Below are 57,671 nucleotides of genomic sequence, written 5' to 3'. Positions count from 1 at the left end.
TGCACTGGTTGCAAGAGGCTGGGGCAAATGCTGTATTGTTGGTTGCACTGATATTGAAATTCACAGTGAAACAAAATCATTCAAGGCCAACGATGGTACTTATATTAAGGAAGGTGACTGGTTAAGTCTTGACGGAACAAAAGGGTTGGTTTATTTAGGCAGTATGGCATTGGTTGATATTGACCTGGATAAAAACCTGGCGTATAAAAACCTGATGAAGCTGGTTGATAAAGTGAAAGTGATGGGTGTTCGTACCAATGCAGAAACTCCCGGTGATGCAATGCAGGGCTTCAAGTTTGGTGCAGAAGGTATTGGATTGTTCCGCACAGAACATATGTTTTATGGCGAAGGAAGTGATGAGCCATTGTTCCTGCTGCGCAAAATGATTGTAAGTAAAACTGAAAAAGAAAGACGTGAAGCATTGAACGGATTGTTCAAATATGTGAAGAAAGATATTAAGGAAACATTAGAGGTAATGAACGGACATCCCGTAACCATCCGCCTGCTCGATCCGCCACTGCATGAGTTTGTTCCTCATGACAAAGAAAAATTAAAACATCTGAGTAAAGAGTTAGGTATCAGCATGAGTATCCTTAACAGAAGGGTGCTGGCTTTACATGAAAATAACCCAATGCTTGGTCACAGAGGTGTGCGTTTGGGTATCAGCTATCCTGAAATTACTGAAATGCAGATCCGTGCCATTTTTGAAGCAACTGTTGAGCTGATCAAAAAAGGTAAGAAAGCAATGCCTGAAATCATGATCCCTGTTACCTGCGGTAAACACGAACTGAGACATCAGAAAGCAATTGTTGATACTGTATACAAGGAAACCTGCGAAAAATGGGTGTGAAGAAAATTCCTTACCTGTACGGAACAATGATTGAAATTCCACGTGCTGCTTTGAAAGCAAACAGCATGGCAGAAGAAGCCGATTTCTTCAGCTTTGGTACCAATGATTTAACTCAGATGAGCTTTGGTTTCAGCCGTGATGATATTGGTGGATTCCTGCCTAAATATCTTGATCTGAAATTGCTGCCTTCTGATCCATTCCAGACAATTGACCAGAGTGGTGTTGGTGAGCTGATAAAGATTGGTGTGGAAAGAGGACGTATTACTAAACCAAATCTGAAAATTGGTATCTGCGGTGAACATGGTGGCGATCCTGAAAGTGTAATTTTCTGTCACAGAATTGGAATGAACTATGTAAGCTGTTCACCATTCCGTGTGCCGATTGCACGTTTGGCCGCAGCACATGCAGCAATCGATTTTCCAAGAAAATAAAAGAACAGGGAAGTAATTCATACTACAGGCAGTTGAATGATTATGACCCGAAAAGTAAAGGCCACCGCAAGGTGGCCTTTAGTATTTTATTCAGTTAAAGAAAAATGGCTTAATTCAGTTGAAGCTGTTCAATGATCTCATTCATGTTAATCCCGGTATGGCTTTCATCGTACACACATTTTCCGTCTTTAATCAGCAGTATTTGGGGTGATTCATGTTCTACACCAAAACGCTCCGCAACAGAGTTGGAAAGCTGACGGTAAGAGATGAGGTCGAGATAATAAAAGGAAGCTTCTTCAGGTGCGGTGCTTTTTTCTAAACGGCTTTTGGCCACTGAGCTGATGCTGCAACGGGTGCTGTGTTTAAAAATAACCTGTGGCTTTTGCTGAGATAAATTGATTAATTGCTCCAGTGTTTCAGGGGAGTTTAACGGAATCCAGTTCATATTTCTTCACAATTAATAACTCAGGCTCTGAAAGGTTTTGTTTTTGCTGAAGTAGGGCAACCGGTGCTTGAACGTGTACCAGCGCATGAGCTGAAAATAAACGTTGTAACTGCGGCAACTAAGAGGGCGGTCATGATTTTTTTCATGTTTGTTCGGATTTGAGGTCTGTAAAATTAGCTTTCTTTTTTAAGAATCAACACTTTTCAGCATAAAGAACGTAAAACTCCTCAGTTTATGATACTGTTGGGTGCATTTGTTTAGTTATTTTTGCCGCATGAGCAGCCAGCTTCCCCTCAGCTTTGAACCAAATAACCAACCAACAAGTGATTCCATGAGTTTACAACTGAAACGCCCCCTGTCCGTGATTGATCTTGAAACTACCGGAATCAACGTCGGCAGTGACCGTATTGTAGAAATAGCAATCGTTAAAATAATGCCCGATGGAACCAGGCAGGTAAAGCGGAAGCTGATTAATCCTGAAATGCCCATTCCTCCCGGTGCAACTGAAGTACACGGTATCAGTAATGAAATGGTGAAGGATGCCCCAACCTTTAAACAGGCCGCCAATGAAATAAAAATGTTCATGGCTAATTCTGACCTGGCAGGTTATAATTCCAACCGTTTTGATATTCCTCTGCTCGTAGAAGAATTTTTGCGTGCAGGACTGGATATTGAGTTAAATGATCGTCTGTTACTGGATGTGCAGCGTGTGTATCATATGATGGAGCAAAGGACATTATCAGCTGCCTATAAATTCTATTGTGACAAAGTACTTGACGGTGCTCACAGTGCAGAGGTTGATGCAACTGCAACCTGGGAAGTACTGGAGGCACAGGTAAGCCGCTATCCTCAAATTGGAAAGAGTGTGGAAGAGATTGTGAAGTTTACCGGTGATGACCAGATTGTGGATTTTGCCCGCCGTTTTGTAATGGAAAATGGAGTGGAGGTGTTTAATTTCGGCAAGCATAAAGGAAAACCTGTTACACTGGTATTAAAACAGGAACCACAGTATTACGACTGGATGATGAAAGGCGATTTTCCACTTCACACCAAACAAAAACTGACAGAAATTTTAAACCGTACGCTGTTAAAGAAGAACTAAACAAATGGGCTTTTTGTTAACACAGAACAACTGTTTTTTGAAATAAACTATATTGCAACGCAAATAATTCATATTGGAAAAATTAGTCATCATACCTACCTATAACGAGAAGGAAAATATTGAGAATATTATTCGTGCAGTTTTTACTTTGCACAATGATTTTCACATATTGGTTATTGATGACGGTTCTCCTGATGGAACAGCTCAAAGTGTAAAAAACCTTCAGACATTATTTCCTGATAAATTATTTATTGAAGAGCGGAAAGGTAAACTTGGATTAGGCACTGCTTATATTCACGGTTTTAAATGGGCCATTGAAAAAGGCTATGCGTTCATTTGTGAAATGGATGCTGACTTCAGTCATAACCCAGCAGATCTTGAACGTTTGGTACATGCCTGTAAATATGAAGGTGCTGATGTAGCAGTTGGCAGCCGTTATGTAAAAGGTGGTGCAGTTGCCAACTGGCCGCAAAACAGAATTTTACTTTCAAAAGGTGCGTCACTTTATACAAGAATCATCACCTGGATGCCGGTGATGGATCCTACTGCCGGCTTTGTATGTTATAAAAAGGAAGTGCTCGAATCAATTGATCTTGACGGCATCCGTTTTGTTGGATATGCTTTCCAGATTGAAATGAAATTTGCTTCCTGGAAACTGAAGTTTAAGATCAAAGAAGTGCCCATCACTTTTGTTGACCGCAAGCTGGGTGTAAGTAAAATGAATAAAGGAATTGTAAAAGAAGGAATACTCGGCGTATTAAAACTCCGCTGGCACAGCCTCTTTAAAAACTACCATGTGCGTATTAAGAAAACAGTGGAACCTGTTTCAAAATTCACACCCGATGAGGTAGTGGCTCAAAGCAATTCCTGATTGATTCATGAATGCAACCACCAAAGCTTTTCTGCAATTACATACTGCAGTTTTTCTTGCAGGATTTACAGGAGTACTTGGCCGTTTAATTGATCTCAACGAAGGCTGGCTGGTTTGGTACCGGATGTTGCTTTCAACCCTTATTTTATTACTCATTCTTTTATTCAGTAAAAAAAGTATCCGCATTGAACGGAAGTACCTGTTTCAATGTATTTCTGTAGGAGGTATGATTGCCCTGCATTGGGTGTTCTTTTACGGCAGTATAAAATATGCCAACATATCAATTGCTCTGGTTTGTTTTGCAGCAACCGGGTCGTTTACAGCTATACTTGAGCCAATGATTTATAAACGGAAAATTGATCTGTTTGAAATTCTTCTTGGACTGCTTGTACTGCTGGGTATTTATCTTATGTTTCATTTTGATGTGCAGTATAAAACAGGGATACTGTTAGGTGTTGCAGCTGCATTCTTATCTACCTTGTTTCCAATCTTTAATAAACGGATTATCCAGAAAGTACCGGCAGCTAATCTTACTTTATATGAATTGGGCGGGGGATGGCTGCTGTTAAGTTTGTTACTTCCTTTTTATCTGCAATTTTCTCCGGCCTCGACTGCAATTCCATCCGTAAGCGATTGGTTCTGGTTACTGATGCTGTCTATATTTTGTACTGTACTTGCGTTTCAATTATCTGTGAGTGCATTAAAAAAGATATCTGCTTTTACTGCTAATCTTACCTATAATCTTGAACCGGTTTATGGAATTGCCCTGGCCTTTTTTATTTATCATGAAAACAAAGATTTGGGCAAAGGTTTTTACCTGGGTATCAGTTTAATTCTGCTGAGTGTGTTGATTCAAACACTCAGGGTATGGAAGAAACGAACCACTTAATACCCGTAAAAGAGTACTTCTTTTTCAAGTGATTCTTTTCTAACTTAACAGGTGCAATTAATAAATCTGCCTGTATGTTGTTTGCAATCCTTTTACTGCTGATCATTCTGCTGTTTGTTTTAATTTTCTTTCTCATCATTAAACCTATACTTATGTCAACACAAAACATGCTGAGCCGTTATCATTTCCACGTACAATGGGGTGGTACAAGAATCGGATTTATGGAAGTATCCGGACTGGACATTGAAATTGAAGCTGTTTCTTACCGTGAAGGGTCAAGTCCTGAAGACAGCTCAAGAAAACTGCCGGGCTTGCGAAAATTCTCAAACATTATATTGAAGCGTGGTATTGTTGCCGGCGACAATGAATTCTTCGACTGGATCAATACGAAACGCATCGATTCCATTGAACGGAGAGATGTAGTGATTTCTTTATTAAATGAAGATCATGCAACTGTTGTTACATGGAAATTAAAGAATGCATTTCCTGTTCATTATTTCGGGCCAGTACTTTTATCAAACGATGGTAACCCTGCTGTTGAAACACTTGTGCTAACCCATGAAGGAATCAGCATTGAAACATCCTGATTAAAACTCAAGTATAAAACCAATTGTCGGCGTTACACTGGGATCATTGTTCTGTAATATGAGTGGAATTGCATTGCTGCCATCAAAAGCAACGGGTTTATTGTTTGTACTTGCAAATGCTGAATTATCTGCCGTACGTTTAAATGTGTATTGTGGAAATGCCGGGCTCTTTGCCAAATACCAATTGCTTACATCCAGGAAAACATCAAGGGTCATTTTTTTCCAGTTCCATTTTTTATCAATACGTACATCACTTGCATGAAACACATCCAAACGGTTTTGATTGAGTTTTGCATTATCAAGAACTCCTTCACCTAAGCTCAGGTAGTTCTGCCTGCTGGCTGTTTCATCAAATGGCGTATAAGGTGCTCCTCCCTGAAAACGGAACTTCAAACCCAGTTCCCAGTTGCGTGAAAATTTATAGCCCCAGGTAACACTTAAGAGATGGCGGTTATCCCATGCACTTGAAACATACTTGTTATCAGCACCACTGAATTGGCTTACAAACAAAGTATAACTGAACACGCCATAAAAACGTTTCGTGAGTTTCTGTTGTGCAAATAATTCAACCCCATAAGTTCTCCCTTTTCCCGTACTGATTACATCTTCATTTCCTAAAACATTAAAGTCGCCGCCCCGGTTAGCAAGGTTTACCCCGTCACGAACACTCACCGGCATATTTCCATACTGTTTGTAAAAGCCTTCTATTGTAAAACGTGTTGTATTCTTTGGCAGAAATTCCAGGCCAATTACATAATGATCGCTGCGCTGATATTTTGCATCTTTATTTACAAGATTGCCTGCATTGTTTTCAAAACCAAGAATGGTGTATGGTGCCAGTTTATAATAGCGGCCAATGCTTGCATTTACTGTCCATTCATCACTTAACACATAACTCAGTCCAATGCGTGGACTGAAGCTGTGAAACAAATTCATTCCTTTATCCGTAAATGTATTTCCATCCATTCGGATGCCGAAGTTTACACCCAGCCTGTTGTCAAAGAAACGTTTCCCTGCCTGTGCAAATGCTCCCAGTCTTGCAAAATTGATTGAAGAGTTGAACGTTGATTTGATTTCGGGCTGAATAATATTGTTATTGGTATCTCTTACTTCAGCCCTGATTCTTGCAAAGCCATTATTGCTGAATTGCACATATTGAACAACTGCACCGTAACTCAGTTTCCATCCACCAACAGTTTGATTGACATCAAACCTGAATTTATTTTCTGTTTCGTTCGAGTTAAGATCAAGTGATTGTTGCGATGGCTTTGGATTCAAATTATCTTCAAAACGGGTAATACCATTGTTGAAAGCATTCCGGCTCAAAGCGAAATTCATGTAACCGTTTTTGATATTTCGTTTCAATGCTGCACCAACTGTATAGTTCCATTGATTGATATTGGGGTTGCTGTTGAGAATATAAATTTTTTCCGGTGTTGACTCAGATGGTGCTGCAAAACTGAACTCATCAATTGCACCAACTCCTAAAAAAGTCAACGTTGTTTTCTTATTGATTTGGTGAGTAACCTTGTATTGAAAATCCCAGTAGTTGGGACGGATGGGTAAATCAATTGCTTTAAACAGGAACTGCAAGTAACTTCTGCGTGCACTTGCCAGAAAGGTTGTCTTTTTACTTTTGCTTAATGGGCCTTCAAGTGTTGCAGCCAGTTCTGTAGCACTTAAACGCACATTTCCCTGTACATGACTGCTGCTTCCTTTTTTCTGTTTGAATTCAAACACACTGCTGAGTGCATTATCATAACGGGCATCAAAAGCCGAAGAGGAAAGTTTTACATCTTCAATAAAACTCACATTGAGAATACCTGTTGGTCCGCCACCGGAACCCTGTGTGGCAAAATGGTTAATAACGGGAATTTCAATTCCATCTAAGTAAAAAACATTTTCGCCGGGGCCACCTCCACGGATGATGATATCATTCCTGAAGCCGCCAACGCTTCCGGCAGTTCCTCCAACACCCGGCAGGGTATTGATCACCCGGCTGATATCAAAGTTGCCTCCGGGGTTTGCTTTAATTTCTTCTGTTGTTAAGCGCTGTACGCTTAAGGGAGTTTCAAGCGTGGCAACCTTTGCTGTTCGTCTTCCCGTAACTGTTATCTCGCCAATTGATTTTATTTCCGGCTCCAGTTCAATGGAAAAATTCAGTTCATTTCCTGAAGTAAGAACTACATTGAAAATGGTGTACGACTTATATCCAACCCTGGTGAAGAGTATATTGTACGAACGGGTGTCAATATTCATGATCCGGAAACGGCCAAGCGAGTCGGTGACCGTTCCAAATTCAGTATTTTCTACTTTTATACTTACTCCGTATAACGGAAGCTGATTGCTTTTGTCAATCACTGTACCTGCAATAACACCTTTATTTTGTGCAGCTAAGGGTTTTGAAAATCCAATCAGGAGGAGGATTATGCCTGCTATAATTCTGTTCATAAGTTGTTTATTCCACTCGTGTAAAACAAGACAGTGTGTAAATTGTTTAATTTATCTTGTCGAATCTAAAAATAATTGCACATGAGAAAACTATTTCCCGGAATATTCCTGTTGATGTTACCATTGATTTCAATGGCCCAGAGTAAAAAGCCGCTTGATCATTCGGTTTACGACAAATGGCAGAGCATTCAAAGTCCGCAGATAAGTAATGATGGGAAATGGGTGCTTTACATGGTTAACCCGCAGGAAGGGGATGGCGAGTTGATCATTCAGTCAACCGACGGAAAATACAAGAAATCAATAGCAAGAGGATATAACTCACTTATAACACAGGACAGCCGTTTTGTGGTATTCAAAATCCGTCCGTTATTTAAAGACACAAGAGATGCAAGAATTAAGAAGAAAAGACCGGATGATATGCCAAAGGATAGTCTTGCCATTGTTGAATTCGGAAAAGACAGTGTTTGGAAAGTGGCCAAAGTAAAAACATACAAAGCCCCGGAAAAAGGAAGTGGCTGGCTTGCCTATCATATGGAAAAAACGATGCCCGAACCAGCTAAACCACAGGCCAAGCCTGATTCACTGACACAGATTAATAAAATGGTTTCAATGGCTGACTCCCTGATGAGAATTGCCGACAGTTTAAAGAACAAAGCCAATGAAGCAAAAACAAAAGGCTTAACTGTTTTACAACCTGCTAAAAAAGAAACAAAGCCTGGAGCAGTTAAACCTACGGATGATCCGGTGGAAGAAGGAACTGAACTGGTTGTAAGAAATACAGTAACCGGTGAGGAAAAGAAATTCAAATTAGTGAGCGATTATTATTTCAGTGAAAAAGGAAATGCACTTTTGATTGAAACAACCAAAAAGAATGGGGATACCTTATCAAGAGCAACCGTGTTGTGGATGAATACTGCAACAGGAAAGATTGATACAGTAATGAAAGGATTTAATGAGGCAAAGAATTTTGCTTTTGATGAAGAAGGAAATCAACTGGCATTTGTTGCAGAAAGAGACAGTGTAGCCAAAGCATTGAGAAAATTTTATAAGCTATGGTATTATAAGCCGGGGCTTGACAGTGCAAAACTGAAAGCAGACAGAAAAACGGCAGGTATAAAATCAGGCATGACGGTGAGTCCTGATTTTATGAATAGATTCAGTCAGAACGGGAAACGGTTGTTTTTTGGATTGACACCTGTCCGTCAGCCAAAGGATACCAACATTGTTGATTTCGAAACAGCAAGACTCGATATATGGAACTACAAGGATGATGAACTGCAGCCACAGCAATTATTACAGGCAACAATGGAATTACGCAGAAGTTATTTGTCTGTTATTCATGATGACGCTAATACAACTGTTTCTTTAGCGGATGAAAACCTTGAACGCATTGAATTAGCTGATGAAGACAATGGAGATATTGCATTAGGTGAATCAACTAAAGGTTACCGGGTACAAAATCAATGGGAGCAATTCAATTATCAAAAACTGTTCCTGGTGAATGTAAGAACCGGTGAACGGAAAATGATTGCTGATAAAATAAGAGGCGGGGGAATTATTTCACCCAAAGGAAAATTTGTTGGCTGGTATGATTGGAAGGGTAGGAACTATATTGTGTATGATATAGCAACTGGTAAAACGATCAACGCTACAAAAGATATTAAAGTTCCATTGTATGATGAAGATGATGATCATCCCGATGATCCGCCGCCACATGGTATTATGGGCTGGCATGAAAACGATGCAGCGATGTATGTGTATGATAAGTTTGATATCTGGAAAGTTGATCCAACCGGTGCAACAAAACCTGTTTGTATTACCAATGGAATCGGTCGTAAAAAACAGCTTACATTCCGCAATACTGTGTTAGACAGGGAGCAAAGGTTTATTAAAAATGGTCAAACCTTACTGCTGAATACATTTGATAATAAGGAAAAAGGAAGTGGTTGGGTTATATATAAAGCAGGTGATCCGTTTTTATTAAACGAAACAATACCTGCAACAAACCCAATGGCCTTTAATGCATTTGGCGGAACAGCAAAAGCAAAGAACAGTGATGCACTGGTGTATACTGCAATGACTCCACAAATGAGTCCTTCTTTATTCTCAACAACAGTTGCCAACGCACAGGATCAGAAATCAGCAGTTCAATTAAGCACAATTAATGAACAGCAGAAAGGTTACAACTGGTATACTGTTGAGCTGCATAAATGGAAAATGTTTGATGGAAAAGAATCTGAAGGTTTGTTATTCAAACCGGAGAATTTTGATCCCACTAAAAAATATCCTGTTATTTTTTATTTCTATGAAAAGAATGCAGATACCAGGTACAATTACCGTACACCTGCGCCAAGTGCATCAACGATCAACATCGCATATTTTACCAGCAATGGTTATTTAGTATTTGATCCAAACATTTATTACAAAAACGGTCAGCCGGGAGAAAGCGCCTACAACTCTGTTGTAAGTGCAGCGAAATATCTCAGCAAAATGAAATTTGTTGACAGTACAAAGATGGCGATACAGGGTCAGAGCTGGGGAGGCTACCAGGTTGCCTACTTAGTTACAAGAACAAACATCTTTGCAGCAGCCGGAGCAGGTGCACCGGTAAGCAATATGTTCAGTGCATACGGTGGTATTCGCTGGGGTTCAGGTATCAGCCGCCAGTTCCAGTATGAAAAATCACAGACACGTATTGGCTTTACTCCATGGCAGCGTCCTGATCTTTACACAAAGAATTCGCCTTTGTTTAAAGCAGACAAAGTAACAACTCCATTGCTGCTGATGCATAATGACAAAGATGGTGCTGTACCCTGGTACCAGAGTATTGAATACTTTACTGCATTGAGAAGATTAGATAAAAAAGTGTGGCTGTTACAATACAATGACGAAGACCATAATTTGGTTGAACGCAGAAATAGAAAAGATTTGTCTGTTCGTTTGGCACAATTCTTTGATCACTACCTGAAAGAAGCACCCATGCCAGTGTGGATGAGTGAAGGTGTACCTGCGATCAAGAAAGGAGTTGACTGGGGATTGAAAGTAGAATAAACAGATTGCCTCAAAATAACAAAGCCAACATTTAAAATGTTGGCTTTGTTATTTTATGCGGCAGCCAGAAATTTCACAAAGCTCCGTTTAGCAATTGGTAAAAAGGTTTCATCAACCGGGTAAGACAAATTAGTTTCAATACAATACACTGCCGGGTTATGTAACTGGGCTTTACTGCGGATTAGTTCGCCCTTGATATTTTCATAACTGTTGGCAATATTGCTGATCCAGCTGTCAACGAAATTTGTTTTAAGTGTGCGGTAGTGTTCATCGTGACGTTCAAAAAAACCAAGCCGGTACTGGTACACTTTGGTTTGCTTTTCATGTGTACTGCGGAGAAATAAATAACCTTCGCTTGTGTCTAAAGGAATAATGCCGATTGGCTGAATGCTGATGCTCTGCTCCACCATTTCATAAATTTCTGTTCCGCTGCTGATGGTATTTTTCATTTCAGCAATAGAATAATGCATAATGGTTTCCAGTTCCTGCATCAGTTCATCGTCTTCAATCATCTGCTCATACAGCATCTGCAGTTTTTCCAGTTGAATTCCGGTGAGCTTTTTGGGAAACTGCTCCTGCAGGTATTTTTTGTTCTCCCTGAAAGCAACAAGATTGTTATAGTGAAAGATGACATCGGCCAGCTGCGGATAAAGCTTGGCTTCATTAAAATAGTTGTTGACTTGCTGCAAATAGGCGAGGAGTGTATATTTTTTTAACTCAAAATCAATGTAGCCATCTGCAAACCAGGTTTCGGATAATGTCTTCATGATTGAGGATTTTACGGTTTATTGTTTCTTAAATTTACAAAACTCTTTGATTAATTAAAAGAACAACTTACTTTATCGTTTCAAACCAACCATTATGCGCTCTATTTTAACGTTCGCTTTTCTCTTGGTTCTGCTTACATCCTGTAACAGGAACACTTTTTATATTGTACGTCATGCTGAGAAAGCAACAGCAGCGGCAAATATGAGCAGTGATGTTCCATTGACTGAAGCCGGGCAGCAAAGAGCGATTGCTTTAAAGAATGTTCTGCCAAAAGAAAAAATTGAATCCATTTTTTCTACGCAAACAATCCGGACTACATCAACCGCAAAACCTTTGGCTGAGCTCAAGGGAATTACTATTCAGATGTATAGTACGAGAGATACAGTTGACCGTTTTATCAGCCGTTTAAAAAGTATTAAGAAAGGTTCAGTCTTGATTGTTGGACATTCCAATACGGTTGATGACCTCGTAAATAAAATGATGGGACAGAATTTGCTGACTGATCTTCCAGAAACAGAATACGACAACCTGTTTATTGTAAAGAGGAAAGGGAAGAAGTATTTGTTTGAACGAAAGAAGTATTGATCATGGCTAAAGCCAGTAACTCATAAACAGTAACCCCGACTTAAAAGCCGGAGTTGTTTATTTTAATTGAAGACGATTAATAGCTTTTAAAACCTTTGTTCTATTTTTCGATAATTTGATAAAATCCGGCAACTTCCAGATTAAGGAGTATTTACCACCACTTACGGCTTCTCTGAGTTTTGCCGCCACATATTTTTCAGGTAATCCAGATGTTCAAAATTATATGCCCATAAAACATTTTCATCGACTGGGATTTGCAGCCAAAGTTGTAGACCAAAATATGGATCGGTTGCTTGTTTACTATTTGCGTAAGTCAAAGTATAGTGAACATCATACTTTTTCTCCTGCTCACAAGTTTGACATTTAACTTCGATTTTATCCTGAAATTTATTTACTTTTTTACTGAATTTTAAAATGCTGCCACAATAACCACAATTTGAGTTAGCAGGGGAAATTATTATTGGCCCATACCATAAATTCTCGTCCAACGACTTATAACAATTATTACATCTGAATATCGCTTTTGACTTTGTAGAAAATGGGACTGTATATTCTCCCTGTTCTGCATAAACATTTGCCCGATGATTGCAGTGAGGACATGCAACAAGAACTTCATCTGCAAACGTTGCAAGATTTTTGAATGATTTATCTGTTCGTGAGTTCAAATCCATAACTTTATAAAGTCATTCTTTAAAATAATGTCAAAATTCAGATTATAATTCGACTCGGCTTCTGTTACAAATCTCTGTCGCCATTAAAATTCTGCAATTCATTCGCCACCGCTGTTAAGAAAGTAGCACCAAGACTTCCGTCAATAATGCGGTGATCATAACTCATACTTAAATACATCATGTGGCGGATGGCAATACTGTCGCCATGTGGTGTTTCAATTACCACCGGTCTTTTCTTAATAGCACCAACTGCAAGAATTGCAACCTGTGGCTGATTAATAATAGGAGTGCCCATCAAACTTCCAAAGGTCCCAACATTGGTCATAGTAAATGTGCCACCTGTTGTATCATCAGGTTTTAATTTCCCATTACGGGCACCATCAGCCAGGTTGTTTACCTGTTTGGCTAATCCAACTAAGTTCAGCTGATCTGCATTTTTAATGACAGGTACAATCAAACTTCCGCTTGGTAAAGCAGTAGCCATTCCTATATTAATATCTTTCTTAACAATGATTCGGTCGCCATCAACTGAGCTGTTAATGAGCGGATATTTTTTAATGCACTTCACAATCGCTTCAATAAACAAAGGAGTGAAAGTGATCTTTGTTCCTTCTCTTTTTTCAAACTCTTTCTTCATCTTATCTCTCCACTGTACCAGGTTGGTTACATCCGCTTCGGTAAAGCTTGTAACATGCGGACTGGTGTGCTTGCTCTTCACCATATGATCAGCAATCAGTTTCCGCATTCTGTCCATTTCAATGATCTCTACATTACCACTATAGATAGTAGGCGCTGTTGATGAGGAAACTGATGAAGGTTGTTGCTGCTGCGTCTCAACCCTGTTCATCGGAACAACCATTACTTCTTCCTGTCTTGATTCCTGTACTCTTGCGCCACCTGTTCCTTTTCTGTCGGATACATATTGCAGAATATCTTTTTTAGTAACACGTCCTTCATTACCTGTGCCGGGAATTTTTTCCAGTTCAGCCATGCCAATTCCTTCCTGTGCAGCAATATTCAAAACAAGCGGAGAATAAAAACGAATGCCATTTGTTGGTGCACTTACTTTCGCACCTGCAGGCTGATAAGGAATATCTTCATCCATTACTTCTGCTTTCACTGATTCATAAACCGGGGATGGAGCTTGAGCAGGAGCAAACAATTCTGCAGTACCTGTTTTAATGCGTGCAATCACGGCACCAATGGGTACCACATCATTTTCATTAAACAATACTTCACTCAGCACACCTTCTGCTGTACTCGGCACTTCACTATCCACTTTATCGGTAGCAATATCCAGAACCGTTTCATCCATTTTAATAGAATCACCCGGTTTTTTATGCCAACGCAGAATGGTGGCTTCCATGATACTTTCACCGAGTTTAGGCATAATTAAATCAACTAAAGCCATATAAATATTTTGAAGTTTATTTTTTGTAACCGGCCATTGCAGTTCTGTTCAGCTTCTGTTGTGCCTGCCCGCTCGTAGCCTTAGCGAAGACGGGTCACACATCTGTACAGAAATTCTATTCAACAAGTTTGGTATGCAATCGCTGGTCGGGGTCAAAGGTAAAGATTTGGACTTTATCAAACGGCCTCTGCTTTTACAAACTGAAACAGCATCATCATTGCATTTGTAGCTGTTAACTCTATATTCTTCAACCGGTCGTGACGGAAATACAATCTTTTTGCAACCATTTTCTCTCTCGATCCAACTGCCACCCAAACCGTGCCTACCGGCTTATCTTCTGTTCCGCCACCCGGGCCCATAATACCGCTGGTAGCAATGCCATAATCAGCAGTGGTTACCTTCATGAGGCCATTAAACATTTCGGTAATCGTTTCTTCACTTACGGCTCCTTTTGTTTCAAGTGTTTGATGATTTACTCCAAGAATGGTTTCTTTTGCATCATACGAATAGGCAACCACTGTTCCTTTAAAGTAGATTGATGAACCGGCAATGGATGTAACCAGGTGTGCAATATATCCGCCACTGCAACTTTCTGCTGTAGCCATACTTTTTCCTCTTTTTACCAATAAATCACCCAATGCTTTTTCCAGCGGAAGATCTTCATTTGTGATCATGATATCTTTCACCTGCTCCTGTAAGGCTAAGAAAAGCGTATCCAGTTCATGTTCAAGAGCAGCGCCATCTGCACCATGGCTGGTTAAGCGCAGTTTTACCATTCCATAATTGGGAAGGTAAGCAAGTTTAATATGTGCAGGGAGTGCTTCTTCCCAGTCTTTGATCCGTTCGGCAAGAAATGATTCACCTGCACCTGCTGTTAACAATGTACGGTGAAGGATAAACGGCATTTTATAATTCTGCTTTAACAGGGGCAATACTTCATCTGTCATCAATCCCTTCATTTCATGCGGTACTCCCGGCATGGAAATAAACAGGCATCCTTCTTTTGTAAACAGCATGCCAGGTGCTGTACCTCTTTTATTCATCAATACGGTACATACATCCGGAACTTGAGCCTGTTTCATATTACGTTCAATAATAGGGCGGTTTAGTTTCAGAAAAATATTTGTTACATGATCTAACACTTCCTGGTTTACAATCATCTTTCCGCCAAAATAATCGCAGAGCAATGGTTTGGTTATATCATCAGCAGTTGGGCCAAGTCCACCGGTTATTAAAATGATCTTCGATTCTCTTGATTCCTCATCCAGCGCCTGCCAGATATCTTCCCTTGTATCGCCAACGGCAACACGGCGTTTCACCCACACACCAATTTTATTCAGCTCCTGCGCCATCCATGCGCTGTTGGTATCAATGGTTTGACCGATTAATAATTCATCTCCAATTGTTATAATGGAGGCAAAAAGTCTTTGATTCGTCATAATGTTTAAATTCCTGTTCCGTTGTAAATAGCTGAGAGTGGAAGTTGAAATTGAATGGTTTCAAGTAAAACAATAGAATTATTTCCTGCAATTGTTTCAAACCGCCAATCACCTGAAGATTGTTTTCTTACGCAGTGAACAATTTGGCTAAACGTATCAACCATAAAGTATTCTTTCAGCGATGGGATTTCTTTATAATACATCATTTTCCTGCCTTTATCTATACTTCTGGTTGAGGGAGAAAGAATTTCGATTATTACAGATGGGTTGAGTAATGTATCAAATTGTTCATCTTCCAGTTCTTCTTTGCCACATACAATCATCACATCCGGGTACATATATGAGTCATGAGAAGGAGAGGACACCCGCATGTTTTCAGCAAGTACATTACAGTCCTTATCTTTTAAAAATGCAAATAAATTTCCTATCAGGTTCGTTGCTACTTTCGTATGCCTTAAACCTGCTCCACTCATCAAATACACTTGCCCGTCAAAATACTCATGCTTTTCATCAGAAGCACGTTCTTTTTGAAGGTATTCCTTTGGTGAAATATAATTGTATTTTGGAGCAGCTTCCTGCACAATATTTTCCATTGACTAAAGTTAATTTAAATTCAGAATTGCTGCAATGCTTATTTAACTCAGGCTTTAAAATAAGGTTGCAGGTGATTCGCTAATTCAGTTGGCATGGCTGCTCTTGCCATTGTTTTTGCATCAAGAAAATATAACACAATTCTGCCGATGGTTAACAGCTTCCCTTCTTCATTCAACACTTCATGATGGAACTCAATCCGGTGATCGGCTGGTAATTCTCTTAATTGTGTTTTGATCGTAAGCAGGTCATCATATACCGCCGGACGTAAAAATTTGGTATGCAGCTCCACAATCGGCATTACAATACCCATTGCTTCCATGTCCTTATAGGTAATTCCCATTTCACGGATTGCTTCAGCCCTTGCCACTTCAAAATACTGGGCATAATTACCATGATACACCACATTCATCTGGTCGGTTTCTGCATATCTTACCCGTATAGTTGTTTCGCTTGTAAACATTATATATTATTTATTGATCATTCCATCCACACTTACACGACCGGGGCCGCAAAGCAGAATTGCCAGAAAACCTGAAAGGTACACAGCCGACAGTTCTCCTTTACCAAATAAATGAGCATTGGTTGAAATAAAAAATGCATAACCCATGGTAATGACTAAAGGAATTACTGTAAACCTTGTAAACAAACCAAGCGTAACAAAAATGGAACAGAAAAATTCGGCAAATACAACTAATGCAAGTGTGGCTGTGCTGCCAATTCCAAAGAGGTTCACAAACGAATCCTTCTTGTCGGCAAAATGAACCAGCTTATCATAACCATAATTGACACACATGCTGATGCCGAGTACAAGACGTAACAGTAAGAAGGAAATGTTAAAAACCGTTGCCGAATACTTAATAGATAATAGTTTCTTCATTTATTTGGATTGAAGCTGCGAAATTAACGCAACCCAAAGTTTTATCCACAAAAAAATGGAACGGTGTTTGAAAGAAAAGGAGGAACTACCTTTAACAAGTAAACAGATTTAAGAGAACGGTTAAAATATTTGATAAAGATGAACGTTTACCCGCCAATGAACAGACGCATTACTTACATTACCATCCTTCTTTTTTCCTGTTTTGCACTGCAGGTTACTGCACAGTCAACAGCTATTTACAAAGATCCTCAGGCAAGATTTAAACAGGCGCAGGAATATTTCCTCAACGATCAGTACAGCCTTGCATTGCCTTTGCTGCGTGAATTAAAGCAGGAAACAGAATCAACAACTATTCTTAATTCGGGCATCCTGGTACAGGAAATTGATTTTTACCTGCTGGCCTGCTCTTTACAGCAAAACGATGAACGTGCAGTTGTTCCAAGCCGGGAGTATATTATGGTAACGCACAACATGCCCCGTACCCAGCAGCTGAGTTTTCACCTGGCAAATTATTATTTCCGGAAACAGCAGTTTGTTGATGCACTGGAGTATTATGAAAAAGCTGAGATCGCCAGTTTAAACAATGAACAGATCTCAGAAGCCAAATTCCGTATGGCTTATTCCTATTTTCATTTAAAGCGTTTTCAGCAGGCCAAGCCTTTGTTCAATACCATCAGGCAGCTGCCGATGGATCCGCATTATCTCGATGCCAATTATTATTATGGCTTTCTTGCCTATGCTGATAAGCAATACAATGATGCATTGAATTCTTTTGAGCTGGTGAAAGATCATCCGGAATACGGAAAGATTGTTCCGTTCTATATTGCTTCTATCTATTATTTCCGTGGCGAAAAAGACAAAGCCATTAAGATCGCAGAAGATGCAATGAAGCGGCCAAATATTCTCTATGATCTTGAAATGAAACAATTGCTGGGTCATGCTTATTTTGAAAAGAAAGAATATAAGAAAGCATTGCCGCTGCTGGAACAATATGTAGCTAAATCAGATAAAGTAACAAAGCAGGACTTATATGAGTTGAGTTATTGTTATTACCAGGAAAAACAACTTACAAAAGCCATTGAGGGATTTAAACAACTAAGCGGCAGCACAGATTCACTGAGCCAGAGCGCCATGTATTTATTAGGCGATGCGTATCTAAAAACCAATCAGAAAGAAAATGCAAGAAATGCATTTGCTTTCTGTGCAGCCAACAGCAGTAACCAGCAGCAAAGGGAAGTTTCTCTCTTCAACTATGCAAAACTTTCTTATGAACTCGGTTATCAGGGTGTTGCCATCAGCGAATTTAAACGCTTCTTAACTGAATATCCAAAGAGCACTTATAATAAGGAAGCAAAAGAATTACTTGTTGGCCTGCTGGCAGGAACAAGCAATTATAAAGATGCGATTACTATGATTGAATCGTTGGATAATCCATCTGAAGCAACGAAAAAAATATATCCGAGAATTTTGTATGGTCGTGCTGCTGAATTGATCAATGATGGTCAGTTAAACAAAGCCGAAGAATTACTTGATAAGATATTGAAAGATCCATTTAACGCACCTGTACTTCCTCTTACCAATTACTGGAAAGGGGAGATTGCTTACAGGAATGATAAACTGGATGATGCCATTCGTTATTACGATAAATTTTTACAAAGCGGCAGCCCGGGAATGGGAGAGGCAACAGTAAAAGAAGCCAATTACAATATGGGTTACTGTTACCTGCGGAAAGAAAACTTTATAGTGGCACAGGGATTCTTTCAAAAGTAGTTGGAAAAGTTGCACTGAACTCAGCACCCATTGACCAGGATGCTTATATCCGTTTGGCCGATTGTTATTTCATGCAGCGCAACTACAAGCAGGCATTGAGTATGTACCAGCAGGCAGTTGATTATTCATGGCCCAATGCAGATTATGCGCTGTACCAGAAATCAATGCTGAATGGAATAACAAACAGCAAAACAAAAATTGATCAGCTCACAACTTTGCAACGTTTGTATCCACGCAGCAATCTTGTTCCGGATGCCAACATGGAAATTGCAAAGACTTATATGGCCGATGAAAAATTCCAGGCTGCTATTCCTTTCCTGAATAATGTGGTAAATGCTCCGCAGAATACAGGCATGAAACAAAATGCCTTACTGCAGTTGGGAGTTTGCTATTACAATCTCAACAAAAATGAAGAAGCATTAATACAGTACAAAAAGTTATTGCAGCAATATCCAAACTCGGAAGAAGCAGATCTTGCATTAGATAATATCCGTGCTATTTATGTTGAATTGGGCCGTCCGCAGGAGTATGAAGAATTTATCCGTTCAACCGGTACGAATGTTTCCATGACTGAAGCTGATTCATTGGCTTATGCAGCAGTAGAAATTAAACTGGAAGCAAATGATTGCACCGGAGCAATGCTTCAAATAACAAATTATCTCAACCGTTTCCCGAATGGTGCAAAAGCAATAGATGCGCATTATAACCGAAGCGAATGTTATATGCAGCGTAAAGACTGGAAGAATGCATTGCCGGGTTATGAATACGTTGCAAAGCAGGGTAACAGTAAGTATGCAGAAAAGAGTTCGCTGATTGCTGCACGCACTTATTATTTTGAAATGCAGGATTATGCAAAGGCGCAACCTTATTATGAAATTTTAAGAACCGTTGCAGCAACTGATGAAAACAGGCTGGAGGCAATGCGTGGATTATTGCGTTGTCATTATCAGCTGAAAGAATATAAGCAGGCTGCCGACGTTGCAAGAAACCTGCTTATTACAAAAGGAATTGGAAATGATGATAAGGCACTGGCCAATCTTGTAACAGGCCGTAACCATCAAATCAATGGTCAGTTTGATTTATCCATTCAGGCATATAAAGCTGTAGTTGCTATCAACAAAGGCGAGTGGGCTGCTGAAGCGAGGTATGAAATTGCCAAATGCCATTATGATCTCAACAGTTTAGCCAATGCAGAAAAAGCAGCATTTGAAGTAATCAAGCAAAGCGGATCATACGACTTCTGGGTAACCAAATCGTATATTTTACTGGGCGATATTTATTTCAAACAGAAAGATTACTTTAATTCAAAAGCCACCTTCCAGAGTATATCTGAAAATGCAACCAATCCGCAGCTGAAAAAAGAAGCAGAGGGTAAACTGCAGATGGTGATTGAAGAAGAAAAGAAGAACTCAAAGATTGACGGGTAAGAATAAGCCGGCAGTCATTAGTAATTAGTTGATAGTAACGATTGATAATTAAGAATAAAACATGAACAGAATAATCATATTTGGAATTGCTTTTTGTGTATTGGGTGTTCATACTATGGCACAGGATACAACAAAGAAACAATCGGTAGAAATCAGATCGGCGTTTAAACCTGTTTTAAAAAATGCAGTGAAGCTGAATTTCACTGCCACACCACCGGCACCTGAAACAGGCAGCCCAAATCTTACCTACAATATTCCTATTCAGAATTTATACTTTAACCTGCAGCCGGTTGGCTTAAAGCCGCTGGCATTGCAGATTGATTCAGCTGGGCAGGCGCATAACAGCAACTACATTAAAGTGGGTTATGGCAATTACAACACACCATTAGTTGATGCAGGTTTCACTATTGGCGATGGCAAGCATACCAACTTTACTTTACTCGCCAATCATATTTCACAAAAAGGCGAACTGCGTGTACAAAAATTCAGCAATACCAATTTATCAGCCAACTTAAATACTGTTATAAAAAGCATTGAGCTTTATGGTAAAGTGGGTTATCAGCAGCAAACGTTTTTTTTATATGGCCCGGATCCATCTTTAACTAATTCAAAAGATGATTCATTAAAAAAGCCATATCAAACGATTAATATCCGTGCAGGGTTACGCAATGCATATGTAACAAGGTATGGCGTAAGTTATAACCCCGATCTTAACATTAATGTTTTCAGTGACAGCCGTTCAACTGAAACCAATGCAGTACTTGATGTACCTGTTGAAGTAAGGTTCGGTACAAGTTTTGGTTTGCTTCTTCGTGCCAATGCTAATTTAACAACTTATGCACCAACTGACAGTTCATCTTACAGCAATAATGTTTATTTCTTTAATGCAGCTGTGTTATTAAAAACATCCCGGTTATATATCAAAGCAGGCATTCGTCCTACATGGGATAACAGTAAAATGAAAGTATTGCCTGATTTGCTGATTGATTACCATATACAGGAGAAAAAAATTATTGTTACAGCAGGTTGGGTGGCACATGTCCGTAAGAACACTTATCAATATTTTGTTTCGCAGAACCCGTGGATCAATCAACCCGTATCACAGTTCAATACAAGAATTACTGAAGTATATGGAGGAGTAAAAGGCACGCTTGCCAATTCATTTAATTACCGCATACAGGGCGGTTATCTGGAGCAGTTAGGTGTTCCTTTATTCACCAACTTTGTAAAGCCTTCTCTGTTTTCAGTTTTAAGAGAATCCAAATTACAGGCTTTCCACTGGCAGGCAGAAATGGGTTTTGTATTACAGGATAAATTCAATGCAAGTGGCAAACTGGATATCTACAATTTCGTTGGTCAGCAAAAGTATTCCGGTGCCTGGCATATCATTCCTTTACAGTTAACTGCAGCTTTACGCTGGCAGCCAACAAAAAAGATTATGGTAAAGAGCGATCTGTATGCGTGGCAGGGTGCATTATTTGAAACTACTCTTAATACCAACCGGCTTCCTGCTGCATTTGATCTGAATGCAGGAGTGGAATTTAAAGTACACAGAATGATCAGCGTTTGGACACAGCTCAATAATGTTTTCAACAGAAAATACGAACGCTGGAACAATTATCCATCTGTTGGATTTAACTTTCTTGCAGGAATAAGGCTTACTTTTGACCAAAAGCAAAACTAAGTATGGTTGATCTGGTAGCCAGGTATTTATCATTCAGAAAACAGCTGTCCCTTCAGGGCATTGGCACATTTTCAGTGGAGCAATTGCCCGCCAGACTTGATTTTCCTAATCGTTTATTGCACGCCCCGCAGTCTCTTCTTCATTTTTCTTCAACCGCTCAACCCGATGAAGAATTTGAACATTGGCTGAGTGAGGAGTTACATATCAGTCATACGGCTGTGAAAGAACAGCAGCAAATACTTTTGGCCAATTTTCAACATGGTCTTTCTGAAAAGAATGCTGTAGAATGGAAAGGGATCGGCGCATTTACAAAAGATGAAAATAAAATACTTCATTTTACATCAGCATTTGAAACGGAGGTAACAGAACCTGTAAAAGCTGAAAAAGTCATTCGTAAAAATGCAGAACATTTAGTAAGGGTAGGTGAGGATGAAAAGACGAATACAGAAATGGAGGAATTGCTTTTTGGTGATCAGAAGAAAACGTACAAGAGCTTCTGGTTCATTGCTCTGGCATTGTTGTTGATTGGTATTGTGGCAATCTGGTATCATCAGTCAACAAATACTGATAGCGGGATGAAGCAGGGTAATGGCAGAAAACTGAATGTGATTGAGAAGCCGGCCCCGTACAAAGTTCAATAAACCACAACGAAAGCTGATATTTGCTGCTTATGAGTAATCATGTACAACAAACACATTGCCCTGTTTGTAAAAGTCAATTGCTGAAGAAAGTTCTCACTGCCAAAGATTTTACAGTAAGTAATGAGTCATTTGTAATTACAGAATGTACAGATTGCAGTCTGCGCTTTACACAGGCCATTCCCTGCGAAACAGCGATACAGCGTTACTATCAATCCTCCGCTTATATATCACACAGCAATACAAAGAAAGGGCTTGTAAACAGCATCTATCATTGGGCCCGTTTTTTTACCATGATGAGCAAAGAGGCCCTGGTTAGAAAAGCAACGAAGAAGAGTGTGGGCATGTTACTCGACGTTGGAAGCGGCACAGGCACATTTGTTCACACCATGGTTAAAGCCGGCTGGAATGTTTCCGGTTTAGAACCTGATGCCGATGCAAGAGCAATTGGTGTTAAGAAATACAATTGTGATATCTATCCTTCAGAAGAATTATTCAGATTGCCGGAAGGAACCTACGATGCCATTACGATGTGGCATGTGCTGGAACATGCATCAGCTTGATGAATACATTGAACAGCTGAAAAAATTACTGGCACCAAAAGGAAAGCTCATTATTGCAGTTCCTAATTATACAAGTAAAGATGCAACGATCTATAAAGAATACTGGGCTTCGTATGATGTACCAAGGCACCTGTATCATTTTTCACCTGCTTCTATGAGAAAGCTCATGGAACTGCATGGTCTGAAAGTCATCAGCACAAAACCCATGTGGCTGGATAGTTTTTATATCTCCATGCTGAGTGAAAAATATAAAAAAGGCAGTACTGTAAAAGCATTCTGGAATGGTCTTTCTTCCAACTTCAATGCATGGGTCAACAAAGAGCAATGCAGTTCATTGATCTATATCATTGATAAAGCAGATTAAACCTCTTTACTGTTTTCTGAAATAATACCTGTAGTTATAATTCGCACCATTCACAAAACCGATCAGCCGGTTACCGGAAGTTCTGAAATCAATATAATCAAAGTACCAGTCGAGCACCCTGTTTGAACGGAAGTCGTACAGTTTAATAAGCATGTCTGTCCTTCGTTGTGATTGCCAGTTACCTTCCTGATCATAATACCCCCCATCAATATCACGCATATTCCAGCTGCCTGTCATACTACCGGCGGCATCTCTGTAAGTGGCGTCACCATTATCATAAAAAGTGAATATTCCGGTTTCATAGCCGGTTGTAAATGACTGGTTGCTGAAAGGTCTGCGTTTCTCCGCATCAACCAGTTGCCAGGTACCAACCACACGGTTTTCGGGCAGCCATTTTTTACAGGAAGAAAAAAAAAGTAAAAGTGATAAAACGAAGAAGGGGTAAAATTTTGATTTCATAATGTGTGTTTCTTATGAAATATCAAATAAGATACCCGTGTTTGCAGGTTATTGTAAAAAGGAAATGTTTTAAAGAATCTTTAACCCTTATTCATCTTCACCAACACCATCCGGTACATTCAGTAATACCTTATCAATACGGTGTCCGTCCATATCAATGATTTCGAATGTAAATCCTTTCCATGTAAATTTTTCACCTGCGTGGGGGATACGTTCCAGCTGATGAAGTATGAAACCGGCTAATGTATCAAACTCATGTTCACCTTCATTCATCCATTCTGTTTTTTCAAAACGGGAAAGAAAATCATAGAAAGGAATCTGTCCATCAACCAAGTAACTGCCATCATCTCTTTTTACTATTTCATAATCATCGGTATGCGGTTCAGGAATATCTCCAACAATTGCTTCAAGAATGTCGTTGAGTGTAATCATGCCCTGTACACTTCCATATTCATCAACGATAAAAGAACTGTGAATTTTCCTTTCCTTGAATTTTTCCATCACCTGGTAAGCAGAATTATTCTCCGGAACAAATAAGGCAGGTTTCATCAGGTGTTTAAACTTGGTAAAATCATCAGATACATATAAATCTTTGACAGAAACAATTCCTTTAATACTATCCAGATCACCATCGCAAATAGGGTAAATAGAGTGGGGCTCACCTACAATTTTTCCTTTGATGGATGTTTCCGTATCATTCAAATCGAACCAGATAATGTCATTACGGTGGGTCATGAGCGAGGTAATATTCCTGTCACCCAGGTGAAACACACGCTCAATAATTTCCTGTTCTGCTTCTTCAATAGTACCCTGTTCAGTTCCTTCACTAATGATTGCTTTGATTTCTTCCTCGGTAACATGATTATCATGAACGGTCTTTACACGGAACACTCGGAAAATGAGACTTGTAATGCTGTTCAGTAGCCATGCAACAGGGTGCACAGACTTAGCAAAGATCTTCATAGGCTTTGCTACAGCCATTGCAGTTTTTTCTGCGTTAATTAAACCTAAGCGCTTGGGAACCAACTCTCCAAGTATGATTGAAAGAAAGGTCACAATCACAACTATAATAGTAGTAGCAATATTATCAGCATAGGTTTTCAATGAATCAAACTGCAGAAAGAACGGTGCAAGGTCATCACTGAATTTTTCACCGCTGTACACACCCGTAAGGATGGAAATGAGGGTAATACCAATTTGTGCTGCTGAAAGAAACAGTTCAGGATGTTCTGAAAGTTCGAGGGCGGTTTTGGCGCTTGAGCTTCCTTTTGCTGCAAATACTTCCAGTCTTGCACGGCGTGCCGAAACCAGTGAAATTTCAGCAATTACAAATAAGCTGTTGAGGAAAATCAGAACGAATAAAATAAATATCTCCATTGTATATATAGCGCAAATCTACGAAGCTTTTTGCAAGTGCCTGTTTTACTGTTAAAAGGGAACGATTAATTAACCTGTAACCCGCCGAATTGCTTGTTGAAAATTAGAGCAGTCCGGTGGCCAATGAGTAAACCAAGAGCTGCTCCACCAATTACATCAAACGGAAAATGTGCACCTACATATAGTTGTGCATACCCAACCAGGAATGCCCAAACAAAAGCAAGCCAGATCCATTGTTTAGCAAAATGCTTCATGGTTTGAAAAAGAAAAATGGCAATACCAAAATGATTGGCTGCATGCGATGAAACAAAACCATAGCTGTAACTGCAGGGAATAAGCATACGGACGAAATGAGCTGCTTCAGCATCGGCACATGGTCTTGGCCGTTGAATAAGGGCCTTAATAACCTGTGTGCTGATCATATCAGTCAATGCAAACGTGGCAAGAAAGAATAAAACCCACCACCATACTTTGCTGCGGAAGTTGATGAAAACAAAGAGGAGTAAAAAAAGGTAAACCGGCACCCAGAAAAACTGATTCCTGATAAATGGCATCACTGCATCAAACAAATCATTGCTCCACTTATTGTTGATGTAGTAAAACAGGGAACGGTCAAATTGTAATATCGGTTTCAGCATGGTTTCATCAAATATAGCTAACCGTTTATGGAAATAAAACCGAAACCGCTGAAATCTTTCTAATTTAGCGGCCAGCTTAAGGAATATGGGTAAACGTTTTCACTTGCCACCAACTTCCCGTTGGGTTTTAAAATTGTTTTTCTTTTTTATGTTGCTGTTCAGCATCATGAGAGTGCTGACATTTTTCACATTTCGTCCCGATTCTATTTCATTTGCTGAGGCGATTCCTTCTTTCCTGATGGGCATGCGTTTTGATCTTCGCTGGGTAAGCATTTTACTGGCTCCATTGCTTTTAGCAGGCAGTTTTCCAAAATTATCACCTTTCAGGTCTTCAAAACACCGACGATTCTGGATCGTTTATCTGGTTGTGATGAGCAGCTTTCTGTTGTTTTTTTATGGTGCCGATTTTGGTCATTTCGATTATGTAGAAACCAGGCTCAATGCCAGTGCCCTGAATTTTATTGAAGACTTTACTATTTCAATCCGGATGCTCTGGCAGTCATATCCGCTGTTTTGGATATTCATACTGTTATCTGTATTGATCTGGTTGCTATACGGTTACTTCCATCGTACTCATAAAAAAGTAGATTACTCAGTTGAAGCTCCGTATAAACCAATGCGTACAGTTTGGCTGATTGTTCTTTTAATTTTTGGTATTGCCGGAAGCAATCCTGCCAAGCCATTAATGTGGAAGGATGCATTTAAACTTGGAAATAATTTCAAAGCCTACCTGGCTTTAAACCCGTTGGAAAATTTCTTTACAACACTCCGTTTCCGTAAACCATTTTCAGATGATGGAAGTGCTAAGGGACAGTTTGAAATCATGAAACATTTACTGCAGTTACCGGAAAATGCTTCTAATTTAAATTTTCAACGAAATGAAATTTTTCTGGAACCGGCAAAGAAAATGAATGTGGTGCTGGTGCTTTGCGAATCGTTCAGCATGTATAAAACAAGTATGAGTGGAAATCCATTAAATACCACTCCTTACTTTCAGCAACTTGCAAATGAAGGTTTATTTTTTGAACGTTGCTTTTCACCATCGTTTGGAACAGCCAGAGCAGTTTTCTCTTTACTCACGGGTATTCCCGATGTTCAGTTGAGTAAATTTTCAACCCGGAATCCTGAAGCGTTAAATCAGCATACCATTATCAATTCCTTTAACGACTATAAAAAATTCTATTTTATTGGTGGTAACAGTGAATTCAATAATTTCAAAGGGCTGCTGGTAAATAATGTGGCCGGATTGAAATTATATGAAGAAGGAATGTATCAAAGCCCCAAGTTTAATGTGTGGGGCATCAGCGATAAAAATCTGTTTAAAGAAGCCAACCGCATTTTAACCGAACAGCAGCAGCCATTTTTCAGTATCATTCAAACAGCAGATAATCATCGCCCATTTGTTATCCCTGAAGAAGACAGAAGTTTTGTTGACAACAGGTTGATTGATGAAGCAGAATTAAAAAAATACGGGTTTGATTCGCAGAAGGAATATGAAGCCTCTCTTTATTTTGATTATTGCCTTCAGCAGTTTATGGAGAATGCTAAAAAAGCAGAGCTGGTACAATAACACATTGTTTGTGTTCATTGGCGATCATGGCGTAAAAGGAAATGCTTCAGCTTTCTATCCTGATGCGTGGACGAATGAGCGGTTATCAGATGAGCATGTTCCTTTGCTGTTTTACTCTCCTGCTTTTATAAAACCTGAAAAACGTACTGAAGTAGTGAGCCAGGTGGATGTATTGCCAACCATTGCTGGTTTACTGAATCAGCCATTTACCAATACAACTATCGGAAGGGTTGTATTACGTAAAGGGGGAGGAAAAGATTTTGCGTTTATCATTCATCATGATGAAGGAGAGATTGGGATTGTGAATAATGATTATTACTATATTCTCAATATGAACCTGCAAAAAGACACGCTGGTTCCTGTTCATTTTAATTCACCTCTTTTATCTGTGTCGAACTACACGAAAATAAAACAGCAGATGGCTGAGCAAACCATTGCATTGTATGAATCATCCCGCTGGATGCTGCTCAATAATCAGAAGGAGAAGGTAAAACCTTAGTTACTTTATTTTTTTTGCTATAATAATCAGGCGTGGTGAATTACTTACATGATAAGGTTCAAATGTATAACTTCCATAAACCTCCTGTACCTGAAGTCCGTAATAAGCAAACATGTCATTGAAATCGCCCAATGAAAACTTGGCTACCTTTTCTGTAAACTCGAGTGGTTCTTCAAGTTTTGCTTCGTCTTCCACTACGATCTTTTTATAAAAATGTGTTTCATCGAGCCAGCGTGTAATAGAAAAAGTAACATCATCTTTCTGTATTTCACTTTTATATTGCAGGTGATTTTCTACGTAATGTGCATTGAGGTAATCAATTACAAAAATGCCATCAGTTTTTAATGACTGGGCAATAGTGCGGATAGCATTATCATGTTCCCGTCTTGTACGGAAAAATCCAAAGCTGGTAAAGAAATTAAACGCATAGTTATAGTAGTTCATACGAAAGGGCAGACGCATATCGTGTACAAAGAACTCCAGGTTTTCAGCTTCCTGTTCTTTTGCTTCGGCAATACTGTCTTCACTTATATCAATACCCGTTAACCGGTAACCTTTGGAAGCAAGATAAATACTGTGTCTGCCTCTGCCACATCCAACATCCAGCATCAATGCATCTTTAGGAGGATTTAATTTCAGCAAAAGGGCGTCCATAAAAGCACCTGCTTCCTCCTCATTCCGTTCAAAATATAAGAGATGATAATAATGTGAATTGAACCAATTCCTGAACCATGCTTTCTTCCCTTTATCCGGTAATTCCATATAACAAAAATAAGTTACCTGTCAGTTTTAAGCAGTTCAAGTTCTCCACTTTAAGGAATTTCAACAACCAGCCAATTCCTGTTTCGGCGGCTCCATACAATTGAATAGTCTTTAAAGTGTGACAGCCTGTAGGTTTTTGCAGAAGCTGAGTTTACTAATTTCAACCATCCATACTGATATATTTCAAACTTAAATACAAATGGCTGACCGGGCTTAAGCTCAACAGGTTCAAATTTCCTGTTATCATCAGACAGATAAACGGTAATTGCCTGCTCGCCATAATTTGACAGATAAATCCAACTCATATCTAATGATGGATTCGCTGGCGGTGCAGGGTTAGGACGTGGATTTGCAGTTCCCTGTCCACCTCCAGTAGTTGGAGGTTTTGGAGGAGTTGACGGCCCCTGTGTGTTACCCGGATTGGATGAAATACCTTTTGCATAGTTCCATCCCTGTGCAATTGCATTCAGCCGTTCCTGTTTTGGCGGATGACTGCTGCTGCCATTATCACTTGCAATTTTTTGCATGGCTGCTTTTGCATCATTTGCAGTGGCTCCCAACCTGGCCATGATATATCCTGAAAAAAAATCAGCTTCCAGTTCTTTTGGAGGTGTACTTCCAGTTCCATCCATTACATGATTGCGGTAATGATGTCCCATTTCATGTGCAAGAACACTGATAGAAGACCATTTGGTTGCCGTTATATAATCAATCTTTTCAAGAAAGTCATTATCATAAATAATCCATCGTTTACCATTTAATATGGTTGCATACGCATTATTAATTCCATTCTGTTCACGAACCTGGAAATTCTCTTTCCAGTTAATTGTGTCAAGCATATTCTGCAAAATATCCCTTGCTTCATATACACTTGCAAAACGGTTTGGTGGCAAATACACATTGTCAGGAATAATAAAACCGCATTGATTCATCCGTTTTTGCTGCGAAAATGAACTGGCAGACAGCAGCAGGAAAATAAAAAGAAACAGCTTTCTCATGGTTGATGTTTTTGTTAAGGTAAGTTTTTTTCCCAGTTCTGTATTTACTCCTGGTGAAAACCGGCCTATTTCTTCTCTGTCCAAACCTTGTTCAATTCTTCTGAAGATAGTACACCACTGTATCGCCAAACTTCCTGGCCGTTTTTCAGCAGAATGAAAGTGGGTAACACTTCAGCATTTAACTGTTTCATGAGGTCAGTATGGATACCGCCATCAATTTTTAAGAAGGAGATATTCTTATTTGCAGCAATAAAATCATTTACGATGGGTTCCATTTTTTCTAGGGAGGGCACCATTCTGCTCCAAAGTCAACCAGTACATATTCCTTACCGGCAATCTGCTGCTGGTAATCTGCCATGGTCATTTGCTTTACATCAGCCTTTCCTTCTACAGGTTTGCCGTTTCTTTTCCAACTGTTTAATCCTCCATTCATGTTCACAACATTTTTGAAACCATTTTCAAGCATCCAGACTGCAGCAGCCCGACTGCGTCCGCCACTTAAACAATAAACATAAACAGGTTTGTTTTTATCAAGAGAAGCAATTCTGTCTGCAAACTCCTTTTCATTATTCCAGTTGGCCTGTAATGAACCCTTGATATGCCCGTTACGAAATTCACCGGCAGTGCGTACATCAAGTAACTGAACGTCTTTGTTGCTTAATCCTTTTTCAAATTCATCAACATTTAAACTCGCATTGTTCTGGGCTCCGCTGTTACATCCAAATCCCAATAAGAAGAAAACTACCGACAAAATTCTCATGCTCTTTTTTTTACAATATTACAAACTTTATCTTCCTCACAAAACTTGCCACCATTCAAAACTTAAAATCTTTGCACGTTTCTTTATAACGCATAGTAAAAACATTTAGAAAATAAAATAATCAATATTGAGTATGTGTAACTGAATGTGAATAACATATTTTAAAATATTGTTTGATTCCTGATTTTATCTATATATTCATTTTTTAAATTGTGAAAACAATTTAACTGAAACAATAACCTGAAAGAAGTATCCATTTAATTTTAGATTGTTACAATCAAAATTGAAACCTCCTTCAGCACTGAAATCCTTTCCTGCTGTATTAGCCTTTTTTATAAAGCAGACTTACCTTTTTTTACTGAACCCGCAATACACGGATAAATTTTTATCCCGGAAGAAATTTTTATAACCAAAACGTATACATCACATGAATCGCAGAATTTTACTCTTTTTGACTCTCGTTTCAGTTTTCCTGTTTACTCAATGTTCCACTGACTCTCAACATAATTCAATTGCTGAAGAGGAGGCAATTGAAATGAATGGAGAAGAGAAAGAAGATGGTATAAGACTTGCACAGGAACAGGAATTTGAAATGACAAAGGATGTTTCACTGGGGTATATTCCTCTAAGCCGCTTGATTCGTGCAAACGAAGAATTGAAAGCAGCAAGACGAAACAATCCGGTTTCAGCCCGTGTTAATGCATTAAGCTGGACGGAACGTGGTCCAAATACAGATGCAATTAGTCCAGGCAATGGAAATACAAGAGGAATTCAACCAGCTGCTGATGCTGTAACAAGTGGACGTATGCGTGCTATATGGGTTGATCTTACAAGCTCAACAACTGTATGGGCCGGTGGTGTAGCAGGCGGACTCTGGAAATCAACAAATATTGCTTCAACTTCTTCTGCAGTATGGTCACCGGTAAATGATTTTTTGGGTAACCTTTCCATTGCAAGTATTTGCCAGGATCCTTCCAATACAGATGTTATGTATTTCGGTACCGGTGAAAAAACGTTCAATGCTGATGCAGTTCGTGGCGGCGGTGTATGGAAAAGTACCGATCATGGTGTAACATGGAACCTCTTGGTAAATACAACAGGATTTACAAATGTGTCAAAGGTATTGTGTGATGCTGCCGGTAATATTTATGTTGCAACAATCGGTGCAAATGGTATCCAACGCTCAAATGATGGCGGAGTAAGCTGGACCAATATTACACCAACAGGGCTGACCACTTATGTTACTGAAATGAGGATAAGCAGTACGGGAAGATTGCATATTGTATGCGGTTATCAGAATACCGGAACCTCAGGATACCGTTTTACTGATGCGCCTTCAACAGTTGCAGCAGGAATCTGGACTTCACCAACCACTACCTTTCCCACTGCTTATAATTCTGAACTTGCAGTTGCGGGAACTACATTGTATGCTTTGCCTTCGAATGCCAGCGATCTGACACCGACAATTTATAAATCAACAGATGGTGGAGATAACTGGGCTGCAACCGCAACTTCACCTCCAAGTACAGCAGCTGAACCAACAATTAATGGAGGACAGGGTTGGTATGATCTTGCAATTGGAGTTGATCCAACAAATGCAAATATTGTAATTGCAGGCGGTTTAAATTTTTACCGGTCAACTGACGGTGGAGCAAACTGGACTCAAATTACCAGGTGGGTTGGTACCACACTTAATTACGTTCATGCAGATCATCATACAGTAACCTGGAATGGCAGCCAGGTTTTGGTTGGAACAGATGGCGGATTATTTTATTCAAACGATAATGGTGTTACATATACTGACAGAAATGATGGACTCAGACTAAAGCAGTTTTATTCCTGTGCCATTCATCCAAGCCTCACAAACTATTTTCTTGCCGGTGCGCAGGATAATGGAGTACATCAGTTAAACGGTGCAGGTCTTACATCAAGTGTAGAGGTAACAGGTGGTGACGGTGCATTTGTACATATTGATCAGGATGAACCTCAGTATCAATTTGGATCTTATGTTCGTGGTCAATACAGGCGCAGCACAGATGGTGGTACCAACTGGTCATCTGTGAACTATTCGACAACAATAGGTCAATTCATTAACCCAACTGATTATGATGATATAGGAAATAAAATGTACACCAGCGCTGCGGTCGGACAGTATGTTCGATGGGATAATGCACAGACAGGATCTACTTTTACACCGATTGCAATTGCTGCTTTCGGAGCAAATACAGTGAGAAGTATAACAGTTTCTCCCTATACAGCCAACAGAGTTTTTTTCGGAACAGCAGGCGGCCAGGTGGTGAGGGTTGATAACGCTGATCAGGCAGTACCAACAGCGACCAATATTACTCAGGCAGGAATGAGTGCTACCATTATTTCATCTATAGCTGTAGGTACAAATGATAATAATCTGCTGGCCACTTTTTCCAATTATGGTTCAATTCATATTTGGGTTACAACAAATGGCGGTACATCATGGACAAATATCAGCGGTTCAGGTTTACCTGATATACCTGTGCGGTGGGCTATGTTTTATCCGGAAGATAATACCAAAGCAATTCTGGCAACAGAAATGGGAATCTATGAAACAGATTTAATAAATGGTGCTTCTACAGTATGGGTGCAAAATGCAGGATTTCCCACTGTAAAAACCAATATGCTCCAATACCGTAAAAGTGATGGAACAATATTAGCATCAACACATGGCAGGGGCTTATGGACAGCATCAATTCCACTATCACCTTATATACGGTTTGAAAATTCACTGGCCTTAAAAACGGAAGCAACTGCAAGCACTTCCATCTGCCGTAACTATACAGATTATACAGTGAATATGAATATTGATGCTGCACCAACTGGTGCCGCTACTGTAACATTGAGTATTGCAGGTGGTGCTACAGCAACACAGGGAGTAGATTATGATTTTACTACCAATGGAAATTTTGCTGCTCCATCGAATGTATTAACTTTTGCCAATGGATCTACCACTCCTCAGCCAATTACAGTGCGTGTTTATAACGATGCTGAAACAGAAAGTGCAGAATCGTTTACATTTAATTATGCAATATCAGGAGTTACAACAGCATTAGCAGCACCAAGCAGCCCTTCGCATACGTTCACTATTACAGATAATGATGCAGCCCCAATAGCAGCTTTCAGTGGTAATTTTCTGATTGGAGTAAACAACACAACTGTTACTTCACAATCTCCATTCAGGAGTAATCTGCAAAAATTCAGGATTCAATCATTATACACAGCTGCTGAATTACAGGCATCAGGAATTTTAACTGCTTCAAGTCTTACGTCCATGACCATGCGAATAACTGTAAAGAACAGTACGCAGGCATATAATGGCTTTACGATATCATTGGCAAATACGGGTGCAGGAAATCTTTCAACAGGATTTATCAGTCCCGCATTTACACAGGTATATACCGGAAACTATTCATCAGTAGTGGGTGATAATGTCTTTACATTCAGTACACCATTTGCCTGGGATGGCACATCCAATGTACTTGTAAATATCTGCTTTGATAATGCACCTGCTGCTGCAGATGTATCGGCAGATGTAACGGAAGCAACCAGTGCCCCATTAGGAGCGGGCATCAGGGCAACCACTTACTCAAGCAGTGTTGTTGGTACAGCTTGTTCTCTGGCCGCAGCATTTATTTCTGATGCAAGGGTTACGGCAACATTTGCAGCCAGCGGCGGAACACAGATTGAATCCGTATTAAACAGTAACAGGTCGGAATATGCGGGAAATAACGGCACCTATTATTTTTATAACGGGGCTGCTATTCTTAGTAATATAACAGGCGCATCTGCAAACCTCGGTTGTGTAAGTTCCAATATCTTCGAAGCAGGCACAACATGGTCTTCGTTTAATTCAGGGCAGCGTTCGCAAAAAGTGTTTGAAATTATTCCAACTACAAACAGTGGAGCTACGTATACTGTTGGGCTGTATTTTACAGCAGCCGAACTTGGCGGCAAAGTACCATCAGGTTTAAAAATTGCCAAAACCAATGCCGCAACAATCGCTGCAGCAAATGGCACAAATACAACTACAGCAGTTACTTCCTTTACTGCATTTGGTGCAGGATATTTATTTACTGCAAGCTTTACCGGGTTCTCCAAATTCTTCCTGGTAGATAATAATGTAGTGTTACCTGTTGAACTGATTTCTTTCAATGGTACATTAAACAGCCAGCAACGCAGCCAGCTGCAATGGAAAACAAGCAACCAGGTTAATCTGAGCAATTTTGAAGTACAGAGGAGCTATGATGGAATTCACTTCACCAAAGTGGCAAAGGTAAATGCACTTCAAAACAGTACGGCCGTGCAGGATTATGGTTTTACAGATCCTGCTATTGCAAAAGCTGTTAACTTCTACCGTCTTAAAATGAATGATGTTGATGGAAAATCTTCGCTAAGCACAGTTATCCAGATTAAGAATAACCAGGTGCAGAAGTTTGCTGAGTTATCTCAGAACCCGGTAACAAATCAAATTTCCTTCCGAATCAATAACAGGGATAAAGAAAATATAACCGTGCAGTTATTCAGCACTACCGGACAATTGGTTGTAAAACTAAATATGGGAAAAGTTGATGGTAATGTGATTGTGCCTTTCAATATTTCCAGATTGTCGGCCGGAGTATATACACTTCATATTACAGCAGGCACTAAAGCTGAAAGCCTGAAAGTGATTAAACAATAAAGGAAAACCAGAATACTTGAAGCCTGTCCCATTAGCGGACAGGCTTCTTTGTTTAATGAATTGAATTCCGTTCATAAAACTTACAGTCAATCTTGTTTTTACCGTTCATTTCATGCTTATATTCGAGTTTATAAACCAAACATATGAACCGACTGCTCCTTGCATTACTGCTTTGCATTTCTGTTTCTGCAAATGCACAACAACTGTCTTATTATCTGCCAGCAAATGTTACCTACAGTAATGCTGTTCCAACACCTAAAGCAACTGTTGGGCATGAAGTGGGAGAGTGGCATATTACCCATGACAGGCTTGTAAATTATATGAAAGCAGTTGATGCTGCAAGCGACCGTGTTTCACTAACGGTTACCGGCACCACACATGAAGGCCGGCAGCAACTGGCACTGTTTATTACCTCCCCGGCAAATCATGCAAAATTAGAAAGCATCAGGGAGCAGCACCTGCAATTATCCGATCCGGTAAAAAGCGCTTCATTAAATACAGCTGATATGCCTGCTGTGGTATGGATTGGCTGCAGCATACATGGTAACGAACCAAGCGGTGCCAATATGAGTTTACTGCTGATTTATTATTTAGCAGCAGCACAGGGATCACAGATAGATGAATTGCTGAGCAATACGGTGATCATTTTAGACCCTTCTTTTAACCCTGATGGGTTAAATCGTTTTTCAAGCTGGGTAAACACACATAAGAGTGCAACATTAGTGAGTGATCCAAATGCAAGAGAATTTAATGAAGCATGGCCAGGCGGAAGAACCAATCATTACTGGTTTGATTTGAACCGTGACTGGTTACCGGCACAACAACCCGAAAGCCAGAACAGATTGAATATATTCCATGCATGGAGACCGAATATTTTAACTGATCATCATGAAATGGGAAGTAATTCTTCTTTCTTTTTTCAGCCAGGTGTTCCAAGCCGTGTAAATCCAAATACACCAAAAAAGAATCAGCAGTTAACTGGAGCAATCGGAAATTTTCATGCAAAGTTTTTAGACAGCATCGGTTCGTTTTATTTTACGAAAGAAGGATACGATGATTTTTATTACGGCAAGGGTTCAACTTTCCCTGATATTCATGGCAGCATTGGTATTTTGTTTGAACAGGCCAGCAGCCGTGGTCATGCACAGCAAACAGAAAATGGATTACTGACATTTCCATTTACCATCCGCAATCAATTTACAACTGCTTTATCAACATTGGAAGCTGCAAGAAATCTGCGGAAAGATTTATTAAATTATCAACGTGAATTTTATCAGAATGTAAAACAGGAAGCTGCTGCCTTTCCGGTAAAGGCTTATGTATTTGGCGATGCATATGATCAGAGCCGCAATGCTTTATTTATTGAAATGATGAAGCGGCAGAAAATTGAAGTGTATGAAAACAAACAGAGTTTTGATGCTGATGGAAAACAGTTTGCTGCGGGCAGTTCATGGATTGTTCCAACCAATCAGTCACAATTCAAAGTGATCAAAACGATTTTTGAACGGACACTCAATTACGAAGACAGTTTGTTTTATGATATCACCAGCTGGACATTTCCATTGGCGATGGGATTGCCATCAGCTGAATTAAAAACATTACCTGCATTGGGAGCAATTGTTGATGAAGTAAAGAAACCAACCGGAAAGATTATTGGAAACAGCAGCAGCTATGCTTATGCGTTTGAGTGGGATGATTTTTATTCTGCCAAATTATTGTATGCACTGCAATCAAAAGGCGTTATTACAAAAGTGGCATCGCAGTTATTTGAATCAGCAATAGCTAACGGAACTAAAAAATTCAATTATGGTACAATACTTATTCCTGTAAGGAATCAAAATAAAACAGCAGATGAATTACAGAAGCTGATTGAAACAGCTGTTGCAGGAACGGGAGTACAGGTGTATGCACTAATCAGTGGTTTGTCAACCGGTGGTGTAGATCTTGGCAGTGGAAGTTTTGTAAGCACACGTACACCAAGAATCCTTTTGATGGGTGGAACAGGAACCAGCAGTAATGATGCAGGTGAAATATGGCATATGCTTGATCAGCGCATGCGGATCCCTTCAACGCTTGTAGAAATTGACCGTTTCAACAGTGTTACCATCACGGGTTATAATATTATCATTATGCCTGAAGGTTCATACAGCAATATGGATAAGCAGGCACAGGATAAACTCCGTGCATGGATCAGTAATGGAGGAACAGTAATGGCGTTTGAAAATGCAGGTAAGTTTTTATCAACTGCCGGTATTACCAAAACAATTTACCGGAGTGATGAGACAAAATATGACAGTACAGCCATGCTTGCCTACAATATGCGCAGCGATGAAATAAGAGCGAAAGATATGCCCGGATCAATTTTTGAAGCAAGGGTTGATAATACACATCCGTTGTGTTATGGTTATCGCAGTAAGACCATCAGCATTTTTAAAGCCAATACATTGTTTATGGATCAGAATAACAATCCATACGATTCACCCGTATTGCTCACAGAAAATTCTTTACAAAGCGGCTACTTACACAAAAAATTTATTGACAAATTAAAAGGCAGTGCCATTGTAAATACAGAATCAATCGGCAGGGGCAAAGTAATTACTTACAGCGACAATATGAATTTTCGTGCATTTTGGTTCGGCACGAGCAAGTTGTTTCTGAATGGATTGTTTTTTTAAAGGAATTCCGTCACCTCGAGGTACGAGAGGTTTCATTAAATTAAGACATTATCCCCTTTGTGAGATGTCTCGTTCCCCGACATGACGTTCTGAGCTGATTCCTGTTAAAACTTTATCTTTGCCGCCCCATGATCAATAAAACTGTAGGCTTTTACACGATATCATTGATTGGTTTATCCGCCATTCAAAAAATTCATGCCCATCAGACATTCAGGTATGCAGCCTGCGGCGGTGGCAATACAGTGCTGGACATTTGTTTATTTTTCATCAGTTACAACTTCATTCTTAATAAAGAAATGGTGCATACTCCTGGTTAACAGTGAGCCCGCATATTGCTGCATTTCTCATGTCGTTTATTGTTACATTTCCCGTAGGTTTTTCCTGAGCCGGTATGTTGTATTTGAAGGATCGGCAGTGCGTAAACGGGAACAATTGCCCAAATACATGATCGTTGTTGCCGGATCAATTCTGCTCAACTATTTCTTCCTGAAGATCTTTGTTGAAACACTGGGAATGTATGCTACGCTGGCCAAAATCTGCACAACAGTATTTGTTGTGGCATTCAGTTATTTTTCACAAAAGCATTTTACATTTAAGTAAGATATGGAACTGTACAGACAGGACAGTACCTCTTTCATTATCTGCCTTTATACCTTACTTTTGCTTTCTTTGATTGCTAAATTCAAATTATGAGTATTAACCGTAAAATTTCAACGCTGGATGAGTTTACTATTCAGCAGTTGCGCAACTTCCCGCAGGCCACGGGTGAGTTAAGTAGTTTGCTGAGAGATCTTGGTCTTGCAGCGAAACGGGTAAATGTGGAAGTGAATAAAGCCGGACTGGTAGATATTCTTGGCGATCATGGCAGCATTAATGTGCAGGGAGAGGATGTAAAGAAGCTGGATATTTATGCCAACGATCAGTTCATGAAAGTACTGCAGCATGGCGTTAGTTGTGCCGGTATTGGCAGTGAGGAAATGGATGATATTGTTGTGTTTGACGATGAGATCAGTAACAATGCCAAGTATATTGTGATGTTTGATCCGCTTGATGGAAGCGGCAATATCGATGTAAATATTTCTATTGGTACAATCTTTAGTGTGTACCGTCGTATCAGCGAAAGAGGAAAGCCATGCAACAAAGCCGATTTTTTACAAAAAGGACGTAACCAGGTTGCTGCCGGTTATATGATCTATGGCTCAAGTACAATGATGGTGTATGCAACTAGGCGTGGTGTAAATGGTTTTACACTCGATCCGGCAATTGGTGAATTTTGTCTGAGCCATCCCGATATTCAATGCCCGCCCGATGGGAATATTTATTCGGTAAATCACGGTAATTTTTTCCGTTATGAAAAGGGTGTTCAGGATTATATTAATGCCTGTCAGAGAAAAGATAATACAAACGGCGGTCCCTATACCCAGCGTTATATTGGAAGCATGGTGGCAGATGTACACCGCAGTTTAATTAAGGGAGGGATCTTTATGTATCCCGGTACAACCGGAAAGCCCAATGGCAAATTACGGTTAGCTTATGAATGTAACCCCTTTGCATTTATTATGGAAATAGCAGGAGGCAAGGCTACCAATGGAAAAATCCCCATCATTGATGTAGAACCAACTGAATTGCATCAGCGTGTACCAATGTTTATCGGCAGTAAGAATATGATGGAAGAACTGGAATCACATTTATCAAAATAAATTTTATGGCAAAGTTAAACGCAATCGGACTCGATGAAAAGAAATCACAGCAATTAGCAACTAAACTGAATAAACTGCTGGCTAATTTCCAGGTATTTTATATGAATACCCGCGGCTTTCACTGGAACATTAAAGGAGAAAAGTTTTTGAACTGCATTTGAAATTTGAAGAATTATATAATGATGCACTGATCAAGATTGATGAAGTGGCAGAACGTGTATTAACGCTCGATCATACACCCATGCATGCATACAGTGATTACGTAAAAACTTCTTCCATTAAAGAAGCGAAAGATGTAAGCGATGGAAAGAAAGCTGTACAGCTGGTAGTAGACGGGTTTCAGCAATTACTGATTCTTGAAAGAGAATTGCTTGAATTATCAGGCGATGCAAATGATGAAGGAACCAATGCATTAATGAGCGACTATATCCGTGAACAGGAAAAAACAGTTTGGATGTATTCATCCTTCTTAAAAAAGTAAGATGCAGCGAAAGATTATTGAGATAAAAAATTTGGTGAAAGACTATGGCAGCTTTCATGCTGTAAAGGGCATCAGTTTTGATGTGTATGAAGGAGAAATATTTGGTTTGCTCGGGCCCAATGGTGCAGGTAAATCAACCACGCTTGAAATCATTGAAACACTCCGTGAAAAAACAAGCGGCGAAGTATTCGTAGATGGATTAAACCTGGATAAACAGGCCAATGAAATTAAACAGATCATTGGAGTGCAGTTGCAAACTTCAGGTTACTATCCCGGTTTAAACTTAACCGAGCTCATTCATTTGTTCAGCGGTTTGTATAACCGTAAAGTAAATGCAATGGATTTACTGAAAACCGTAAACCTGGAAGAAAAGGCAAAAGCAAAATACAAAGAGTTGAGTGGCGGACAGAAACAACGCTTTTCTGTTGCAACAACACTCATCAATGAACCAAAGATTGTTTTTTTGGATGAACCCACAACAGGTCTTGATCCGCAGGCAAGAAGAAATTTATGGGAGTTGGTAAAGAATATCCAGGCAAGAGGAACAACAGTGATCATTACCACGCACTATATGGATGAAGCAGAATATCTCTGCGAAAGAGTAGCCATCATTGACAGTGGAAAAATTGTAGCACTTGATTCTCCCGGCAAGCTTATTGATAACCTGCTGGCAACGGGATTTGAACGGCCAACACAAATGAAGCAGGCGAACTTAGAAGATGTATTTATCACCTTAACCGGTCATGCGTTGCGTGACGAATAAATTTTAATCAATTATCACATGCGAATTATCACAATTGCTATTGCATTCGTAACAATTTCAGTATCGGCTTTTTCCCAGGCCAAAAAACCACCCGTTAAAAAAACACCCGCAAAACCGGCTGTTGCACCAAAACCTTTATTAAGAAATGGTGTTGACAGTTTGAGTTATGCAATTGGTATGAATATCGGTACCAATATGAAAGCACAGGGAATTGAAAAGCTCAACTATGCGGCTTTAAACAAGGCCATTGCAGATGCAATTAAAGAAACTTCAACTCCATTAATGAACCAAGATCAATGTAATATGACTATTCAACAAAAACTACAGGAATTTATGGCACAGAAAAATTTCGCAGTGAAGGAAGAAGGCAGAAAGTTTTTAGCAGAAAACAAAAAACAACCCGGTGTGGTTGAACTGCCAAGTGGTGTTCAGTATAAAATTATTACACAGGGAACAGGTGTAAAACCACTACTGGAAGATACCATTGTTGCACATTATAAAGGCACAACTCTTGACGGTAATGTGTTTGATGAGTCTTACGGTCGTGGTGAACCAATTGTATATCCTTTAAATCAATTAGTATCCGGCTGGCAACAAGCATTAGTGTTAATGCCCGTAGGAAGTAAATGGCAGTTGTTTATTCCAAGTGATTATGGCTATGGTGAGCGTGGTTCAGGCAGTGCTATTCCCGGTGGCGCCACACTTATTTTTGAAATGGAATTACTGGATGTAAAACCGGTTAAGAAATAATAAAGCAAGTTCATAGTTGATGGTTAATGGCAAATAGCTGAATCTCCAACCATCAACTATGAACTAATAACCATCAACTGTTATGGATTTACGTTATCCCATTGGTGAATATGAACCCGCTCCATTCAGCCATAAGTTGAGAGCTGAACGTTTAGCTGACTTGGAGTTTCTTCCCGGATTGCTGGAACATGCAATTGAGAATTTAGATGAAGCCCAGCTGAATACGCCTTACCGGGATGGAGGCTGGACAGTGAGACAGGTGGTGCATCATGTATCCGACAGTCAGCTAAATGCGTTAAGCCGTTTGAAGTTTACATTAACAGAGGATAATCCAACAGTAATGGGATACGATGAAGTGAAATGGGCAGAAACAATTGAATATACAGCACTGCCAATAAACATTTCACTCACTATGATCCATACAATTCTTGCCAAGCTTGTTGCTTTGTTTTCAAACCTGAAAGAAGAGGAGTGGAAGCTTACGTATATTCATTCGGCATCAAAAAAACAATTTGATCTCTGGTACTTACTGGGCATGTACGCATGGCATGGTAAACATCATGCTGCACATATTACTTCGCTCAGAGAACGGAAAGGATGGTAACTATGAACTGGAAAACACTTTCATCAAAATATCTGTTTACCGACAACTGGCTAACACTTCGTGTAGACAAATGTGAACGTCCAGACGGAAAAATTATAGAACCTTATTACGTATATGAATTCACCGATTGGGTAGCGGCTTTTGCATTGACCAAAGACAATAAAGTGGTGATGATAAAGCAATACCGTCATGCATTAGGAGAAACGATTATAGAACTTCCCGGTGGTTGTGTGGATGCAACAGATAAATCCTATGAAGATGCTATAGCAAGAGAGCTGTTAGAAGAAACAGGATACCGTTTTGAAAAAATTGAATTTCTTTGTCAGACTTCTCCCAATCCTTCCACTAATAATAATCTTCTCCGTGCTTACCTGGCAACAGGTGGCGAATTAATCAAAGAACAACAATTAGATGATGCTGAAGATATTGAAGTGCTGCTGTTTTCAATTAATGAACTGAAGCAACTCATTCGTGAAAATAAACTGATGCAGAGTATGCATGTAACAGCTTTGCTGTATGGTTTGGAGAAGATAGGAGAGTTGAAGTATTAGGTAATGTTAGATGTATGAAGTAAGATGTACGATGTAAGAAGACTCTGCAATTGTCCATTCACTATTGCCCATTGCCAATTGCTTTTGCGTTTACTTCTCCCACCAAAAACACACTTCCACAAACAAGTATTAAATCATCAACTGCTGCTTTTTGCAAAGCAACATTAATTGCTTCATTCACATCTTATGCCCCACATCAAGCACAAGTGTTGGATTATGATGAATCACTTCCCATCTTCCATGCAGTCCATTTATTTGTTTGGTTTGTTTTAGTGCTGATTGCAGATGTTCTTCACTGATCTTCCAGTTCCTTTGCTGTAACTGTCTTACTGTAGAAAGAACAGTAAGTATATTTTTTGTTTGATAAATTCCCGGTAAATCAAGTTCATAATGAAGTACAGCAGCTGATGCTTCTTCTTTCACTTTAACCTGTAGTGATTCATTCCTGTAATCATTCGAAAGCAAACTGAATTCTTCCTGTGCATAATGTAATTCTGCATGTTGCGCTTTTGCTTTTTGCTCAAACACATTCCTGCTTTCTGGAATTACTTCACCAATAACAACGGGAATGTTTTGTTTGATGATACCAGCTTTTTCAGCTGCAATCAATTCCAATGTATCACCCAGCAGGTTCATATGATCCCAGCCAATATTGGTGATGACACTTAACTCAGGTGTAATGATATTAGTACTGTCCAGTCTTCCGCCCAATCCAACTTCAACAATGGCAATATCAACATTTTCTTTTGCAAAATATTCAAAAGCCATGGCAACAGTAATCTCAAAAAAAGAGGGTTCAATTTCTTCAATCAATGGCTGAATTCGTTTTGTAAAATCAATCACATATTCTTCAGTGATCATTTGTCCGTTGATCTTGATCCGTTCCCTGAAATCATGTAAGTGAGGAGAAGTATATAAACCGGTTTTATAACCGGCTGTCTGCAAAATAGCTGCCAGCATATGACTCACCGAACCTTTTCCATTGGTACCGGCTACATGAACGCTTTTAAATTTCTTATGCGGATTATCCAATGCTTCACAAAGAATGATTGTATTGTGTAAATCCTTCTTAATTGCTGCAGCACCAACACGGCTGAACATGGGAAGCCGTGTAAAAAGATAATCAATGGTTTGTTGATAGTTCATCAGATGCCAAAGATAAAGTCTGAACTGGGATTTATGAGATGTATTGGATTGGCAGGAATATTATTTTAGAACAGTATATATTACTTAAGTAATGGTAGATGTAAAAAAAACCGGCATCAGAAGGTAATTACTTACTCCTGATCAATAAGTAAATGGAGTAAGCAACTGCAGTCCCCTGTAAAATCATACCGGCTGTAAGAGCTATATCAGCGAAAGATAAATGAATAATTTTTGCCCATGCACCAAAGATGGTGACAAGAACTCCACACAAAAACAAAATGAGCGGAATCCTGAATTGTTGAATCATCCCGTAAAATTAATCGTTTACTTTAAAGTTAAACTGAACTGTAACAGTTGATTCTTCACCTGCTTTATCAAACTGAATATTACGCAGGTAATTGCTGATGGCATCTTTATAAGCCTGGCTTCTGGCAGTTGAGTTCTTGCCAAATCCAACAAATGTTCCTGTTCCGCCGGGAGATACTTTTATAATTGCATAGATTGTTGCTTTTTCCAGGTCTCCGCCAAATGAATAATACTTAACGATCTTTCTTGAACCACTGGTTACTCTTGGCCCACCGGAAGAACCCGTTCCACCATTGCCATTATAATTACCACTGTTGGGATTGCCGTTTGATTTTCCCTGATCGCCATTACCACCGGCTATACCCTGGTTACGGCTGGTATTGTAAGTATCAGAATTATTCCCTCCGGTTCCTGTTCCGCCACTGTAAACCGCTTTAGGTTTTTTAGGTGCAGGGGTTGGAGTTACCACTGTATTGCTCACTGGCTTGTTATTGACAACGGGAGGCGTATTGGTTGGAGTAATCTTTGTTGGCTTTGTTACTTTTTCCGGCTTTTTAACTTCGGGTGCATCAGCTTCATCTCTTTCACTCACTTCTTTTTCGGGTTCATCAACAGGTTGTGCTATCTGTTGTTTGGGAGGAGAAGTTTCGGGCATTGATTCAGGTGCAGGCGCATCAGGAACCAGGGGTTGTACATCACCAAAACCAATATCACTGTTACCAAGATTTACCTCAATCCCTTCTTCTAAAGGCGGGGGAGTTGGAACAGCCATTGCAATGGTGATAAAGAAAAACAATAACAGCAATACAGCATGTACACCAATGGTTACAGCTGCCGCTTTGATATTATTCTGTGATTCGTTTGCCTGCATGGTTAAAGCTTGTTGCATCGAAATTACTTCTTTTACCATTAACGATGGAAAACCATGCCAGATTGCATAGCAGTAAGTGGGCTTTTATGAAAATCTTGTGAAAAAAATGCTTGACTATAAAGTATGTGAAACCGGGCTGATTGTGATTCAGCATTTATTATTTTATGAAAAGCTTAGAAAAGCTGGGGCTGTGCTTTGATGGCTTCCCCCTTTGGGGCAACTGAGGAACGAAAGTTGCGAGCGAAGCTCACGGAAGGGGGCCTCTTACCCAATTCTTTTATAAATCGAATAAGGCATCCACTTAAATAACCAGGCCATCAGCATCCAGCGCTTTGTAACCTGTACTTTCCGTTTCTTTTTTTCAATGGCATTGAATATCTGTTGGGTTGCTCTTTCAACTGGCGCCGACCAGAAAACTCCGCTGCCTTTTGCCATGGCCGTTTGTACAAAACCTGGTTGAATATCTGTAATGGCAATCTTTGCTTTTAAACGGTATGCTTTAATGGTTATTCCTTCCAGATAATTACTCATAAATGCTTTGCTTGCATTGTAAGCAGGTGCCCAGCTTCCGCCACGGTATGCTGCAATGGAAGAGGTGGCTGCTATTTGTCCATAACCCTGTTTTACAAAGTAGTTGAAGGCGTAGTTCGTCATTTCCACAAAGCCGTTTACGTTGATGAGTGTTGTGGCTTTGTCCATTTCCCAACTGAGATTTTTGCTTGCATCACCATAGCCACTATTATAAACAAACAGATCCATACCACCCAACTTGCTGATGAGTGATTCAAGATGAGAAATATTATTAGTACCTGTTACATCAAATGTTTCGATTTCTACCAGTGAGGGGAATTGCTTTTGTATTTCCTCAAGAAGCTCTGTTCTTCTTCCTGTAATGCCAACTTTGTTCCCTGCTTTTAAATAAAGAAGGGCCAATTCTTTCCCGATACCTGAAGTTGCTCCGATAATGATGACTTTTTTCATGCTTGCTTTCGTTTCAACAGGTGACTGTTATCAATCAGCAAACCTGCCGCAATTAATGCAAAACTGATGAGATGAATATAGTTAATCTTTTCACCTAAAATTAACACTGCTTCAATGCTGCTGAAGATAGGAATAAGATTGCCGAACAAAGCTGTTCTTCCAGCCCCCAGTTCCCTGATAGACCGGTTCCAAAGAAGAAATGAAATAACTGAAGTACCAAGACCGAGATACAGAATTACTCCACCGATTTTTAAATCCCACACAACCGGTTTGCTGTACAATGATTCTGTAATAAATGCCGGAATAAGAATCAACACTCCAATCAGGAATACAAAGAATAGAAAACCGATAGCAGAAATTTCAACTGGTTTTTTTCTTACAAAAATATTGTACACGGCAAAACTGAATGCACCCAGTAACACCCACGCATCACCCTTTGTAAAATGCAGGTGCAGGAGATTATATAAACTCCCTTTGCTTAACAGGAAAAAAATGCCCGATAAACAAAGTATAATTCCAACTACCCGCTGCCATTGAATATGTTCCTTTAAAAAAAAATGTGCAAGGATCACCGCCATAATGGGGGATGATGTTGTACCGATCAATGCAAGATTGATAGCAGTAGAGGAATGCCCGGCGATATAGACAAATGTATTAAAGAGGCTCACACCTGTTAAAGCCGTCCAGAAAAATAAGCTTTGTTTCGTTTTACAATGGCCCATGCCGGCAAAATATGTTTCCATGCAAAGGGAATGAGGATAATAACAGCTGTTGTCCAGCGGTAAAACGCTAAGGTAGTGGGAGGAATATCATTAATTACACTTCTTGCAATAATGAAATTTCCACTCCAGATAATTGCAGTGACAATTGCCAACAGAATTCCGAGCAAAAGGTTATGTGGGGGAGCTGCTGGCTTCATTTGCCAAATATAAGAAGACAAATGTTTACAGTCGTTCCGCTACTTCTTCAGCATTGCATCAGCCTGTGCAATCAGTTTCCCAAATTCATTGTTGATTGTTTGAATAGGATTGAGTGAAGGCCGATTCTCCCGTTGATATTTCTCTATTACCGGAAGTGTTTTGATTATTTTTACTGCGAAGTGCAAATCGGCAAGTTGGTTTTCTTTTGTTTCAATCTGCTGAATAAGATTCTTATGTTGAGTCAACCCTGATTCAAAACGGGTATTACTTTCAGCGAGTATTTGTTTGATTCGGTTCTTCAGTACCGAATCTTTTATGGAAGACAGATATCGGTCTGCACTGCTGTAATAACTGCTATTCTTATCGACAAATGAATGAAAGTATTCCAGTGAATCTGGTTTATCAGAATTGATTTTTTCTATGCCATCTTCAAACTTCTGAAGGTCCTTATCCTCTTTCAGTAACTCATTATAAAGACTCTGAACTATGTCATTGTCATAACGCTTTGATACAACACTGAAGGCAGCGCTCTTTTCTTCGAGAGCTTTCGGAACGTTGTTTTGTTGCTGAGGGGCAGGTTTGTTTTGAGAACAGGAGATTAGTAATAAGAGGAAGAAAGACAGAAGCAGTTTCATAAAATGGAATTTGTTAGATGTTTAAGATAACATCAAAATGAAATTCCATAATAAGGTTTGCAGGTATTAACAAAAGATTGAGCCTAAAGAAAAGGGTCTATCTGATTTATTGTAATTTCTTCTGTTACAAAATACGATAATACTAAATGGCTGTTCTTACTGTTTAGATGTAGAGTCCAATTGCCATAACTTGTTGAAGACTGAATAAGTGATTGTTCTGTTCTCTCAAAATCAATAAAAACAGGTGTGTACCAAACTTTTTTAGCGAAACTGCCTTCTTCTAAAACCACAAGCTGGAAGTTCTGTGAAATTTTCTTATACAAAGCTCCTGTAAGAGGAAGCTTAAATGAAACTCCCTTTTTATAATCAATATTTAAAAAGATATCATTTTTTTTGGATCTATTACAGTTTGGGAAAAACCAAAAGTCACCCATTGCATCCTGACTGGTGCGAAAGAAAAAGATATAACCCGTGCCGCTAAATCTCTTTTCGGCGTAAATATCTTTACATTGACTATTCTTATTCTGGCAACTTATTAAAAGGAAAAGAAAGTTTAATATTATGAGACGATTTTTCATCGATAGAAATAATTGTTCTGCTTGAGTGTTCTAATCCCCTAACTTAAACAGCTTCTTTACAACAACATTACCAGTGCGCAAAATCAACTTCATAATTTCCTTTGATGCGTTCAATCGGCGGATTGAAATAACCATGCTTTAAATCAGGAAACTCTTCTTTGATTAATTCGATAAACTGTTTTACACCCATCAACTCACTGGTTTCAGTAATACCGATCTTTCCCAAATACCAGTCAGGATCAATATTGAAATTCCGCCACTGAATCATTTTCAGCCCGGTTTCTTTAATGAGTTTTCGTAAGGCTTCATATTCTTCCACGCTGTCGGTCATGCCGGGAAAAACAAAGTAGTTGATGCTTGTCCATCCGCCAAAACTGTTCATCACTTTTAAGCTTTCAAAGATATCTTCAAACTGGTAATTATTCGGACGGTAATACGCTTCATACACATGCTTGCGTGCACTGTTAGTGCTTACACGGATTGAATTCAAACCGGCTTCGCATAATACTTTTACTGCAACAGGATTTGATCCGTTGGTATTAACATTGATACTTCCTTTCTGTGTATGTTTTCTTATTTCAATGATTGCATCACGCATAGTTTCCCACATCAACAAAGGTTCACCTTCACAACCCTGTCCAAACGAAACAATCGGGTAGGGCGCTGTTTCAAGGTGAGGAACAGTGAACTCAACAATTTCCTCGGAGCTTGGCTTAAACGTTAAGCGATCCTGCGGACTTTGTATATGTTCTTCCTGCGGCTGAAATGAAATACAACCAATGCAATTGGCATTGCAGGCAGGCGAAACAGGAATAGGACATTCCCAACGGCCCATAGCAAAATTTCTTGCAGCGGGACAATTATAAGTCTGGCAGCAGTTTTCAATCAAATGCCTTACCAAACGATTTTCAGGATAGGCTTTTAATAATCGCTGTGCACCTTCCTCAATCTTATCTTCATCATAACCTGCACATTCCTGGCGGATGTCCTGTTCAATGCGTAATGCGGTTACGTAGAATTTCTCATCTAACCAGCCAACAGCAACATAACAAAAGAGGGGAAGTGTTTCTGCATCGGGTTCACTTTCAAATGCAGCAATGTATAAACTTGTATGTGCAGGAGGTATAAAGGCAGCAACAGCCCAGCCTTTTTCACACAAACGCATTTCGCCTGTTTTTACATCAATACCAATTCCTTTCCTTCCGGGAAGTTCATAGAGATTGCCACCTTCAGGCAGTTCAATCCAGTCTTCCACATCAACTGGGAACGCATCCCAGCCTTCACGGCCAACAGCGTAAAGTGAAGTGTCTTCAAAAATATTTCCGCTTCCATCCGAATAAAGAATATAAGGCGATTGTGAAATCATTAGCATCAAGCTTTTAGCTGCGGGCTGCAAGCAAGAGCATTCAACCTGGGGCTAATGACTTGCAGCTAACGGCTGGTATTTAAGTAATGCCCGCAAAATTCGTGAATTTGTTCCAGTTCAGCGAAAGCAATTGCTTTTTGAAATTCGAACCGGTATTTCCGTTGTTTTTGGGTGACGATGGTGATGCTGTGCGGCAATGCTTCAATGCTGGCAATCTGTTCCCAATCCAGCTCTTTATCTTTTGGAAAACTGGAGATGGTTACCCCAAGGTGATGAATGGAAACTTTTTCCTGCTGAATCACCTTTCGCTCACAGTGAAATACATAATAATACATACCGGTAAAAGGCAGGAGCAGGGAAGCGGTGATCCATGATTTGTCGAGCAGGGCAAAAATGAAGAGTCCGCCAAAGACAATTACTTCAATTAAACGGAAGACGACATTGAGGCGTGATGCTTCTTCAGCAAAGCCCCGCATAAAAGCGATGGTGATTACATCGAGCCCGATGACCAGTTCACAAAAAGCAGTAATACGGTTATCGCTTTTAAATTCATAATAAGCTCCGGCCAGAAATACGAGCCCGGCAAAGAAATGCAACAAAGGGCTGTACTTTTCAGGTTATTGTAGGCGGGATGTACAATAGAAACAGAAAGTGGAGTAGCCATAATGCAGTGGTTTAAGGCTTAGATGCAGAGTTAAAAAAAATCCACAAGAAATTTACCGTTGATCATATTTATTTTTTGAAAGCATAAAAAAATGGTTCGTGCCCTGCACGAACCATTCCGGTTAATTCTAAGGATAAAATTTATTTATGATTGGTCTTTTTTATCTGGAATACCCTTGATAAGTTAAAGCCGAAACGGAGTTCTACTTTATCAATTCTGTTGGTGGTTTCAGTAATAAAGGCCCTTTCGTTCATACCCGTTGCATTTGAAAAGTGGAGCTGAAATACATGTCCGCCCGTTTCAATATCCAAACCCAATGAAACCGGGTTAAACGTTACATCCTTTTCAAGTCCATTGAAGCGGTGAAAATAATCCCATGTAATTGCCAGACGCTGAGTAAGCTTCAACCTGCCTCCAACACCCAATGAAAAAACATCATTTGGCTGTGAGGTAAACGGCACCAGGTTATTATGCACCATGGTTGGAGTAAGTTGCAATGTAAATCCTTCTGTGATTTTTCTTCCCAGAATTACCTGGTAGTAATAAGCCAGCCTGGAGGTTAGATAGTTGTGTATACCTGTATCCTGCCATGGAGAAGTATTTAAAGTAGCACCTGCAACAATTGCAACAGTAAACGGAAAGCTTCCTGTTCCCGTTGATTGCATCAGCGGAGCATACTTAAAGTAAGCATCCACTTCATTTTTCTAAGTGCTTCTGCCAAAGCCAATCATCAGGTTACGGTAAAGACCAAAGTCGAAACCCATACGCATACTTGCCTGGTCTAATCCAAAGAAGTTTTTATATCCCTGATTAGTAGGGCCGAATCTGTGCAGAATACGAAAGTCCATTGTACCGGGAGATAAAACTCCATGGAATGTCCATTGATAACCCTGGTTGACTTAAAAGCATACTTTACATATTCTTTCTTGGGTTTACTGTCACCTTTATCAACAAGTGTCAGCAGATCATCCTGTGCTTTTGCAGATGTGCCGATGAGGAGTAAAGCCAGAACGGCTGCATTGCGAATATTTATTTTCATTATTTGATGGTTGTGGGTTGTTCAATTTTTATTTCAGTGGTTCAAGCTGGCAGTCAACCGTAATCTTTGCAATTTTAGCTACCTTATCAGCAACCAGTGAAGGAATGGTTACTTTAAAATCGGCAAGTGTTACCGGGAAATCTGCATTCGCACTGATCTTTCCGCCTTTTACTGTTAATTTACCATCAGCTTCTATGTCCTTTGTTTCGCCATGCATGGATAATTTGCCTTTCACTTTCACCGGGTAAACCCCATCTTTTGAATAGTTCACCGCTGTGTTATTTGTAATTGTTCCTTTGAATTCAGTTTTTGGGTACTTATTACTTTCAACATAATTTTCGTTGAAGTGTTCCTGCATCAACGCCCTTTCGAATTCAAATCCTTTCATTAAAAGGGAGAACTGGATATTTCCTGTTTTGGTATCTACCACACAGATTGAACTTTTATTAACTCCATCAATACTTTCCGGAGATTTTGGAGTGGTAGCATCAAAATGAATTTTACCTGTTTTAGTAAAATATTTATCCTGTGCTGAAACTGCCCCTGTAAAGAGGGTGATGCTGATTAAAAAAACTATCTTTTTCATACTTGTTTGTTTAGAATTTAAATGAATTAATCTTTTACTATAACACACCTGTTAAGAATAACGTCTGATCCAAGACCCATTTCATCGGCATTGAATCCCGTACATACTCCTTTCAGAAAAGCCGGTGCATTTAACTGTAATGCTGTTACATCTTTACTGAACAGGCTGTCGATACTGCAACGTACGGAGGACAGTGATGAATTGTCGCCAATCACTACTGTGAAATTTCCCTGTTCATCTTTGTCAACTTTTTTTACAAGCCCGGCTACCTGTATAATCTTTCCTCCGTATTTCAGTGTAGCTGCTTTTTCATCATCAGTAAATGCTGTAATGATATCAAGCGGCTTTACTTTAAAGTCGGCTGCTTTGCTTGTGATGCTTTCACTCTTTCTGTTGAATTCTTTATAACCATAAATGGCGGCACCGATGCCCAGAACAACAGCAACGAGTAAAACATTCCGGATGAGTTTTTTCTTTTTCATGTTTTGATGAATTAATTGTTTGGACTTCCTGAATCAATCCACTTTTTGATGGTTGCTAATTGACATGTGGTCATTTTTGGCGCACCTTGTGGCATTGGTGAAAAACCTGCAGCAAAACTGATACTGCCATAAAGTTTTCCATTAACTGCCATTGCTTTATCAGTTGCATATGTTCCCATGGCAATACCACCGCTTGGTGATCCTCCGCTATGGCAACTGTAACATTGCTGCTGCAATAAGGGAACTACATTTTTACTGTAAGAAACTGCTGCTGCAGTATCGCATGCACCTGCACCTGCATACAGGTAATCGCCTTTATCATAGTAGCAGGAGCTAAAGCCGACTACAGCTATAAAAATCAGAATAATTAAAATGTACTTTTTCATGTTTGGGTTTTTAATTGTTTGGAGTGCCTGCATCAATCCATTTTTTTACCTGTTTAATTTCACAATCGGGCATTTTTAATCCACCCTGTGGCATAGGTGATATTCCTGCAGACCAGATGATTGAACCGTATAGCTTTCCTGTTAATGCCGATGCTTTAACACCTGCATAAGTTGACAAATCAACACCTCCACCTAAGGATGATGGATTATGACAGCCCTGGCATTTATTTGCCATTAAGGTTTTAATGGCAGTACTGTATTTAAAGTCAGTTGTATCACAACCATCACAGGAATTGTTTTTTGCACCCTGGTTAATCCACTTTTGCAATTTGGCTTTCTGTTCTGTCGTCCACGCAGGCATTGGCGGTGGAGGCATACGATCATTGTTTGTTTTGATGATCTCTTTATAAAGTGAACTGCTGCCGGCATTTCCGGGTATAACATGCTTTACAATGTTGTTATAATTGGTAAGTGTTACACCTTCCTTATGTGAAATGGCATCATGACAACCGGCCATTGAACAGGTTGATGTTATCAACGGTAAAATTTCATTGGCGAAATAAACCGTATCTGCACTGCACACTCTGCCTGTTGCACCCGGTAAACCATTAACACCTCCGGGATTTCCTGTATCCGGAACCATTGGTGGTTCGTGTTTACACGAGTTGATAATTATGATAAACATCAAAGCAATAAATCCAAGACCTAAGATTTTTACTGTCATAATGTTTTCTGTTTGTTTGAAAAACGATTTCATATTTTTTGTATTGTTATTGTTTTCGAAAGGTTTGTTAATACTTAATCAGTATAACGGTGTCCTGCATTTACCCAGTTTGTAATAAGCTGTTTTTCAGCCGTTGTTAAATTTGGTTGCGGACTGATTGGCATTTTTTTCAATGTACCTGTAACACATGAACCATTTATCTGGCTCCACTTAGTTACTATGTTGCAGTCTGTGTCAAAATTGTAACCGGCTTTACTTCCGCCATTCATATGACATGAACTTCCGCCGCAACGGGTTGTTATTAAAGTTCTCACTTGTGCAAACAATGAACCCGGAGCTATCACTGCAATTGTAACTGACTTTGTTTGAGTACACCCATTTGCATCTTTTACACCCAGTAAAAAATTACCTGCATTTAAACTTGCGAATACATTACTGGTTTGATAAGCTCCACCATTGATGTTATATGTGAACCCGGTTGAACCTGTAGCTGTTACTGTAATGCTTCCATTATTTGCCGGCGTAACACATGGTGTAGTATTTACAATAGCTGCTGTAATAACAATTGTTGTGTTTGCACAGGCACTGGTTGCAGTAAGTGTTACCTGCTTCGTTCCAAGACAACCGTTTGAGTTCTTAGCTGTAAGGGTATACGTTCCTGCTGCAAGATTGCTGAATGTGCCACTTGTCTGGTATGTACCATTGTTTAAACTGTAAGTAAATCCTGTACCACCCGTTGCTGATGCTGTAATTGAACCATTAGACAGACCTGTGCCCGGGTTAACCTGAGTTGTTGTTACTGCTACTGTTATACCTGCACATGGATTGTTTGCACCTAATGCTACAGTAGTTGTTCCTGTACAGCCATTTGAATTTTTTGCTGTAATGGTATAGTTACCTGCTGCCAGCCCTGAGAATATGCCACTTGATTGAAATGCGCCGCTATTGATACTGTATGTAAATCCTGTGCCACCTGTTGCTGATGCAGTAATTGAACCATTAGATAGTCCTGTGGCCGGGTTAACCTGTGTAGTTGTTATAGCAACAGTTACACCTGCACAAGGGTTATTGGTACCAACAGTAACCTGGGTTGATCCAATACAACCTGAAGAACTTTTCGCAGCAATCGTATAAGAGCCTGCCGCAATATTTGCAAAAGTTCCGCTTGATTGAAATGCACCTCCATTTAAACTGTAAGTAAAACCACTGCTACCGCTTGCTGTTGCAGTAATTGAACCATTTGATAAATTAGGAGATGCATCAACTTTTGTTGCCGTAACATTTACTGTAACGCCCTGGCAGGGATTAGTAGAGCCGATGGTAATTTCTAACGTATCTGTACATCCGTTTGAGTTACGGCCTACCACACGGTAATTACCAAATGCCATAAGACCTGTAAAATAGGCGCTATCAGAAAATTTCCCTCCATTTAAACTGAATTGAAAACCGTCACCGCCTGTTGCAGTTGCAGTTATTGTTCCATTTGAACCATTTAATAAGGCATCGGTTTTTGTTGCACTTATTTTGAAACCGATTGCTTCACATGACTCTGGTGGTGGCTCATGCTTACAGGAAAAAAATACAAGGGCACTTGCAATTGCAAGAAGGGCTAACTTAATTGGATTGGTTTTCATTTTGCTTTTGTTTGATCATAAATAAAAAGTAGCATTTGATTATGATGGTAAAAACAATGGGAATACAACTGCACAGCAGGGCTAGGCTTGCAGAAAATGTGTGGGTAAAAACTACAGGCTATAACTCAGGAGGGCGTATAGGTAGAGTAGAGTAACCGGAAATGGGGAACTCGTTTTTTAGAAAATTGAGTTTTTCCGGAGTAATAATTGTTGTATTGGAATTAAACGAAGCGAAAGGGGGTACGATGTATGCAATTGCAGAAAATGGTTTATGCAGTTGCCTGAATGGGAGTTCATTATCCTGATTGTCATCTGAAGTAATGCCATCATCACCAAAATAGTGCATGTCAACAAAATCAATGAAACTTACATCTGAATTTATTTGCTGATGCTGCTGATAATGTGCAATCAGCTTTGGTAAATTTACCAGCTGACCCACTTCTGTATTACCCAGAAGGTAAATGGCTAAAAAGGATATTGTAATTAGTTTACGCATCAGTATGACAGTGATATGACAATAACTATGCCAACAGGTTTTTTTTTGTTACAGATTCATCTAATCTGATTATTTTAAGCTAATCAGGATATCAAACTGCCTGATTTGATTTGTCATCTTCACATGACAATAATAGAAAACTAAAAGGCTTTTTAAAATGACCTTTCTATAAATTTTTCTTTTTTATGGAGAAAAAAGTGTTTTTTTAAGTAGAAAATCTTAGAGGAAAAGTATTTTCCTCTAAGATTTTTAAAATTGTCTACTCGTCTGATTTATTTTTTAAACTCATCAGTAAAGAGTAAGCACCCTTACTCACAAACTCATTCTCCTTTAATTTATCATCTGTAATATTGATTTCTGTAAAGCCATTTTCAGTAATGCCTGTTTGTACTTCAAGCATTTCAAATTTGCCGGTATCTCTTTTTACAAATACAAAGCTTTTGTTTTCAAAACGAACAACAGCATCAGATGGGAGCACTTCAGCATTCTTATTCTGTATTTCAATTTCAGCGTTCATATAGGTTCCCGGAATCAGGGTTTTATCATACTGTTCAAAATGGCAATGCACCTCCGTATTCCGTTCAGTGGAAAGGTCTCTTCCAATTAACAGAATTTCGCAGAGATGTTTATTCTGCGGATCACTGTTCGTAAATGCAACCAGTTTCTGACCGATAAATAATTTAGAAACATCTTTTTCGAACACTTTTAATGCAAGATGAATGTCAGTCGGGTTGATCAGTTCAAAAAGCACTTCCGTTGGTGCAACATACTTACCAATGTTTACATTCACTTTTGAAACATAGCCGTCAATAGGAGAGTGGATCTGTATGCTCCTGGTAATACTATTTTCATTCAGCTGTGTAATGTTAATCCCTGCCAGCTTCAGTTTTTCAGCCAGTGCATTGATCAACACTTTCTGGCTTTTGAAATCCGCTTCTGCCAGCTGATAGGTTTTATCGCTGCTGGCTTTACTTTCATTTAATTCTTTTTGCCGGAGATACTCATTCTCAAGAAAACTGATTTTAGCTTTAGCAGTTAAATAATCCTGCTGTAACTGTATGTACTGCTGATCTTCAACAACTGCAATTACTTCTCCCTTACTTACATGCATGCCGGGCAGTAATTTGGTAGTCTTTAGATAGCCGCCTAATGGCACACTGATTGAAACAATATTCTGCGGAGGTACATCTATCCGTCCATTCAGTTTAAGAATTGAAGAAACAGCTTTTTGCTGTAAACGGATTGTTTCAATACCTGCATTTTTAAGCTGTGCCGGCGAAAGTGTTACAATGTTCCCATCTGTTTCAACCGTTATGTTTTCCGTGCTTTTCTTTTACTGCCGCATGCAAGCACTAAAATAAATGCTGCACTTATAATCATATATTTTTTCATCTGCTGAAATTTACTTGTTGTTATAAAAGTTTAACCGGATGATGCTCTCATTAAGGTTTTTCACAGCATCGAGATATTCATTCTTAACAGTTATTGCCTGGTTAATGAGCATAAACCATTCAAGATAATTAATGAGGCCATTAGCAAATTGCTTATTAGCAGTTGCAATAATCAGTTCGGCATTTTTTAAACCGGTTTGTTCAAAATAGGAAACTGTTTCACCGTATTTATTATACTGTGCAAGTGCTGCATACAATTCTGTCTGCAAAGCCTGCGATCCAATGGCATAACTATTACCGGCGATCTGTTTACTGAATTTCGCACCACTGATCTTTGCTTTCTGTGCCTTTGCAAAAACAGGAATACCAATCCCAATCTGAACCGACTGGAACCTGTAACCGCTTCCATAGTATTTATTATCAGCGCCGGTTCCTTTAATGCTGCTGCTGAATACACCCAACGACAGATCGGGCAAAAGTTTTGCCTTCTCGACTTTTACCAGCGCATCAGCTAATTGCTGCTGATGGCTGAGTAATTGAATGGCCGGATGCTGTGTTATGTCAACGGGAATTGATTGATGTTACAGCTTGAATTTTTCAGCAACCGGTTTAAACAAAGTAACTGCATTCAGTAATAATTGAAATTGTAGTTGAAGGAATTCATCGTCGCTCTTTAGTTGTTTCTGTTGCAGATGAATTT

At 39.5% G+C, this 57,671-nt stretch carries 52 protein-coding genes and 6 pseudogenes (2 of these 58 running past the window's edge); 23 read left to right on the top strand and 35 right to left on the bottom strand.

The window, feature by feature from the left end; translation table 11 throughout:
• Nucleotides 1-1,281: pseudogene (locus IPK31_17765) on the top strand (pyruvate, phosphate dikinase); it begins 1,472 nt to the left of the window's first position.
• Between the two features lie 109 nt (nt 1,282-1,390).
• On the opposite strand, the gene ytxJ reads toward IPK31_17765, so the two are convergent.
• On the bottom strand, nt 1,391-1,726 hold the full coding sequence (ytxJ, locus tag IPK31_17760) for a bacillithiol system redox-active protein YtxJ (protein MBK8089618.1): 336 nt from the start codon (nt 1,724-1,726) through the stop codon (nt 1,391-1,393).
• Nucleotides 1,727-2,057: 331 nt separating this feature from the next.
• Here ytxJ and IPK31_17755 point away from each other — a divergent pair, with 331 nt between their 5' ends.
• The 4 genes from IPK31_17755 (at nt 2,058) to IPK31_17740 (ending at nt 5,175) form a co-directional block, all read left to right on the top strand.
• Complete coding sequence (locus IPK31_17755; GenBank protein MBK8089617.1) at nt 2,058-2,828, top strand: 3'-5' exonuclease; 771 nt, start codon at nt 2,058-2,060, stop codon at nt 2,826-2,828.
• 73 nt (nt 2,829-2,901) lie between these two features.
• Nucleotides 2,902-3,699, top strand: coding sequence for a polyprenol monophosphomannose synthase (locus IPK31_17750; protein ID MBK8089616.1), 798 nt, complete (start codon nt 2,902-2,904; stop codon nt 3,697-3,699).
• Between the two features lie 7 nt (nt 3,700-3,706).
• On the top strand, nt 3,707-4,588 hold the full coding sequence (locus IPK31_17745) for a DMT family transporter (GenBank protein ID MBK8089615.1): 882 nt from the start codon (nt 3,707-3,709) through the stop codon (nt 4,586-4,588).
• 152 nt (nt 4,589-4,740) lie between these two features.
• Nucleotides 4,741-5,175: a phage tail protein gene (locus IPK31_17740; protein ID MBK8089614.1), complete on the top strand. Its 435-nt coding sequence runs from the start codon at nt 4,741-4,743 to the stop codon at nt 5,173-5,175.
• Here the strand turns inward: IPK31_17740 and IPK31_17735 are convergent, their stop codons facing one another.
• Complete coding sequence (locus IPK31_17735; GenBank protein ID MBK8089613.1) at nt 5,176-7,626, bottom strand: TonB-dependent receptor; 2,451 nt, start codon at nt 7,624-7,626, stop codon at nt 5,176-5,178.
• Nucleotides 7,627-7,707: 81 nt separating this feature from the next.
• Here IPK31_17735 and IPK31_17730 point away from each other — a divergent pair, with 81 nt between their 5' ends.
• Nucleotides 7,708-10,677 carry a S9 family peptidase gene (locus IPK31_17730; GenBank protein MBK8089612.1) on the top strand — a complete coding sequence of 990 codons (2,970 nt, stop codon included), beginning with the start codon at nt 7,708-7,710 and terminating at the stop codon, nt 10,675-10,677.
• 53 nt (nt 10,678-10,730) lie between these two features.
• Here the strand turns inward: IPK31_17730 and IPK31_17725 are convergent, their stop codons facing one another.
• Nucleotides 10,731-11,444: a hypothetical protein gene (locus IPK31_17725; GenBank protein ID MBK8089611.1), complete on the bottom strand. Its 714-nt coding sequence runs from the start codon at nt 11,442-11,444 to the stop codon at nt 10,731-10,733.
• A 94-nt stretch (nt 11,445-11,538) separates the two neighbouring features.
• On the opposite strand from IPK31_17725, the gene IPK31_17720 reads away from it, so the two are divergent.
• Nucleotides 11,539-12,030, top strand: a complete 492-nt coding sequence (locus tag IPK31_17720; protein MBK8089610.1) for a histidine phosphatase family protein — start codon at nt 11,539-11,541, stop codon at nt 12,028-12,030.
• Between the two features lie 161 nt (nt 12,031-12,191).
• Here IPK31_17720 and IPK31_17715 read toward each other — a convergent pair whose 3' ends face one another.
• The 6 genes from IPK31_17715 to IPK31_17690 form a co-directional block, all read right to left on the bottom strand.
• Entirely contained in the window at nt 12,192-12,701 is a 510-nt protein-coding gene (locus IPK31_17715; GenBank protein ID MBK8089609.1) for a hypothetical protein, read from the bottom strand.
• 64 nt (nt 12,702-12,765) lie between these two features.
• Nucleotides 12,766-14,112 (bottom strand): 2-oxo acid dehydrogenase subunit E2, encoded by a 1,347-nt coding sequence (locus IPK31_17710; protein ID MBK8089608.1) that lies wholly within the window; start codon nt 14,110-14,112, stop codon nt 12,766-12,768.
• Between the two features lie 176 nt (nt 14,113-14,288).
• Complete coding sequence (locus IPK31_17705; protein ID MBK8089607.1) at nt 14,289-15,551, bottom strand: CinA family nicotinamide mononucleotide deamidase-related protein; 1,263 nt, start codon at nt 15,549-15,551, stop codon at nt 14,289-14,291.
• A 5-nt stretch (nt 15,552-15,556) separates the two neighbouring features.
• Nucleotides 15,557-16,144 carry a Uma2 family endonuclease gene (locus IPK31_17700; protein MBK8089606.1) on the bottom strand — a complete coding sequence of 196 codons (588 nt, stop codon included), beginning with the start codon at nt 16,142-16,144 and terminating at the stop codon, nt 15,557-15,559.
• Between the two features lie 47 nt (nt 16,145-16,191).
• The gene (locus IPK31_17695; GenBank protein ID MBK8089605.1) at nt 16,192-16,605 is read right to left on the bottom strand and encodes an acyl-CoA thioesterase; all 414 of its coding nucleotides are present in this window, start codon (nt 16,603-16,605) and stop codon (nt 16,192-16,194) included.
• Between the two features lie 6 nt (nt 16,606-16,611).
• The gene (locus tag IPK31_17690) at nt 16,612-17,022 is read right to left on the bottom strand and encodes a DoxX family protein (protein ID MBK8089604.1); all 411 of its coding nucleotides are present in this window, start codon (nt 17,020-17,022) and stop codon (nt 16,612-16,614) included.
• A gap of 138 nt (nt 17,023-17,160) precedes the next feature.
• On the opposite strand from IPK31_17690, the gene IPK31_17685 reads away from it, so the two are divergent.
• From IPK31_17685 to IPK31_17665, 5 genes and pseudogenes are all read left to right on the top strand, one after another.
• Complete coding sequence (locus IPK31_17685) at nt 17,161-18,792, top strand: tetratricopeptide repeat protein (protein ID MBK8089603.1); 1,632 nt, start codon at nt 17,161-17,163, stop codon at nt 18,790-18,792.
• 71 nt (nt 18,793-18,863) lie between these two features.
• Entirely contained in the window at nt 18,864-20,219 is a 1,356-nt protein-coding gene (locus IPK31_17680; protein ID MBK8089602.1) for a tetratricopeptide repeat protein, read from the top strand.
• A gap of 61 nt (nt 20,220-20,280) precedes the next feature.
• Complete coding sequence (locus IPK31_17675) at nt 20,281-21,903, top strand: hypothetical protein (GenBank protein MBK8089601.1); 1,623 nt, start codon at nt 20,281-20,283, stop codon at nt 21,901-21,903.
• Nucleotides 21,904-21,905: 2 nt separating this feature from the next.
• Entirely contained in the window at nt 21,906-22,544 is a 639-nt protein-coding gene (locus IPK31_17670; GenBank protein ID MBK8089600.1) for a hypothetical protein, read from the top strand.
• 29 nt (nt 22,545-22,573) lie between these two features.
• Nucleotides 22,574-23,468: pseudogene (locus tag IPK31_17665) on the top strand (class I SAM-dependent methyltransferase).
• 6 nt (nt 23,469-23,474) lie between these two features.
• Here the strand turns inward: IPK31_17665 and IPK31_17660 are convergent.
• The 3 genes from IPK31_17660 to IPK31_17650 form a co-directional block, all read right to left on the bottom strand.
• The gene (locus IPK31_17660; protein ID MBK8089599.1) at nt 23,475-23,927 is read right to left on the bottom strand and encodes a hypothetical protein; all 453 of its coding nucleotides are present in this window, start codon (nt 23,925-23,927) and stop codon (nt 23,475-23,477) included.
• Nucleotides 23,928-24,014: 87 nt separating this feature from the next.
• Nucleotides 24,015-25,304 carry an HlyC/CorC family transporter gene (locus IPK31_17655; protein ID MBK8089598.1) on the bottom strand — a complete coding sequence of 430 codons (1,290 nt, stop codon included), beginning with the start codon at nt 25,302-25,304 and terminating at the stop codon, nt 24,015-24,017.
• 65 nt (nt 25,305-25,369) lie between these two features.
• Entirely contained in the window at nt 25,370-25,942 is a 573-nt protein-coding gene (locus IPK31_17650) for a phosphatase PAP2 family protein (protein MBK8089597.1), read from the bottom strand.
• Nucleotides 25,943-26,090: 148 nt separating this feature from the next.
• Between IPK31_17650 and IPK31_17645 the strand changes: the two genes are divergently transcribed.
• Entirely contained in the window at nt 26,091-27,512 is a 1,422-nt protein-coding gene (locus IPK31_17645; protein MBK8089596.1) for a sulfatase-like hydrolase/transferase, read from the top strand.
• Nucleotides 27,484-28,011 carry a sulfatase-like hydrolase/transferase gene (locus tag IPK31_17640; GenBank protein ID MBK8089595.1) on the top strand — a complete coding sequence of 176 codons (528 nt, stop codon included), beginning with the start codon at nt 27,484-27,486 and terminating at the stop codon, nt 28,009-28,011. Before IPK31_17645 ends, IPK31_17640 begins: the two co-directional genes overlap by 29 nt.
• On the opposite strand, the gene IPK31_17635 is transcribed toward IPK31_17640, so the two are convergent.
• The 4 genes from IPK31_17635 to IPK31_17620 form a co-directional block, all read right to left on the bottom strand.
• A complete protein-coding gene (locus tag IPK31_17635) occupies nt 28,012-28,773 on the bottom strand; it encodes a class I SAM-dependent methyltransferase (protein ID MBK8089594.1) in 762 nt (253 codons plus the stop codon).
• A gap of 50 nt (nt 28,774-28,823) precedes the next feature.
• Entirely contained in the window at nt 28,824-29,771 is a 948-nt protein-coding gene (locus tag IPK31_17630; GenBank protein MBK8089593.1) for a hypothetical protein, read from the bottom strand.
• A 65-nt stretch (nt 29,772-29,836) separates the two neighbouring features.
• Nucleotides 29,837-30,046: a thioredoxin family protein gene (locus IPK31_17625; GenBank protein ID MBK8089592.1), complete on the bottom strand. Its 210-nt coding sequence runs from the start codon at nt 30,044-30,046 to the stop codon at nt 29,837-29,839.
• Nucleotides 30,047-30,051: 5 nt separating this feature from the next.
• The gene (locus tag IPK31_17620) at nt 30,052-30,531 is read right to left on the bottom strand and encodes a hypothetical protein (GenBank protein MBK8089591.1); all 480 of its coding nucleotides are present in this window, start codon (nt 30,529-30,531) and stop codon (nt 30,052-30,054) included.
• A gap of 427 nt (nt 30,532-30,958) precedes the next feature.
• On the opposite strand from IPK31_17620, the gene IPK31_17615 reads away from it, so the two are divergent.
• The 9 genes and pseudogenes from IPK31_17615 to IPK31_17575 all read left to right on the top strand — a co-directional run bounded on the left by IPK31_17615 (nt 30,959) and on the right by IPK31_17575 (nt 42,766).
• Entirely contained in the window at nt 30,959-35,242 is a 4,284-nt protein-coding gene (locus IPK31_17615; GenBank protein ID MBK8089590.1) for a T9SS type A sorting domain-containing protein, read from the top strand.
• Between the two features lie 143 nt (nt 35,243-35,385).
• A complete protein-coding gene (locus IPK31_17610) occupies nt 35,386-37,917 on the top strand; it encodes a zinc carboxypeptidase (protein MBK8089589.1) in 2,532 nt (843 codons plus the stop codon).
• 195 nt (nt 37,918-38,112) lie between these two features.
• Nucleotides 38,113-38,517: pseudogene (locus IPK31_17605) on the top strand (GtrA family protein).
• 89 nt (nt 38,518-38,606) lie between these two features.
• Nucleotides 38,607-39,617 carry a class 1 fructose-bisphosphatase gene (gene fbp / locus IPK31_17600; GenBank protein ID MBK8089588.1) on the top strand — a complete coding sequence of 337 codons (1,011 nt, stop codon included), beginning with the start codon at nt 38,607-38,609 and terminating at the stop codon, nt 39,615-39,617.
• Between the two features lie 5 nt (nt 39,618-39,622).
• Nucleotides 39,623-40,098 (top strand): annotated as a pseudogene (locus IPK31_17595) (DNA starvation/stationary phase protection protein).
• Nucleotide 40,099: 1 nt separating this feature from the next.
• Nucleotides 40,100-40,861 (top strand): ABC transporter ATP-binding protein, encoded by a 762-nt coding sequence (locus IPK31_17590; protein MBK8089587.1) that lies wholly within the window; start codon nt 40,100-40,102, stop codon nt 40,859-40,861.
• An 18-nt stretch (nt 40,862-40,879) separates the two neighbouring features.
• Nucleotides 40,880-41,611, top strand: a complete 732-nt coding sequence (locus tag IPK31_17585; protein ID MBK8089586.1) for an FKBP-type peptidyl-prolyl cis-trans isomerase — start codon at nt 40,880-40,882, stop codon at nt 41,609-41,611.
• An 82-nt stretch (nt 41,612-41,693) separates the two neighbouring features.
• Complete coding sequence (locus tag IPK31_17580; GenBank protein MBK8089585.1) at nt 41,694-42,215, top strand: putative metal-dependent hydrolase; 522 nt, start codon at nt 41,694-41,696, stop codon at nt 42,213-42,215.
• A complete protein-coding gene (locus IPK31_17575; GenBank protein MBK8089584.1) occupies nt 42,209-42,766 on the top strand; it encodes an NUDIX hydrolase in 558 nt (185 codons plus the stop codon). Before IPK31_17580 ends, IPK31_17575 begins: the two co-directional genes overlap by 7 nt.
• Nucleotides 42,767-42,943: 177 nt before the next feature.
• On the opposite strand, the gene IPK31_17570 is transcribed toward IPK31_17575, so the two are convergent.
• The 19 genes and pseudogenes from IPK31_17570 to IPK31_17480 form a co-directional block, all read right to left on the bottom strand.
• Nucleotides 42,944-43,912, bottom strand: a complete 969-nt coding sequence (locus IPK31_17570) for a bifunctional folylpolyglutamate synthase/dihydrofolate synthase (protein MBK8089583.1) — start codon at nt 43,910-43,912, stop codon at nt 42,944-42,946.
• A 127-nt stretch (nt 43,913-44,039) separates the two neighbouring features.
• Nucleotides 44,040-44,219, bottom strand: a complete 180-nt coding sequence (locus IPK31_17565) for a hypothetical protein (GenBank protein ID MBK8089582.1) — start codon at nt 44,217-44,219, stop codon at nt 44,040-44,042.
• Nucleotides 44,220-44,228: 9 nt separating this feature from the next.
• Entirely contained in the window at nt 44,229-45,107 is an 879-nt protein-coding gene (locus tag IPK31_17560) for a hypothetical protein (protein ID MBK8089581.1), read from the bottom strand.
• Between the two features lie 246 nt (nt 45,108-45,353).
• Nucleotides 45,354-46,070 carry an SDR family NAD(P)-dependent oxidoreductase gene (locus IPK31_17555; protein ID MBK8089580.1) on the bottom strand — a complete coding sequence of 239 codons (717 nt, stop codon included), beginning with the start codon at nt 46,068-46,070 and terminating at the stop codon, nt 45,354-45,356.
• Complete coding sequence (locus IPK31_17550; protein ID MBK8089579.1) at nt 46,067-46,738, bottom strand: DMT family transporter; 672 nt, start codon at nt 46,736-46,738, stop codon at nt 46,067-46,069. The genes IPK31_17555 and IPK31_17550 overlap by 4 nt, the downstream gene beginning before the upstream one ends.
• 5 nt (nt 46,739-46,743) lie before the next feature.
• On the bottom strand, nt 46,744-46,989 hold the full coding sequence (locus IPK31_17545) for a DMT family transporter (protein MBK8089578.1): 246 nt from the start codon (nt 46,987-46,989) through the stop codon (nt 46,744-46,746).
• 39 nt (nt 46,990-47,028) lie between these two features.
• Entirely contained in the window at nt 47,029-47,625 is a 597-nt protein-coding gene (locus IPK31_17540) for a hypothetical protein (GenBank protein ID MBK8089577.1), read from the bottom strand.
• An 83-nt stretch (nt 47,626-47,708) separates the two neighbouring features.
• Nucleotides 47,709-48,203, bottom strand: a complete 495-nt coding sequence (locus tag IPK31_17535) for a hypothetical protein (GenBank protein ID MBK8089576.1) — start codon at nt 48,201-48,203, stop codon at nt 47,709-47,711.
• Between the two features lie 67 nt (nt 48,204-48,270).
• Nucleotides 48,271-49,569 (bottom strand): radical SAM protein, encoded by a 1,299-nt coding sequence (locus tag IPK31_17530; protein ID MBK8089575.1) that lies wholly within the window; start codon nt 49,567-49,569, stop codon nt 48,271-48,273.
• Nucleotides 49,570-49,634: 65 nt separating this feature from the next.
• Nucleotides 49,635-50,168: a hypothetical protein gene (locus IPK31_17525; protein MBK8089574.1), complete on the bottom strand. Its 534-nt coding sequence runs from the start codon at nt 50,166-50,168 to the stop codon at nt 49,635-49,637.
• A 205-nt stretch (nt 50,169-50,373) separates the two neighbouring features.
• Nucleotides 50,374-51,260: pseudogene (locus IPK31_17520) on the bottom strand (hypothetical protein).
• 40 nt (nt 51,261-51,300) lie between these two features.
• The gene (locus IPK31_17515; protein MBK8089573.1) at nt 51,301-51,858 is read right to left on the bottom strand and encodes a YceI family protein; all 558 of its coding nucleotides are present in this window, start codon (nt 51,856-51,858) and stop codon (nt 51,301-51,303) included.
• A 26-nt stretch (nt 51,859-51,884) separates the two neighbouring features.
• On the bottom strand, nt 51,885-52,340 hold the full coding sequence (locus tag IPK31_17510; GenBank protein ID MBK8089572.1) for a hypothetical protein: 456 nt from the start codon (nt 52,338-52,340) through the stop codon (nt 51,885-51,887).
• 11 nt (nt 52,341-52,351) lie between these two features.
• Nucleotides 52,352-52,726 (bottom strand): hypothetical protein, encoded by a 375-nt coding sequence (locus tag IPK31_17505; GenBank protein MBK8089571.1) that lies wholly within the window; start codon nt 52,724-52,726, stop codon nt 52,352-52,354.
• A 10-nt stretch (nt 52,727-52,736) separates the two neighbouring features.
• Entirely contained in the window at nt 52,737-53,483 is a 747-nt protein-coding gene (locus IPK31_17500; GenBank protein MBK8089570.1) for a hypothetical protein, read from the bottom strand.
• Between the two features lie 41 nt (nt 53,484-53,524).
• Nucleotides 53,525-55,084 carry a hypothetical protein gene (locus IPK31_17495; GenBank protein ID MBK8089569.1) on the bottom strand — a complete coding sequence of 520 codons (1,560 nt, stop codon included), beginning with the start codon at nt 55,082-55,084 and terminating at the stop codon, nt 53,525-53,527.
• Nucleotides 55,085-55,202: 118 nt separating this feature from the next.
• Entirely contained in the window at nt 55,203-55,580 is a 378-nt protein-coding gene (locus IPK31_17490; protein ID MBK8089568.1) for a hypothetical protein, read from the bottom strand.
• Nucleotides 55,581-55,839: 259 nt separating this feature from the next.
• Entirely contained in the window at nt 55,840-56,895 is a 1,056-nt protein-coding gene (locus tag IPK31_17485; GenBank protein ID MBK8089567.1) for an efflux RND transporter periplasmic adaptor subunit, read from the bottom strand.
• Between the two features lie 87 nt (nt 56,896-56,982).
• Nucleotides 56,983-57,671: pseudogene (locus IPK31_17480) on the bottom strand (CusA/CzcA family heavy metal efflux RND transporter); it runs 3,649 nt beyond the window's last position.

Source organism: Chitinophagaceae bacterium, assembly GCA_016713085.1.
Lineage (GTDB): Bacteria > Bacteroidota > Bacteroidia > Chitinophagales > Chitinophagaceae > Lacibacter.
This window is presented reverse-complemented; position numbering and strand designations above follow the sequence as displayed.

Excerpts from the sequence above, each read along its gene's own strand:
- IPK31_17655 (MBK8089598.1), bottom strand. The coding sequence starts at position 25,304 with ATGGAGATATTTATTTTATTCGTTCTGATTTTCCTCAACAGCTTATTT.
- IPK31_17560 (MBK8089581.1), bottom strand. The coding sequence starts at position 45,107 with ATGCAACAAGCTTTAACCATGCAGGCAAACGAATCACAGAATAATATC.
- IPK31_17730 (MBK8089612.1), top strand. The coding sequence starts at position 7,708 with ATGAGAAAACTATTTCCCGGAATATTCCTGTTGATGTTACCATTGATT.
- IPK31_17555 (MBK8089580.1), bottom strand. The coding sequence starts at position 46,070 with ATGAAAAAAGTCATCATTATCGGAGCAACTTCAGGTATCGGGAAAGAA.
- IPK31_17675 (MBK8089601.1), top strand. The coding sequence starts at position 20,281 with ATGAACAGAATAATCATATTTGGAATTGCTTTTTGTGTATTGGGTGTT.
- IPK31_17570 (MBK8089583.1), bottom strand. The coding sequence starts at position 43,912 with ATGAACTATCAACAAACCATTGATTATCTTTTTACACGGCTTCCCATG.
- IPK31_17495 (MBK8089569.1), bottom strand. The coding sequence starts at position 55,084 with ATGAAAACCAATCCAATTAAGTTAGCCCTTCTTGCAATTGCAAGTGCC.
- IPK31_17585 (MBK8089586.1), top strand. The coding sequence starts at position 40,880 with ATGCGAATTATCACAATTGCTATTGCATTCGTAACAATTTCAGTATCG.
- IPK31_17590 (MBK8089587.1), top strand. The coding sequence starts at position 40,100 with ATGCAGCGAAAGATTATTGAGATAAAAAATTTGGTGAAAGACTATGGC.
- IPK31_17670 (MBK8089600.1), top strand. The coding sequence starts at position 21,906 with ATGGTTGATCTGGTAGCCAGGTATTTATCATTCAGAAAACAGCTGTCC.
- fbp (MBK8089588.1), top strand. The coding sequence starts at position 38,607 with ATGAGTATTAACCGTAAAATTTCAACGCTGGATGAGTTTACTATTCAG.
- IPK31_17745 (MBK8089615.1), top strand. The coding sequence starts at position 3,707 with ATGAATGCAACCACCAAAGCTTTTCTGCAATTACATACTGCAGTTTTT.
- IPK31_17530 (MBK8089575.1), bottom strand. The coding sequence starts at position 49,569 with ATGATTTCACAATCGCCTTATATTCTTTATTCGGATGGAAGCGGAAAT.
- IPK31_17535 (MBK8089576.1), bottom strand. The coding sequence starts at position 48,203 with ATGAAAAATCGTCTCATAATATTAAACTTTCTTTTCCTTTTAATAAGT.
- IPK31_17735 (MBK8089613.1), bottom strand. The coding sequence starts at position 7,626 with ATGAACAGAATTATAGCAGGCATAATCCTCCTCCTGATTGGATTTTCA.
- IPK31_17755 (MBK8089617.1), top strand. The coding sequence starts at position 2,058 with ATGAGTTTACAACTGAAACGCCCCCTGTCCGTGATTGATCTTGAAACT.
- IPK31_17615 (MBK8089590.1), top strand. The coding sequence starts at position 30,959 with ATGAATCGCAGAATTTTACTCTTTTTGACTCTCGTTTCAGTTTTCCTG.
- IPK31_17710 (MBK8089608.1), bottom strand. The coding sequence starts at position 14,112 with ATGGCTTTAGTTGATTTAATTATGCCTAAACTCGGTGAAAGTATCATG.
- IPK31_17685 (MBK8089603.1), top strand. The coding sequence starts at position 17,161 with ATGAACGTTTACCCGCCAATGAACAGACGCATTACTTACATTACCATC.
- IPK31_17625 (MBK8089592.1), bottom strand. The coding sequence starts at position 30,046 with ATGGAACCCATCGTAAATGATTTTATTGCTGCAAATAAGAATATCTCC.
- IPK31_17580 (MBK8089585.1), top strand. The coding sequence starts at position 41,694 with ATGGATTTACGTTATCCCATTGGTGAATATGAACCCGCTCCATTCAGC.
- IPK31_17500 (MBK8089570.1), bottom strand. The coding sequence starts at position 53,483 with ATGAAATCGTTTTTCAAACAAACAGAAAACATTATGACAGTAAAAATC.
- IPK31_17690 (MBK8089604.1), bottom strand. The coding sequence starts at position 17,022 with ATGAAGAAACTATTATCTATTAAGTATTCGGCAACGGTTTTTAACATT.
- IPK31_17505 (MBK8089571.1), bottom strand. The coding sequence starts at position 52,726 with ATGAAAAAGTACATTTTAATTATTCTGATTTTTATAGCTGTAGTCGGC.
- IPK31_17515 (MBK8089573.1), bottom strand. The coding sequence starts at position 51,858 with ATGAAAAAGATAGTTTTTTTAATCAGCATCACCCTCTTTACAGGGGCA.
- IPK31_17635 (MBK8089594.1), bottom strand. The coding sequence starts at position 28,773 with ATGGAATTACCGGATAAAGGGAAGAAAGCATGGTTCAGGAATTGGTTC.
- IPK31_17510 (MBK8089572.1), bottom strand. The coding sequence starts at position 52,340 with ATGAAAAAGAAAAAACTCATCCGGAATGTTTTACTCGTTGCTGTTGTT.
- IPK31_17715 (MBK8089609.1), bottom strand. The coding sequence starts at position 12,701 with ATGGATTTGAACTCACGAACAGATAAATCATTCAAAAATCTTGCAACG.
- IPK31_17610 (MBK8089589.1), top strand. The coding sequence starts at position 35,386 with ATGAACCGACTGCTCCTTGCATTACTGCTTTGCATTTCTGTTTCTGCA.
- IPK31_17720 (MBK8089610.1), top strand. The coding sequence starts at position 11,539 with ATGCGCTCTATTTTAACGTTCGCTTTTCTCTTGGTTCTGCTTACATCC.
- IPK31_17650 (MBK8089597.1), bottom strand. The coding sequence starts at position 25,942 with ATGCTGAAACCGATATTACAATTTGACCGTTCCCTGTTTTACTACATC.
- IPK31_17660 (MBK8089599.1), bottom strand. The coding sequence starts at position 23,927 with ATGAAATCAAAATTTTACCCCTTCTTCGTTTTATCACTTTTACTTTTT.
- IPK31_17565 (MBK8089582.1), bottom strand. The coding sequence starts at position 44,219 with ATGATTCAACAATTCAGGATTCCGCTCATTTTGTTTTTGTGTGGAGTT.
- IPK31_17695 (MBK8089605.1), bottom strand. The coding sequence starts at position 16,605 with ATGTTTACAAGCGAAACAACTATACGGGTAAGATATGCAGAAACCGAC.
- IPK31_17620 (MBK8089591.1), bottom strand. The coding sequence starts at position 30,531 with ATGAGAATTTTGTCGGTAGTTTTCTTCTTATTGGGATTTGGATGTAAC.
- IPK31_17490 (MBK8089568.1), bottom strand. The coding sequence starts at position 55,580 with ATGCGTAAACTAATTACAATATCCTTTTTAGCCATTTACCTTCTGGGT.
- IPK31_17540 (MBK8089577.1), bottom strand. The coding sequence starts at position 47,625 with ATGAAACTGCTTCTGTCTTTCTTCCTCTTATTACTAATCTCCTGTTCT.
- IPK31_17680 (MBK8089602.1), top strand. The coding sequence starts at position 18,864 with ATGCAGCGCAACTACAAGCAGGCATTGAGTATGTACCAGCAGGCAGTT.
- ytxJ (MBK8089618.1), bottom strand. The coding sequence starts at position 1,726 with ATGAACTGGATTCCGTTAAACTCCCCTGAAACACTGGAGCAATTAATC.
- IPK31_17630 (MBK8089593.1), bottom strand. The coding sequence starts at position 29,771 with ATGAGAAAGCTGTTTCTTTTTATTTTCCTGCTGCTGTCTGCCAGTTCA.
- IPK31_17725 (MBK8089611.1), bottom strand. The coding sequence starts at position 11,444 with ATGAAGACATTATCCGAAACCTGGTTTGCAGATGGCTACATTGATTTT.
- IPK31_17640 (MBK8089595.1), top strand. The coding sequence starts at position 27,484 with ATGCTAAAAAAGCAGAGCTGGTACAATAACACATTGTTTGTGTTCATT.
- IPK31_17700 (MBK8089606.1), bottom strand. The coding sequence starts at position 16,144 with ATGGAAAATATTGTGCAGGAAGCTGCTCCAAAATACAATTATATTTCA.
- IPK31_17545 (MBK8089578.1), bottom strand. The coding sequence starts at position 46,989 with ATGAAGCCAGCAGCTCCCCCACATAACCTTTTGCTCGGAATTCTGTTG.
- IPK31_17645 (MBK8089596.1), top strand. The coding sequence starts at position 26,091 with ATGTTGCTGTTCAGCATCATGAGAGTGCTGACATTTTTCACATTTCGT.
- IPK31_17575 (MBK8089584.1), top strand. The coding sequence starts at position 42,209 with ATGGTAACTATGAACTGGAAAACACTTTCATCAAAATATCTGTTTACC.
- IPK31_17740 (MBK8089614.1), top strand. The coding sequence starts at position 4,741 with ATGTCAACACAAAACATGCTGAGCCGTTATCATTTCCACGTACAATGG.
- IPK31_17705 (MBK8089607.1), bottom strand. The coding sequence starts at position 15,551 with ATGACGAATCAAAGACTTTTTGCCTCCATTATAACAATTGGAGATGAA.